The organism is Nitrosopumilus sp. Nsub (assembly GCF_001541925.1).
Lineage (GTDB): Archaea > Thermoproteota > Nitrososphaeria > Nitrososphaerales > Nitrosopumilaceae > Nitrosopumilus.
In genome coordinates, this window is record NZ_LQMW01000024.1 from 1 (window position 1) to 54,419 (window position 54,419).

Below are 54,419 nucleotides of genomic sequence, written 5' to 3' on the forward strand. Positions count from 1 at the left end.
ATTATAATGTTGAGAGGGCACAGCGCGGTATTGTGTATATTGATGAAGTTGATAAAATCAGCCGCAAGTCTGATAACCCGTCCATTACGCGTGATGTCTCCGGAGAAGGAGTGCAACAGGCATTGCTGAAAATTATGGAAGGTACCGTCGCTTCGGTGCCGCCTCAAGGCGGGCGGAAACATCCGCAACAGGAATTTTTACAGGTTGATACGACCAATATATTATTTGTCGTTGGTGGTGCTTTCACTGGCCTTGATAATGTAATAAGTCGGCGTGGTAAAAAATCATCCATTGGCTTTGGTGCCGATATTCGTGAAAAGGATAATCGTCGCTTGGGTGATATTTTAATGGATGTGGAGCCCGATGACCTTGTTAAGTTTGGCCTTATTCCTGAATTTGTCGGGCGATTACCGGTGATTGCCACTTTATGTGATCTTGATGAGTCGGCTTTGGTGACCATTCTTACGGAACCAAAAAATGCTTTGGTCAAGCAATATCAAGCCTTGTTTGCAATGGAAAGAGTACGCTTGAGTTTCACCGAAGATGCCTTGCATATGATTGCTAAAAAGGCCATTGCACGTAAAACCGGTGCGCGTGGATTACGTTCGATTATGGAAAATATATTGCTCGATACCATGTATGACTTGCCCAATTATGAACAGGTTGAGGAGGTGGTCATCAATAATGAAGTTGTCAACTGCCAGGCACAACCCCTATTGATTTATTCCGACCACCATCACGACAAAAACGCGGAAAAGGCCTCCTGAGCCGAGTTTCTGCATGCTTGGGCTTGAAAAATCAGGCCTGATATACCACATCAGGCTTACCCATTTATGGTTCAGGAAGATATATTATGACAAATACTCTGCTTTTACCTGTTTTACCTTTGCGTGATATTGTTGTATTTCCGCATATGGTTGTCCCGCTTTTTGTGGGCCGGGCGGCATCCATGAGTGCGCTTGAAGCGGCGATGGAGCAGGGCAAGCAGATTCTTTTAGTCACACAGAAAAACCCCGATTCTGAAACTCCGCGAACTGAAGAACTGTATACACATGGCTGTCAAGCTAACATATTGCAGCTTTTGAAACTGCCGGATGGGAATGTTCGAGTACTGGTAGAAGGGCAGCGGCGTGTTCAGTTAAGCAATGTTCGCATGGAGAGCGATTATCTGGTCGCTGAAAGTCATGTCCTGGTTGAGCAGGTTCTCGACAATGAAAAATTTAAGGCTTTACAGCAGACCGCTATAGAGCAGTTCAGCTTGTATGGTAAGCTGAGTGCCAAGATAACGGACGAAGTTGTGGCAACATCCCATAAGATGACAGATGGGCGTAAATTGGCTGATCTGATAGCAGTCCATCTGGATGTGGAGGTTTCTGAAAAACAGAAAATTTTAAGCTTGGCGGATCCTGTGGTACGATTGACACTTATCCTGGAATTCATGCAGGCACAGCTGGAACGAATGAAAATTGATAAGAAAATCCGTACCCGTGTCAAAAGTCAGATGGAAAAAACTCACCGGGAATATTATTTAAATGAACAGATAAAGGCTATCCAGACAGAGCTCGGACATGGTGAAGTTCCGGATGAGATGACGGAAATGGCTGAGCGTATCAAGGCTTGTAAATTTACACCGGAGGCGCGCCAGAAAGCAGAAACGGAATTGACCCGATTGCGAAAAATGAGCCCGATGGCCGCGGAAGCCGGGGTTGGGCGCAATTATTTGGACGTGTTGCTGGAAATAGGAGAGTGAAGGTTGCGTCTATACTCCGCCCGGCTATCGCCGTGGGCGGAGTGAGTAGAATTTAATGCGTTTACTGTGTCCATCTCCAGCTTTTGCAGATGATACAGTTTTTTTATCAAGTTGAAGTTGATGTATGTAACCTACTTTTCTTCCAGACATATTCATAAATGGAATTTTATGTTTTAAGTTACCAACATCAATCCGAACACCAAAAACTGCAGGATTGTTATTACGAAACACCATTCCTTTCATAAATGTAAATTTAGAAATTGGTGTCAGTTCAGCAAACATTGCATCCTCCTCATTTGCTGAATCTTCTTCTACCCAAGCATTGTAATTGTCGATAAGACTGTAAATTACTTTATCCTCAAATAATTTGATATGACTGATTTCAGATTCTTCTTGTGCATCAGGCAATACTTTGACATTAAATGCCAAAACAATTCCTAAATGTCTATCATTTTCTTTGATAGCTTTGGCTTCAATAATATCTCGTCTATTTACAGGTCCAATATCGGCTTTTGCAACAGGAACCTGAGAGCGTTTAAGCATTTCAACAATTGCTTCCAAAGAACCTATAGTATCACATTTCAAAATAACTCCATTAGTTTCAGTATCAATAAACATAGATTGCATCTCAGATTCTATGAGTTTAGTAAATTTTTCAATCTCTTCGTTATTTTGTGCGACATAAAGTGTACTACCAGGAAGGACACCTTCAAGTTCAGGTGACGCAATTTTCAAACCAGCTGCTGCATCAACTTGAGGAACTGGTTTGAATTTATCTCTAGGATCTCTCATCTCATCAAGAGGTTTTGGTAAAAGTAGTGCTTTAGGTTTGGTAACAATCACAGAATCACGTTTTGCCACAACAATACTATTTTCTTTTTTGATAGTTCCATCAATTAAAATAATATTTGCAGTTTGTCCTAATCCAACCTCATCTTTAACTTCCAGAACAATTCCACGTGGTTCTTTTTCTTCTTGGTCCAATCTTTTTTGTAAATATTGTTGAGTTAATCCAACTAAAACACTAAGTAATTCTGGAACTCCTACACCAGAACGTGCAGAAATTGGAACTATAGCAATTTCAGACTTGAAATCTTCAACGCGGTAAAACGCTTCTGACTTGTATCCTAAAATAGACAAGGTTCCAACTACATCATAAATTTTTTGATCTAAGTCAGTTTGAATCGATGCATCCTGTTCTTTAATTGCTTGTGAAATAAATTGAGTTTCAGATTTTCGCCAACCAGAAATTTGGTCACATTTGTTTAATGCAACTACAAATGGAACTTTTCTACTTTGTAAGATTTTTAGACTTTCATTTGTTTGTGGTTGAAATCCACGATTTACATCAACTACCAAAATTGCAATATCAGCAGCTGATCCTCCACGTGAACGTAGATTTGTAAAAACTTCGTGTCCAGGTGTATCAATTACCAATAATCCAGGAACTTTATTTTCAGATCGTTCTAATTTTTTGTATAAAGGTCCACATGTCTCTTTGATTGTTTCAGTTGGAAGAAAACTTGCACCAATATGTTGAGTAATTCCACCTGCTTCTCTTCCCTGTACACCAGTACCACGAATTCTATCTAATAGAGATGTTTTTCCAGAGTCTACGTGACCAAGAACTGCCACTATGGGCTGACGAATTTGCAAATCAGATCACTCAAATGCTACCCTCGATTCATGATCAAAACTTTCTTGGGAATCTGATGCATGAATAATATTTTCACTAAAACCTAAACCAAAATCACCTCTAATAGAACCAGGATCAGCTTCAAAAGATTTTGTTGCACCAATCATAATTCTAGTTGTAGCAATTGCATTATTTCCTTCAATTATTGCAGCAACAACAGGTCCAGATGTAATAAAAGATGTTAATTCACCAAAAAATGGTTTATCCTTGTGAACGCCATAGAAATTTTCTGCTTGTGCTTGAGTAAATGTAAACATCTTTAATTTTAAAAGTTTGAATCCTTTTCTTTCAAATCTAGACACTACTTCTCCAACTAAATTTCTAGCTACAGCATCAGGTTTTACAATGAATAATGATTGTTCAGTCAATTCTAATTCTTTCTAATTCCGCCTTTGACATGTTTTTTAGTCCATTTTAATTTTCTTGGATCACGTTTTAGAACTAATGCATTTTTTTTACATTTTGCTGAACAAAACCATAAAACAGTTCCATCATTTTTAGCAAACATTGTTCCAGAACCTTTTGCAACAGGCCTATCACAAAAACTGCATGGTTTAACTAAAAGACTCAATCATATCACCTATTTGATTTTCTTTGCTTCCCTTTCTGTTTCTCTTAGCATTAAAATTTCATTCATTCTAACAGAACCTTTTACATTTCTTGTAAGAATTCTTCCTTTATCTTTACCTGTAAGAACTTTAACTCTAACTTGAATAACTTCGCCGGCAATTCCAGTTCTACCAACAATTTGAATAATTTCAGATTCTACTACTTCTTCAGTTGCACTCATTGTTCAGATTTACCGCCTTTTAATTCAACAATTTTTGTTGTAACTTGGTCGACGATATGTTGTGCATCGCCAGCATCCAAAATTGCTGCAGCGGCTGAAGTAATATCAATACCTAATGATTTGCCTAATTCTTCTTTATTTGGAACGAAAGCATATGCTGCACCTTGTTCTTCACATAGAATTGGAAGATGTGCTACTACCTCTGGTGGTTCAACATCTTCAGCAATTACAATTAATTTACTAGTACCACGTTCAATAGCCTTTGTTGCTTCATTTGTTCCTTTTTTGACTTTACCGCTGGTTGATGCAACTCTAACGGCTTCCAAGATTGGACTTACCAATTCTTCTGGAGTTTCAAATTTAACGTAATAGGCTTTTCCCATAGTATTATCGAATCCTGTGTATGGTATTAAAAGTGTTATCTGGAAATGATTGACTTGACTTTTTCAAGAAATTTTGTCATTAAAACGTCTAAATTCTCCAAATCAGTAGATTCGGCATAAATTCTAATGATCGGTTCAGTTCCACTTGGCCTAATCATAACCCAATTTTTTGAGTCAAGAGTGATTTTAATTCCATCAGAAGTATCAGAGTTTGGAAATTCATCTTTTAACGAAGATATTATTTTATTTGCATTTTCTTCTGAACATTCAATTTTATCCTTGGTGGTAAAGGAAGGAGGCAATTGAGAAATTTCCTGAGACAATGAATTATCAGTAGTAGATAAAAAATCCAACATCAATCCCAAACTCATACAACCATCTCTGACTTGATTATGTTTTCCAAACATGAATCCACCATTTTCTTCAAATCCAATTAATGCATTTGTTGAAAGCATTTTTCTAGAAACCTCAACACTTCCTACTTTAGTACGTATGACTTTTGAATCATATTTTTCAGTCAACATTTCAGTGTTCGTACCAGAATTCAGACAAGTGACAACTAAAGAATTTGGATTTTTGTTTAGAATATGTTTAATGAGAATTAATGCAGATTTATCACCAGTCAAAACATTTCCAAGTTCATCACAAAAAATACTTCGATCACCATCACCATCAAAGGCAATTCCAAAATCAGCTTTATTGTCTAAAACTGTTTTTGAAAGAACAGAAAGGTTTTGTGGAGTAGGTTCTGAACCACGTCCTGGAAATTTACCATCTACTATTTCATTTACAAGAATTACTTCACAGTTTAATTTTTTACAAAAATCAGGTGCAGTAACAGCCTGTGCACCATTACCTAAATCTAAAACAACTTTGAAGGGTTTTGATTCTATAAGATTAGAATCAATATGTGTTATAATTCCATTAAGATATGTTTCAATTGTTTTAGTTTCTTCATCAGTAATTCCCCATTTTTCAGGTCTGGGTAACCAATTTTTTTTGGTATAGATATCTTCAATTAATAATTCATCTTCACGGGAAATTTCAACACCATCTTTTCCAGCAGGTTTAATCCCATTGTATTGAGGTGGATTATGTGAAGCTGTTATCATAATTCCACCAGAATAACCAAGAGATTTTACTGCATATTCAAGACAAGGTGTTGGGACAAGACCTGCCACATTACAATCAATTCCAATAGAATTAAGACTAGAAGAAATGATTTTACAAATTAATGGACTTGATTCTCGTCCATCATATCCAATCAAAATTGGTCCTTTCTCAAAATATGTTCCTATAGATAATGTCATTTCATGAATGAATTCTAAAGTGAAATCTTCATCAAAAACACCTCTAATTCCATTGGTTCCAAAAAATTTTGCCATGAATGTATTCAATAATAGATAAATTTGTGTTTAATGGCAAAGTCGTTGCGGGAGTCGCCCAGCCTGGTCAAAGGCGTAGGGCTTAGGACCCTATCTCTTAGGAGTTCGTGGGTTCAAATCCCACCTCCCGCACCATCTTAATTACTGTGAATGATTAATAATGAGAAAAACTTCACCATACAAAGTTATGAAAAAAACAGTAGTAGGAATTACAGTTGTAGGTAAGGACAGAGAAGGTATTGTAGCTGCATTTACTAATTTTGCATTTTCTAAAGGAGGAAATATTGAAAAAGTAAATCAAAATGTAATCAAAAATCTTTTTGGTATGTATCTAGAAGTTTCATTTTCAAAAAAATTAGATGTAAAAAAATTTGATATTGAAATTCAAAAATTAGCAAAAAAAGAAAAAATGGATGTAAATACACATCATGAAACAAATTCTGAGAAAAATATTGCAGTATTTGTTACTAAAGAACCACTTTGTCTTCAAACATTTATTGTAAATAGAAAATCATTGAAAGGAAAAATTTCAGTAATTATAGGTACAGAAAAATCATTAGAACCAATAGCAAAAAAAGCAAAAATTCCATTCATTACAATAGAAGAAAAAAATCAAATAAAAGCTGAAGAAAAAATTATCAATATTTGTAAGAAATATAATATTGATTTAATTTCTCTTGCAAGATATATGAGAATTCTCAGTCCAAATTTTGTATGGAGATATCCAAATAGAATTATTAACATTCACCCATCACTTTTACCTGCATTTCCAGGTGCATCAGCATATGCACAAGCTTATGAGAGAGGTACGAAGATAGTCGGCGTAACATCACACTACGTTACAGAAAATTTAGACCAAGGACCAATAATTTTTCAAGATTCTTTCAAAGTGGATCCAAATGACACATTAGAAAAAATTAAATCAAAAGGACAAAAACTTGAAGCAGATACATTGCTAAAGGCAACAAAAATGCATTTAGAAAATAAACTTGAAGTTCGTTGGAGAAAAGTTCACATTAAATCTAAGTGAATTAAATGACAAATCTTACATCTCAGTTTGATCCAATTTTAAGAAATTTAACTAAAAATAAGAAGAAAATTGCTGTTATTCCAATTGGTTCAATTGAACAACATGGTCCACACCTACCAATTTCAACAGATTCAGATATTGTATCAGAAGTAGCAAGAAAAATTACTGACAAAAATGGATATCTTCTTCTTCCAACAATTACTTATGGGGTTTCTTTTGAACATGCACCATTTTTTAATTTAAGTATTAGAGAATCAACATTACGAACAATACTCACAGATTTGTGTAAATCATTATCAGAGAATAATATCAAAACAATCTTCATAATTAATGGTCATCATGGAAATTTAAAATCAATCAAAAATTTTGATTTGAAAATTCAAAAAATGTTAAAAAATAAAGTCAGAGTATGCCCATTATCATATTGGCATTTTATGGAAAGAGACTTTGATCATGCTGGATTTGTAGAAACATCATTAATGTTAGCAATTTCAAAAAATGTTAAAATGAATTTGGCCAAAAAAGGATTAATCACAGATAAAATGACAAAACAAGAAATTGTAAAAATTAGCAAATTAGCTAATCAATCATTTCCAAAGGCTACTAAAAATGGAATTTGGGGAGATCCAAGAAAGGCTACTAAAAAAGATGGAATAAAAATTTTGAATGAAATTGTACAAAATTTATCTAAAAAGTGTCAAACTTACCTTACTGAAGATAGGTTATAGGTACATAATGATATTTTAATATAATCCCTCAATATTCAAGTCAATGAGTGATATAGATGTCCGTTGATATGGCAGTAAAAGTATTGGATGAGAGTATTAATCAAGTTGTATTAATAAAACTCAAAGGAAGTAAAACAATTAGAGGTAATCTTTTAGGTTTTGATCAACACATGAATCTGCTACTCGATTCTTCAGAAGAGATACCTACTGAAGGCGAGACAAAAAGCCTTGGTTCCATCGTAGTTAGAGGAGATAATGTTGTAATGATATCCCCTCCACCACCAAAAAATTAGGTGATTTGGAATGACAAAAGGTACTACTTCTATGGGAGGATTTACTAAAAAGAAGGTCCATATTAGATGTAGAAGATGTGGTAAAAATTCACTACACAAGCGTCATCACCAATGCGCAAGCTGTGGATTCCCAGAGGCTAAACGAAGAAAGTATTCCTGGATTAAATGGTATACATAGATGCAAGAGATTGCCTTAATTCTTAGTTCAATTGCAGGAGTTGCAACAGCAGCTGCTGTTAGAAAGATGCCAAGAGATAAAAATCAATTATTAAGTTTGGGTGCAAGTTCACATATCAAAAATCAAATTAATTCTTTAAAAATTGAGAAAGACATTCTAACAAAAACAATTTCAAGATTATATCAATCAGATGATGAATTTTCTAAAATTCAAAAGGATAAACTTCTTCTAAAGTATCAACATCAATTAGGAATAATTTTAGCTAAATTAGAAAAACTTGAACAAGCCAGTAAACATCCAGACTTAGGTCCAGTTGGAGATGGTTTGATAAGTTTGATGGATCAAAAATTATCCAAACTTGATGATAGATTATACGACTTGTCATCAAAAATGGCAAATTCAAAAATTCAATCACCGGAAGTAAAACAAGAAAAAGAGGAAATTAAAAAACATATTTCTAAATCAATTAAGGAATCATTTAATTTTGAAAAACCAAAGGAAACAAAAATAGATCCAATTGCAATACCACCATCAAAATCAAAACGTTCATTTGAATTAACAACATTAACAAATATTCCAAAAAGTGAACCAAAATTCCCACTATTTGAAAAGAAAGAAATTACAAAACCAATGCCAAAACCAAAGACAATTCAAACTGAATTAATTAAACCAAAAGAAGAAATTGTTAAAGAAATTGTTCAATCAAAACCCAAAATAGAAGACAAAGTAGAAATTGTTCAATCAATTACACCTAAACCAGAAATATTAATTGAAAATAAACCAGACTTAGATAAAGAAGTAGCAAAAATTACTGAGCATAAAGCACTTCCAGAACCAGAACAAAAACCAAAGACATCAACAATCGAGGATGATTTTGATGAAGATAGTGATGATTTAGATAAAATCAAGGGCGATATCATGAGAGTTTTATCAAAACTTGATCAAGCAGAGGTAGAATAATTGTCTTATGATGATGCCATGGAGGCATTATCAAATGATGCACTAAAATTAATTAAAAATAATCAAGTGATTGGATTGGGTAGTGGTAGGGCTGCAACTTCATTGGTAAAATCACTTGCAAAATTAATTAAATTAAAAAATTATAACATCAAAGGCATTCCAACATCATTACAAATTAAATTTGTTGCAGAAAAAGCTGGAATACAATTAATTGAATCTGATCAGGTAAATCACATAGATATTGTATTTGATGGAGCAGATCAAATTGATTCACAAAAATATGTAATCAAAGGTGGTGGCGGAGCATTACTTCGAGAAAATATTTTGTTTAGTCTTGCAAAAAAAGTCGTAGTGATGGCAGATAAAACAAAATTTGTTAAAGATTTTACAAGAACAGTACCAATAGAAATTCATCCATTAGCAAGAAACGGAGTCATAAATTATATAAAAAAATTAGGAGGAGAATCTAAAATTCGCTCTTTAGATAGAGGTTATCCATTTTTTACAGAAAATGGGAACATTATTTTAGATTCTGATTTTGGAACAATAAAAAATCCCAAAATATTAACACAAAAAATTAAACAAATTCCAGGAGTTTTAGAATCAGGTATCTTTCTTAGAAAGCCAGATATTATTTACAAGGCTAAAACAAAAGGTAAATTTGAAATTATTTAGTAATCACTGTTCTTGAAACATGTTTTCCATGACCAAGTTTTCCAATTATCTCAAAATCATCAGCAACTAATTCACCTCTAACTATTGTCTTTACAGGCCAACCTTTCAGATTTCGTCCCTCATATACAATATAATCAGAAAAGCTTCCAAATAATTCAGAAGTTACTTTTTTCTCTTTTTTCAAATCAATCATAGTTACATCAGCATCTGAATTCTTTTCAAGGGTTCCTTTTTGCGGATACATACCAAAAATTTGTGCTGCATTAAAACTAGTAAATTTAACAAATTGTTCAAGCGTAATTCTATTTTGATTTACTCCATCATTAAGCAATAATGGTAAAGAAGTTCCAATTCCAGGAAAACCAGCTAAAGCACCCCACACATCATCACCATCAAGTTTTAGTTTCAATTGATTTGCAACATGATCTGTTCCTATTGTATCAATTTGATTATTTGATAATGCAGTCCAAACAGATTTTTTATCATTTTCAGTTCGTATTGGAGGCATCACTTTTGCAAGATATCCATTTTGTTTTTCATATGATAAAGTAAGATAGTGTGGACAAGTTTCTACAAAAATTTTTGTTCCGAGTTTTTTTTCTTCTTGAATTTGTAATAGTGCTTGTTCAGAACCAATATGAACAAAATAAATCACACAATCATATTTTCTACCAAATTGACATACTGTTTTAATTGCTTTAGCTTCAAATTCAGGTGAACGACTAGATGACCATGCAGATAACCCATCTTGGTTTTTTTCTTTTGCTTTTTTAATTCCACAACCACATGACTCATAATCTTCTGCATGAACAAGTACAGGACAACCAAGTTGTGCCGCATTTTTTACAATTTTTTCTACAAGTTCATCTGTAACATTTACTTTTGACGCAACAAGTTCAGAAGAATTAGGAGGCATATCCATGTATACATGTCCAACTTCGCCACCAAGATTCATGTAAATTTTAAAAGATGTGATTCCTTTTTCAACACAAAAATTCATTTCGTCAATTTGTTGTTGTGTAAAAATTGAAGCATGTATAGCATAATCAACATAATGATGTTTAGATGCTGATGTTAATTGAGATTGTAACGAATTTGTGAAAGGGTTTTCTAATCGAAGCATACGCATCATAGTTGTAATACCACCAATTGCTGCAGCATGAGACTCAGTTTTTGCAGCTTCATTAATTGGTGAATAGACACCATAATGAACATGAGTATCAATTCCACCAGGAATTGAAATTAATCCATTACCATTAATTTTATGATTACATGTTGGAAGATCATTTGTAAGTCCTACAATTTTTCCATCATCAATTATAATATTTTTGTCAATCATTCCAGTAGGAAGAATTACGTGTGAATCAACTATTACAGTATCATATGTCATCAAAAAAATTTACATCATATTCTCTATTATACATTAAGGAATACGCTTAAGTTAATAAAACAAAATGAAAAGTCATGGACGATTCAGAAATTGTAAAACGTGATCATCAGAGAAATAAATCTGAAATTGTAAAATTAGTCAAAGAGATGTTTAATCAGGGAAAGTGGGGAGATGAAGAATATAAAGAAAAACTCCAAGAGTTGGTTACAAAAGATGAAGAATTAGTCAAGAATGTTATTAAAAAAATCAAATTAGAAAAAGGAATAAAGTGATATTAAGAATGATTAAAAGCCCAAATTAGCCAAAAATAGTTGAGGGCCGATAGTTTAGAGGCATAATGCTTCGTTCGCAACGAAGATGACGAGGGTTCGATTCCCTCTCGGTCCATTTTACCAGAAACTATTATACATAAATAAAAAATACCATCATCATGGAAGTTTTTGACGGCAAAAAGGCAGCACAAGATTATATGTCAAAACACACATTAGCATTTTCTACTCCAGAACTAACTCTAATGAGATTTGCATTTTGGATGGGAGATTCAGTACCAGATCCTAAGAATGAAGGGAAAGGAATTCCAAGAATGATGACATACTTAACTGAACAAGATTTTGAACCAGTTTTAATTGATGATGAAACATATGTTCCAACAGGTGCAGTAAAAAGTTCAGCAAGTGTAGGAAATGCATACAACGAAGTAAAAACAGATGGAAAATTCTGTTCTGAATGTGGTACTAGTTTATCAATGACCGCAAAGTTTTGTCCAGAATGCGGTACAACACAAGAATAAAAAAATTATATTTTTAATTTTATACTTTAGATCCACACTTTGTGCAGAATTTTGAATTTGATCTCAATTCAGCACCACAAGAAGCACATCCATTTCCAGATTGTGGTGGTGGTGCAGTTTGCCTTGGCATCAAAGCTGGATCAGGAGATGGTAAAGTTCCAACATCTCCAAATGCTTCTTGTGCAGAAACAATTCCAGGTGGACCTCCACCTACAGGATTTTGCGTAGTTCCAGATCTTGGTGGTTGACCCATTCCCCCTGCCATCATTCCAGGTTGTCCCATTCCCGGCATTAATCCAGGAGACGGAGTATTCCCAGAACTAGAACCTTGAGATTTTCTTAATTCAAAAATTACTTTGATAGCTAAAAATTCTAATGCTGAATATGCAACTGTATAATCACCTAATTTTTGAAAGAATTCTTTGTCACTGATTTGACCTTTTTTGTACATATTGTTAGTATCTAAAAATGATTCATAGTATCCTTGAGATTCATCAAACAAACTCTGTAGTTTATCAAAAAGCATTCCAAGTGTATCTACTTCACCAAAAGACATAATCTGAATCAAATATTGGAATATTAATTACTTTAGGAAGAAAAAACAAGAAAAACGTTTTTGGTATTTTATGCTAATGCTCTGTCAATCATACTTTGGTATGATTCTTTAGAAGCAGCACCAACTTGTTGACTAACTATTTCACCTTTGTTAAGGAGGATCAAAGTCGGAATACTAAACACATTGTATTTAGAAGCTAATTCATTAGCCTCGTCAACATTAACCTTGACAAATTTTACTTTGCCATCATAGTCGTTTGCAAGTTCTTCAACTACTGGGCCTACCATTCTACATGGACCACACCATTCTGCCCAAAAGTCTACAAATACAGGAATGTCAGAATTAATGACATCTACTTCCCAAGACTTTGCATCTGAAATTTGAGTAATTCCCATTATAATTGGGATTTAATCATCACACCTAAAAACGTTCACCAAATTTCAATATGTTATTTTTTGAATTTAGATCAAATTTCATATATACTTAAATGACGTTTTGATAAATCTGAATTATGAGTTCAGAACTTAGATTAAAAAAATTAAGAGGTTCTGGAGGCTATGTTATGGCCACAGTTACAGATGAACAACAAATGAAAGGGAATTTAGGAGGTCCAGACTTATTTTTAGCACCAATTGGCAGATTAGATGCAGATAAAATTACTAAACATTTTTGCAATACATGTGAAAAAGAATTTGAAGGTCCACCAAAAATAGAGTTTGAAAATCCAAATGAAGAAGTAGCAGAAAATTTAGTTTTAGCTGAAAGAGGTCAGTATATTTGTAATTCATGTAATGCATCTATTGCAGAATATAGAGAATTCAAAAAACCAAATGAAGAAGTAGAAGTAGGAAGTGCAAAACCATTAGATTCAAACGCTACAACACCTGCAGTAGAAGCTACAACACCTGCAGTAGAAGCTACAACACCTGCAGTAGAAGCTACAACACCTGCAGTAGAAGCTACAACACCTGCAGTAGAAGCTACAACACCAAGTTCTTCCACATCTGTTAGTTCAATAGAAGGAAGAGCAGTAATAGATGAAAATGCAAATAAAATTGGTACTGCAAAACAAGTTGGTATTGATGGCAATACACAATCAATGGTTTTGGTAATAATCAAAATTGATGGAACTGAAGGCAGTATTCCTTGGACAAGTATTAAAAAAGTTGGGGAAGTCGTTTTACTAGGAAAACCTGAAGAAACTGCTGCATCTCAGCCAGGAAAATGTTCTGAATGTGGATTTGTAAATAAAGATGGCTCAAGATTCTGTGAAGAATGTGGAAATAAAATCCAATAATTAACAAACTTAATGAAATATCAATAAGGAAATAATGTAATTGACTAAAAGATCTATCTCAAAAGGTGTTATCAAAGATATTGTAATCGTAGCAGTAGCAGTAGTAGTTATTTGGATTGGGTTAACAGCTGCATTTGGAACTCAAAATCCATTTTATGTTGTTGCAAGTGGAAGTATGATTCCAGCCTTAGAAGTTTATGACATCATAGTTATTCAAGGACATGAGCCATTTGAAGAAGTTCAAGTAGGAGACATAATTGTGTTTGATAGGCCTTCAGATCACAACAGGGTAATTGTTCATAGAGTTGAATCAATTCTTAGCGAAGATCCACTTACAGTCAGAACACAAGGTGATGCAAATCCATCATTCATCAGAGGTACAGATTATCCAATTACAGAAGAAGAATACATTGGTAAAGTAGCATACATCATTCCACAAGTAGGATACATTACACAAGTGTTGAAACCTCCAATGAATTATATCATTATTGCAATTGTCGTAGGGATTATGATCATTAAACAATTTACAGGTAAGAAAAAAGATGTGGAAGATATAGTAAGTAAAGAAACATTAGAAGAATTATCGGACATTGGTAAAATAGAAACAGATTCTGAATATTCAGCAGAAATAAACAAATCAGAAATTTCTGAAGAGAAAATTGAAGAATCTAAACAAGTTGAAGAGAAATCAGACGAAGATAAAGAAAATAAGCAATAAATTAATTTTCTAAATTAAAGTACAGAGTCTTTTGTTTTGAAAACACGTTTAAAGTAATCAGATGGTTCTGAAGGTTCTTCAATATCATTTGTGATACCAGCAAGGTTCTTTGCTAAATTTTTCTTGTATCCAACTTGCATTTGGCGTTGAATTTGGATTCTTTGAGCCTGTGGTGAACCGGCACCATGCATAGATTCTGTTAGATATCCAACTGCATTTCTACCAAGAGTCATATTTTCAATTAATCTTAAAATTCTCATTCTATTTTCTACATCTACACCTTTTCTTGCTGCAAGATATTTTTTTAACATTGGACCAGCTTCTGGATGTCTAAAATCTTGTTCAGATGGCAATGTTACCATTAATCCACCTGCAATATCTTGTGCAAGTCTACTAATTTCATAAGGGAATCTAGTTACATTGTGTTTACATACTTGTGCAAGCATATCGTCATTGAGAAATACACCAGATTTCATTTTTTGTCCTTGATATGAAGATGCAATGCCTGCAGCAAAAATGGTTTCATTAAGATGAGTCATCTCAATAATTTTATCTTTAATGTGAGAAACTTTTGGAACGCCATTATAGTCTGCAATTGTTGCAGCAGCACCAATTAGCACATCACCTAATCCAGTTTTACAAACATAACTACGTCTATGATAACAAGTAAAACGTTCAACTAACATAGATGCAAATTCAAATTCTCCATTCATGAAAACTTTTTCCCATGGAATAAACACCCTATCTAAAACTATCAAAGCTTCTTGTCCTCCAAATTTTGCGTTACCAGAATCAATGTCACCTTCTTCCATACTTCTAGTGTCACATGATTGTCTACCGTAAATGTAAGTAATTCCTTCTGCATCTGCCGGAACTGCACCTACAATTGCCCAATCTTTATCATTTTCAGTTAATCTAATTGTTGGCATCAAAATTATCCAATGAGAGTTAATACATCCTGTTTGATGTGCTTTAGCTCCTGAAACATAAACACCTTTTTCATCACTATCAACAATTCTAGTAAAAAGATCAGGATCCTCTTGTTCAGATGGCCCTTTACTTCTATCACCTTTAGGATCAGTCATTGCACCTCCAATAACGAGATTTCCTTTCTGAACCATTTTAATAAATTCTAAAAATCTTTTATGATAATCAGTTCCATGTTTTTCATCAATTTCAAATGTTGTGGAATGTAAAGAATTCATAGCATCCATTCCAACACATCGTTGGAAACAAGTACCAGTATTTTGACCTAATTTTCTTTGCATTTTATTTTGTAAAACTAAATCTTCTGCACTTTCTGCAATATGTAAAAATCGATTAACCTTCAATCCTGTTATTGATGAATCTGCTGAAGCAAGGGATTCTTCACGTATTGCAAGATCATAAGTTTCAGCTACTGCATTAATTGACGGTCTAATCACAGGATGATCTACAGGTTCTTTAACAAGTTCTCCAAAGAGGTAGACCTTTAGATTTCGATTTCTGAGACTTTCAATATAATCATCTCCAGATCTAATTACAGTAGACTCATTACTCATAATTCAATAAGGCTTAAGTTCTATAAATAGTCTAAATTCCAAAAAAGAGAATTTTATGAATAAAAATTAATTATAGGCCGATTCTAACGTCTAAAATTTTACAACCCTTTCCTTTTTCCATTACAAGTACAGGATTCATATCTAATTCTTTGATCTCTTTGAAATCAGTAACTAATTGTGAAAGTCGCTGAATACATTCAGATAATTTTGCAATATCAGAGGGTTTTTCGCCTCGAACTCCTTGAAGAAGTTTTTGAGTTTTAATTGAGGCAATCATATCATCAGATTCTTTGTCTGTGACAGGTGCAAGTTTGAATGTAACATCTTTTAGAACTTCAACGTAAATTCCACCCATTCCCAACATAATTACCGGTCCAAATCCAGGCTCTAATTTGGAGCCAATGATTAATTCCTTTCCTCCCTTAACCATTTCAACAATTAACACTCCCTTAATCTCAGCTTTTTTATCATAATTTTTAGCATTTTTAATAATTGTCTTAAAAGCAGCCTTTACCTCAGCATCATTAGTTAGATTAACTTTGACACCACCTGCATCAGATTTATGTATAATTTGAGGCGATGCAATTTTCATAACAACAGGATAGCCAATTTTCTTAGCAGTTTTTACTGCTTCAGATTCGTTTGTAGCAAGTGCACTAGCAGGAAGTGGTAAACCGTATGCTTTGAGAACTTCTTGTCCTTCTTCTTCTAAGAGGTTTGGTCTTTTTTCACTTTTTACTTTATCAAATATTTTTTGGGCTTTAGTTTTATTTACTTTGAATTTTGTAATTTTTCCTTGTGGAGATTTAACCCAATTTCTAAATCTAATCATTGCAGCAAGAGTTCGAATTGCACCTTCAGCATATGTATAATATGGAACATTTCCTTTTGCTAAAATTTCCCTATTAGTGATTCCTTCATCCAATCCCATTAAACTAGCAAGCATTGTTTTTTTATATTTTTTAGACATGTTAACAATTACCTCTGCTAATTTATCATAGTCTAAAGTTCCAGATGGAGTACACATTGAAATAACTGAACCAACTTTTGGATGAGCAAGTACTCTGTCTAAAACATTATTGAATCGATTAAAATCAGCATCACCTACAATGTCAACAGGATTTCTAGAGCTTCCCCAAGGCGGAATTACTTGATCAATTTTTTTTCTGACACTTGTAATATCAGCCATTTTGATATTCATTTTTGAACAAGCATCAGTTGAAATAATTGCAGGGCCACCTGCATTTGAAACAATTACTAGATCACCAGCTAATGGTAATGGTTGTTTAGAAAAGGCAGTTGCATAATCAAATAATTCTTCCATAGTATCAACTCTAATTGCACCTGATTGTTTTAGTAACGCATCATAAATTTCATCAGAACCCATTAATGCACCAGTATGGGACATTGCAGCCTTTGCACCTTCAGGACTACGCCCAGATTTGAGAACAAGAACTGGTTTTTTGAGTTTTTTAGTAATATTTTTACAAACTTTAAGAAATTCTTGTCCATCACCCATATCCTCAAGATACATTACAATAACTTCAGTTTGTTTGTGGTTAGCTAGAATTTTTAATACATCAACTTCACTCATTGCAGCTTTATTTCCAAGACTGACAACTGCTGAAAAACCAATTCCTTGAGCACTAGCATCTTCAACTAATGCAGCACATATTGCACCGCTTTGAGAAACAAGTGCAATTTTTCCAGATTTTGGTGTGATTTTAAGAAATGTAGAATTCATCATTGTTTTAGGATCGAGATTCATCACACCAAGACAGTTTGGTCCAATGATTTGGATTTTGTATTTTTTAGCTATATCTTTAATTTCTTGTTCACGTTTTGCACCCTCTTCATCTACTTCTTTGAAACCAGCTGTAATGATAATTACGCCTTTAATTTTTTTCTTACCACATTCTTCTAAAACAGGTGCAACTAGTGTGTTTTTAATTACAATAACTGCTAAATCAATTTGCTTTGGAACATCTAACACAGTTTTGTAAGCTTTTTTAGAAAATACTTTATCACGTGATGGACTAATCGGATAGACAATACCTTTGAAACCATTCATAATATTTGATGTAATGGTAGCACCTACACTACCAGCTTTATCTGATGCACCAATTACTGCAATTGATTTTGGAGATAAAAAGACAGATTCTGCCATGATAAAATGAATTTAAAATTTCTATAATAAAGTTATTCATAGAAATTTCTGATCTCTAATTCTAACTTCCTAACATCTTACCTGCAAGATTTTCTTTTCTAGGAATCCAAACTATAGATAAATGTGAGAATTTTCCAATAATTAGCCATGATTCACGAGCTAGATCACGAAGTTTTTCATTATTTATTGCAAATTCATGATTTAATTGATTTACAGTATTTTTAGAATCACTGAAAATAGTTATTTCATAATCAGTATCTACGAATTTCTTTAATGCAGAAATTATTGCCAAATATTCAGCTTGATTATTTGTAATTTCAGGTTTTTTTTCATAAAATGATTCTCCAGTTTCTTTTACAAAAAAACCAAATCCACCATTTGAACCACCAGATCCATCAACATAAACACTAATTTTCAATTTTTACTGACTATTATCAAAATAGAAAGTATAAAAAAGATAATCAAACAAAGTGAAATGAATAAAATGATGTTAAATTATGATCCACCACTATATAGACCACCATCAGAAGCTAGATCACTGATTTTTCAAGTTACGTTAGGTTGTTCATTTAATGAATGCTCATTTTGCGATATGTATAGATCAAAAGAATATTCTGAAAGATCATGGGATGATATTAAAGCTGAAATTGATATGATGGCAAAATATGTTCCAGATACAAGAAGAGTATTTCTTGCAGATGGGGATGCACTGAATCTTGATTCAGAATATATGATTAAAATTTTAAAATACATTAGAGAAAAATTTGCAAATATTGAAAGAATTTCATGTTATGCAATGCCAATGAATATTTTGAAAAAAACACCTGAAGAATTAAAGAAAATGAATGAAGCAGGACTGGACATGTTCTATTTAGGAATTGAAAGTGGTTCAGATATTGTTTTGAAAAAAGTAACTAAGGGTGCAGTTGCAAAAACAATCATCAAATCAGTTAACAAAGCAAAAGAGGCAGGCTACATAATGTCATGCATGGTAATTTTAGGATTAGGTGGAAAAAAATATTCAAAAGAACATATCAAAGGTACAGCTGAAGTAATTAGTGCCTGTTCACCAAATTATGTTGGTGCATTAACATTGTATTTAGAAAATGGAATCAAACAAGAATTTATCGATAAGTATGATGGAGAATTTGTTAGAATCAATGATGATGAGGGATTAGAAGAACTTTATGAATTAGTTAAGCAAATCAATACAAATGAAAAAATTGTATTTAGAGTAAATCATGGTTCAAATGCATATACTGTAAAAGGTACATTTCCACAAGATAAACAAGAAATGTTAGAAAAAGTTGAATGGATGAAAGAACATCCAGAAATTGTACGTCCTCAAGGAATCAGAGGATTTTAAATTATAAATTCTCAATAATAGATTTTAAATTTTCAGGAAGATCAGGTAATTCAGTATGACTTTCATTGTTTTGAAGAACTTCAGGACCGATTCGTCTAACTATTTGTGTTGCAATTAAAGTATCAATATTTCGTTGAATATCTTTTTCACTCATTACAGTTTTTAATTTTTCAAGAACAGTTTCCTCATGTTCATATTTTTTAATTCCATATTGAACCAAAATGGTTTTTTCATTAGAGGAAAATTCAGACATGAATATTATTAAAAAATAAAGGCTAAGAGTCTTTTGATATTAAAAAATGCTTAAAATATGATAGATTTTATTTTAAAAGTATGCAAACAAAATTCCAACTAATTTCTAATGTTTTGACAATAAGAAAATATGCCATGGTTGGAATAATTAGTGGAATTGGATTGGGAATAATTTATTATTTTTTGACTATGTCAATGTTACCGACTCACTTTGATGCAGCAGTAGAACTAGCACCACATTATCTTTTTACATCAATTGGTTTGACAGTAGTAATTTCATCCTTAGCAGGGATTAATTTTGCAATGATGGCATTTAAGATTAATCAAATGAAAAAAATAAATTCGGTAAAATCTAATTCAGTTAAAACAAATTCATCTGCACTTTTTGGAGGAGTCTTTGCTGCATTTACACCAGGATGTCCTGCATGTACTGCCCCATTAGCAGTAATTTTAGGAGCCGTTGGAGGATTGTCATTATTTCCAATGCAAGGGTTAGAATTGAAATTTATCTCAATAGGAGTATTGTTCTTTTCAATTTATTGGATTACTAGAGGATTACAAAGTAAAAGTTGTTGTAAAATTGGATAAGAAAATTATTTCTTTCTTTGAACTTGGAAGATTTTATATCCATATTTTTTATTGATTTCAGTTTCAGGTAATTGAGAAATATCATATACATCAAATTTCTTGAAAGCATGATACAAATTATTATCAACAATAAGACTATTCTCAGGGCAAAGTGAATTTATTTTAAAACATCTATTTACAGTTGGTCCAAAAATGTCACTAATTGTAGAAGTAGTACTTTGAGCTACTTTAACTGAGCCGTAACTGATACTAATTTTATAATTTAATGCAGGCATTCCTTCTTTTTCCAACTGTTTTGTTAAATCATCATGGGATTCAATCATATTCAAACAACATTCAATAATATTTTTTAGAATTTTACTATCATAAAGATCAATATTTGGAAATCTAAACATCAATGCATCACCAATATTTTTCACTACTTCACCATCATAACTTTTAACAATTTTAGCCATAAAATTTAGAAAGATTTCATATAATTTAGTAACATCATCATCTGATAAAATAGAAGAAATTTTTGTTGAATCTTTCATATCTATAACACAAACACAATCATTTTGAGTATGTTGAGAAAATTTTAGAAGAATATCTTCCTGTTGTTTGATAACTTCTTCTTTTTGTTTAATGGTAATTTCTGCTTCTTGTAATTTTTTTGCCATATTGTCAAAGGACTCAGAAAGATTGCCTATTTCATCACGAGATTTTATATTAGTTCTAACATCAAATTCACCACGAGAAATTTGATAAGTTGCTTCGCTAAGTTTTCTGAGTGGTTCAGAAAGACGTTTTGACAAAAAATATGTCAAGATACTTAATGAAATCATTAAAGAAATTCCAATTACGACGATATTTTCTTGTAGTTGAAATAATGAAATATTATCAAAATTAAGAAAAATTACAGTTGTAATAGATATTGAAATTAAAGTAGTCGATAAAACTAATACTAGTAATTTTTTTTGTAAACTAAAAAAAGTGAATGAAGACATTCTAATCAACCTAAGATGTTATTATTTATAGCATTACGTAATTCTCAGAGTTACTTGTGTAAAAATGGGCCCACGGTGATTTGAACACCGGATCTTCGCCGTGTAAGGGCGACGTCATAACCGAGCTAGACTATGAGCCCACTGAAACATTCCTCGTTGAAATCCATTTAAACTTTGAGACATGGTAAAATATAGAAATTTGGTAGAAAGTAATCAAGACTATGAATAATTGTGATTTTTTTTCCAGTCCAATTGGACTAGGTCATGTGACTAGAGATATTGCAATAGTCAATAATTTAGAAGATTTTTTAGTGAATTTCGTTACAGGTAGTGGAGCTGCTCAAATTTTAAAAAAATTAGATCATAATGTAGATAATGTCTATAATCCACCTTCTTTTTTTGTAGAAAATGGAGTGTTAAATAATCAAACAAAGTGGTTATGGAAATATTATCAATATTACAAAAATTGTAAAAACATATCAAATAAAATTATTGAAAAAAATAATTCAGAATTAGTAATTAGTGATGAAGATTTTGCATCATTGACTATTGCACAAGAATTGAAAATTCCAAATATTTTGATTACGGATGTATTAGAAACTAAATTTACAAAAGGAATAACATCATTTATTGAAAAAAAGATGAATAAATCAATGATGAAAATAATTAAAAATTGTGATATCGTTATAATTCCAGAAGACGGGGAGGATGTAGATAATATAAGAAGAATTGGGCCAATTGTTAGAAAAATAAATCATTCTAGAGAAGAATTAAGAAAGAAATTTTTATTTAATAAAAAAACAATTCTAATTTCAATTGGTGGCACAGATGCAGGATTGTTTTTAATCCATCAATCAATAAAATCAATGTTGAAATTAAATTTAGATGTTGAAATTATTCTAGTGACTGGTCCATCTATAACAAAAGAATTTGAAAATGTAAAAAATTTAGGATTTGTAGATAACTTACATGAATTAATTTATGCTGCAGATTTAGTAATTTCACTTGCAGGAAAATCAACAATTGATGAAGCAAAAGCGTATGGTACACCCGGTATATTTATCCCAATAAAAGGTCATTTTGAACAAGAGAATAATTCCAAAAATGAGGGATTTAGTTTTGATGACATAAACAGACTAGATAAATTAATTTTAGAAAAATTAGATGAAAAAAGAAATAAAATAAATACAAATGGTGCAGAATTAGCAGCTGAAATTATTAGAAAATTTACAAAATAGAATCAAATAGTTAATAGATGGCAATTTAGTTTTAAGACAATACCATGAATAATTTAATCATTGCAAAATTTGGAGGAAGTGCAATAGGTTCAGATGGAGAATCAATCCCACAAATTCTTGAAAGGATAAACAATTTAAAAAAAGATTCTAAATTAATTACTGTATTTTCAGCACCATTAACCACTCATAATGGAAAAAGACGTTCTCTTACAGATGTCATATTAGAACAAGGAAAAAATGCAGAAAATGGAATTAAACCATCATTAGACATTGTTAAAACATGTTATCAAAAAATTGTTCAATTAGTTAATGATGAAAATAAGGATAATTGTCAAAAAGATATCGACGTGCATTTAGAAAAATCACAAAAAGCTCTTGAAGATGCACTTGAAAATGGAGAATTTGTAGACGAAATAAGATCCAAAGCATTGGCATTTTCGGGAGAGATATTGATGTCTCATGTTATGAATCATATTCTACGAAGTAATGATATCAAAACTGATGCTGTAGAATTTGAGGATTGGCCAATTATTACAGATAACAACATAGAGTCAACAAATTTTTTGAAATTTGAATCAAATGAAAGAATAGGTAAAATTGAAGAATTAGTTAAAAATAACCAAGTAGTCACTATTGGTGGATTTATAGGAAAAACAGTAGATGGTGTAACAACTACCTATGAACGAGGGGGTTCAGATAGAACTGCAGCTGATTTAGGAATATTATTTCATAAAAAATATGAAACCAGTATAGATTTTGAAAAAGATAGTTCAGTAGTATCAGCTGATCCAAAAATTGTAAAAGAAGGATTAAGAGAAGTTATTCAATTATCTTACAATGAAGCAAGATTAGCTGGAATGTTTGGAATGAAGATTTTAGATCCAATTGCAATTAAAGAAATTGTAGAACATGGAGTAGACATGCCAATTAAAATTACCAATATTAAAAACCCTGAAAAAATTACCATAATTAAAAGACAATTAGATGAACAAAAAGGTCATCCAATTAAAATAGTTACAGGAAAAGAAAATTGTGCAATATTTAGAATAGAAACAAATTCTATACAAAAATTACTTACATCTTTAGAAAAAGACAAACGATATAGTGAATTTATTATTTTATCACCATTTACCAAAGATGGAGTAGAATTATCAAGAATATTATTTTTAGATGGAGATTATGTTAAAAGAAATGAGAAATATCTTTTAGGATTTGACTCACTTGCTACAATTACATACAATAGAGGAGTCATCACATTAATCGGAGATGAAATGTGGAGAGTTCAACAAGTTGCATCAAGAACTAGTGCAAAGATTGGTGAATCGGGATTAAATATTTTGAATATGGATGCACAAGAAGAAACATCAAGAATATTAATTGTTGTAGAAGATGCAGAAGAAAATATTCGAAAAGCAATCATAGCTGTACATGATGAAATATCAAAAATTAATTTTATTTAACTTAATGATGGCGTTACAGGTTTTCACCAGTAAACGCCATTAAGGGTTTGTTCTTGGACTCTTTATCTAGATTTAGTCCGGCGTTACCCACAACACGCTACTATAAGTAGAGCAAATTAGTATTTAATTCTAATCTATATAGATCAGAGTCGTTCTGCCACATACCAGCATGCAATACCAATTCCAATAATTGCATACCACTTGAAATTACTCTTATTTGTGAAAATATTTGGTGAGGCTAATTCCCCATCTGGATGATTTGCTAAACGAATTTTACGCATTTGAAATGCCTGACCAATCAAGCCTGCAGTAAGAAAAATTATTGCAATAAATCCTAAAGTCCACTCCATATCATCATACATAATTGATCAGATATGTATTTTCCATATTGAGAAATTTTCAAAAAATAACTCTTTAAATTACGAGGATTTTTTTCTCTTCCTATGATAGAAACTGGAAAAATATGGATGAATGGAAAATTAGTTCCTTTCAAAGATGCCAAAGTTCACGTATTAACACATGCATTACATTATTCAACATCAATTTTTGAGGGGATAAGATGTTATGACACCCCAAATGGTTCAGCAATTTTCAGATTACCAGAACATGTTGAAAGATTATTCAAATCTGCAAAATTATATTCAATGAAAATGCAATTTACTCAAAAAGAAATTTCAGAAGCAATTGTAAAAACGATTAAAGCCAGTGGATTAAAAGAAGCTTACATTCGACCATTAGCATATTATGGATATGGAACAATGGGATTAACTCCTACAACAAACAAAGTAGATATGTCAATTTCATGTTGGGAATGGAAAATGGGAGAATCAAAAGCTGGAAAATTTTCTGGAGCAAAATGTAAAGTTTCTAGTTGGGTAAAAATTGATTCAAGATCACAACCAATGCAAGCAAAAGCAGCATCAAATTATGCTAATGCTGCTTTAGCAAGAATGGAAGCATTAGATAACGGATATGATGAAGCAATTATGTTAAATTCGCAAGGAAAAGTTGCAGAAGGAAGTGCTGAGAATATTTTCATTATAAAAGATGACATCATACAAACACCACCATTATCAGCTGGTGGACTAGAAGGAATTACTAGAGATAGCATTATACAAATAATTGAAGAAAATGGCGGATTTGTAATTGAGCGAGATTTAGAAAGAGATGATCTATACAATGCAGATGAAATATTCATGACAGGAACTGCTGCAGAAGTAAAATCAGTTACACAAATCGATAAAGTCAAAATTGGAACAGGAAAGATGGGCAGTGTAACTAAAGCATTACAAAAATCATTTAGTGATGTAGTGATGGGTAAAGATGAAAGATTTTTGCCATGGTTAACCTTTATCTGATTTCAAATAACTTTTTTACCCAAAAAAAATATGAAAAATTATGGATTTATGTGCAACAGGTGACACTCCTGAAGTTTGTTGGTTCTGTAGAAAAGGACGTCACGAAGATTGTATGAAAAATATTCCAAAACAAGGAAAATCAGATGGGCCACACGATTGCACTTTTGATACACAATTAATTCCATGTAAATGCCAACATTAAGAAAGAGAAATAATAACAAATACAGCTTTAATTAAAAAATTTTATGAAATATAATGAAGAATTTTGGAATAAATATGCAGATGAAAACGAATCAAGATATAATAAAGAATTTTCAAAATACATCAGAGATTTAGCTAGTTCTTTACCAGGGGTACAAAGTATTTTGGAGATTGGTTGTGGAACAGGTATTGACTTGAGATTATTTTCAGAATCATTTCAGTTACACGGAATTGATCTAAATGACTATGCATTAGACATTGCAAAAAAACAATTACCAAATGTGAATTTTCAAAAAGGTGACATTACCAAATTACCATTTGAAGATTCTTCAATAGATTTTGTATTTACACATGGATTAATGAACTATCTTGATGATGACGTTTTAGAAAATGGAATTAAAGAGATGTTTAGAGTTTCAAAAAAATGGATTATGCATTGTGAGAAATATGAAAAAAATGAAAAAGAAATTGATGAGAATCACAAATTTCGCAACATGGGTGAAAAATGGGTAGATTATAAAATTAAATTTGTAAGTGACGTAGATTTACATGAAGATTACGGACAAGATCAAACTAGATTTACTTTATTAAAAAAAATTTAATCTTTATTCTTAATTTAAAAAATATAATTTAAAGCGGGTCTAGAGGGATTCGGACCCTCGACAACCGGATTAAGAGTCCGGTGCGCTACCTGGCTGCGCCATAAACCCACACTGAATAAAAATGCCTAGAGTTGTTATTAATCTTAAGATTTTAAAATAAATGAAAATTTAGTTTTGTGCTTTAGCTTCGATTTCACTGTACTTTTCTAAAATTGCTGTAAGTGCAGTTGAAACTGGAACATTATTCATCTTCTTCTTTTCTGCAAGAAGTTTTTGATATGCATCTAGTGTAATGTACACTGGAATTGAACCGTTTCCTTCTAGTAATCCTCTAACGTTGTAAAGTGCAGTCTCCATTCCTCTTTCAGCTGATTTTGCAAATTTTGCTTTATCCATAATTGCTCCTAATGGACCAAATGGCATTTCATACTCAACTGACATGGTTATTCTAGTAAGATTATCACCTAATGATTTGAACTCATTTGTGATTGCCCAATTTTTGAAAGGACCTTCAATTTGTTTTGCAACGATTTTTTCATTTCTGATAAATTCAGTTGTTTCACAATCCCACTCTAAACGTTTTCCGCTAAAGTCACCGATAATTCTAAAGGTTGTTCCAACACCCATTCCTTCTTTGATATCCATTGGGATGACTGTCATTCCAACAGAATCATTTTTGATTTGATCAGAAACATGTTCTGGTCTTGCGAAGTAAGTGAAGACACTGTCAACAGGTGTTTTAATATCGATTGATTTTCTTACGAGGGTCAACATTTTGATTTCTAGATAATAAGGATTTAAAGGTTGTGAAGATTTCCTCGAAGGAAATTGATTTACAATATATTCATCTCTCATTAAGTATATCGTATGATTAAGATGCGATCAACATTATTGATCTTCATTATAATTTTTTCAGCAACTTCAGCCATGAATTCTGCATATGCACATTCATTGTTTAATTCAGCAGAAGAATTCTATGGAGGATATAGAGTTCAAGTAGCCACAACGCCTGAATTTCCACAATTAAATGAACCATCTCAATTTTTGGTCAGAGTTACTGATGCAGACTTTGAAGAAGTTGATAATTTCACAATGGGGATCAGAGTGTTCTATAACGATCAACAAGTAAATGCAATTCCTCCAACATCCATACAAGATGGGCATTGGGATATAGACTATGTTTGGAAAAATCCTGGAAACCATATTGTCTATATTGATTTGTACGATATGGAGGGGACAAAAGGAACATTAACTTATTCATTTAATATGGGAACTCAAAGTCCATTTGGAGTAATTTTCATAGTTGCAATCACCGTAGGTGCATTAACTTTTGCAGTTGTAATGGGTTACATTTACTTGCCAAAATATTTTAAAAAATCTAAATCTTAGATTTCATTGGCATTTTTGCAATACGGAATGCAAATAATGTTGTTAACAGTACCATTGAAAACAAAAAGATTCCAATACCTAAATGAATTGAAACTAAAACCGCATGTAACTTTAAGTCAATAACTAAAGCACCCAAAGTAATTTGTGTAACAACTAATGCAGTTGCAAGTGAGCTAGTGACTTTAATTTTCAAATCAGCATTTTTGTTGATCAAACTTGCAACCATTGTAGAGATTACTAAGATACCAACACTTGCAGCAATTAATCTGTGAGTCCATTCAACAAAATATTCAGCTGATGGCATGAAACCGTTTGGACATTCAGGCCATTCAGGACAAGTTAATCCCAATCCAGCTGCAGAAATATATCCACCAATAAACATCAGTGAATACAATACTACTAAAGTTGATAATGCTAGATATTGAATTGCCAAAATTATTCTACAATAAATTCGCCGATCATTCCTTGTAATGCATGTCCAGGAACAGTACAAATGTAGTAGTAAGTTCCAGGTGCACCAGCAATAAAGGTCGTACTACCAGATTCACCAGGTTTTAATGGGTTTGTTGCTGCTGCAATTTCTGAATCAAAAACAACACTGTTAAAATCATCAGGGTTTGAGACTACACCAAATGCATGAAATGACATTCCAGCATTGAGTGAAGTGATTGTTACTTCATCACCAGAGCTTACAGTTATTGAAGGATTATTTCCTTCTTCTCCAGGTAATGCGTTAAATGCTAGAGTTCTAAAATCATCAGACTCTACAAAGTCAAGTGTAAAGTCATGAGATACACCAGTTGGGGCTGCTGCAACTGCTGGTCCACTTGAACCAGAAATAATAATTTCACCAACCATACCTTGATCTCTATGTCCTGGAACAGTACAAATGTAGTAGTAAGTTCCTTCCTCACCTGCAATGAATTCAGAAGTACCAGATTCACCAGGTTTTAATGGGTTTGTTGGTGCTGCAACTTCACTTCCAGGAATAATTCCTGCAAAGCCTTCAGTGTCTTTTGTTACACCAAATGAATGGAATGACATCCCATCATTTACAACATTAAAGATAACTTTGTCACCAACACTCATCTCAATTGTTGGATTGACTCCAGGTTCATCAATCATAGCATTAAACGTCAAAGATCTAAAGTCAGGTGATTCAAGAAATGAAAGATCTTGTGTAATTGTTATTCCAGTTGCTTCAGCAGGTGCTGAATGATCAACATCTCCTGCCATTACTGCAACGACATTAGGTGTTTCTGAAATCCAATAATCCCACATTCCAAAGAAAATTGCTCCACCTACAATACAAATTCCTAACATAATAGCTAGCATCTTTCCAACTCTAGACGAAGTTGTTCTGTAAAGTTCTGGGGAATATTCTTGGTTCATTTCATATATCTCCTAATGTGATGGGTTCTTTGCCTCAAATGGATAGTAGTATTTGCCTCCAAGACCAAATGGATCGTCTGTGTCTGCAATCTTTCCTTTTCCAGCGCTGTGAATCATGTTTGCTAAGAATATTGCCATACTAATACCAATAATCATAGCACCAATAGTGGTTATTTGATTCATTGCAATCCATTCTGGAATTGGCGGATAATCATAAATTCTTCTTGGCATTCCATACAATCCAAGTATGTGTTGTGTAAAGAATACTAGAACAGTTCCTATGAAAGACAAGGTAAAGTGAATTTTACCTAATGCCTCATTATACATTCTACCAGTTACATATGGGAACATGTAGTAAAGGAACCCAATTGAACCAAATGCAATTGTTCCCATTACAAATAGGTGGAAGTGTCCAACAACCCAATAGGTATCGTGTGTTGTAAAGTCTAATGGCATTGCACTGTTAACTACACCACCTGCACCCGCAGAGAAGAATAATGCAATTCCTCCAACAGACCACATCATTGGTGTTGAGAATTTAATTCTTGCATTCCACATTGTTGCAACAAAATTGAATACGTGCATTGCAGATGCGGGTACAGCAGCTAATGTACCGACCATAAAGACTGTTTTTTCAGTAAATGACATACCGGTTGCATACATGTGGTGTGCCCATGATGAGAAACCGACAATGGATAACAAAACAAATGCAAAGATTCCAGAATTATAACTGTAAATTGGTTTTCTAGAGAATCTAGGAATAATTTCATACATCATACCAATTGCTGGAATGACTAAAACATAGACTTCAGGATGGAATGTAAACCAAAACAAGTGTGCATATGAAATTGGATCACCACCCATTGCTGGATTGAAAAATCCACTTGCTCCAAGTCTATCAGTTAACAGCATTAACAATGCTGCAGCAAATGTCGGAATTGCTACAAGAATAATCAACGATGAGGATAAGAATGACCATGCCAATAATGGGACTTGTCCAATAGACATGTCAGGATGTTTACACTTCAAAATTGTAACTATAAAGTTAAGTGCACCCAAAACTGAAGAAACACCCAAAATCTTTAAGCCAAAAATCCACATGTCGGCGGCAGGACCCGGGGCACTAATTATAGAATAAGGAGGTGTTGCATACCATGTAAAATCTGCAAATCCTAACCAGATAAGAACACCTGCTGGAGGAATCATCCAAAATGCAATTGCATTAAGTTTTGGATAAGCCATATCCTTGTATCTAACCATAATTGGAACATAGTAGTTACCAACTGCAGATGCAAAAGGAATAATGAATAAGAAGATTAACGTTGTTCCGTGAACAGTAAAGATTCTGTTAAATGTCATTGCATCTGTTATAATTTGAGAACCTGGTAAGAATAGTTCAGCTCTAATTCCAAGTGCCAATGATCCACCTAAGAATAAGAATGTGAGTGAACTGATCAAATAAAGTAATCCAACATCAGTGTGATGTGTTGAAAACATAATTTGCCAAATTGGACGTGGTTTTTGTAATTCTAAAGTCATTAGTTAATCTCCTCGAAAATAATTTGGGATAAAAGCGTTGTTAAGATTGTCAATGTGATGGCTCCTCAACATATAGTGTTCCTCTCATGTTATAGTGGATTAATCCACAATATTCTCTACATTGAATATCATGTACACCAGGTGCATCTGGTGCAAACCATACAGTATTTACTCTACCAGGAATTGCATCCAATAAAACTACATAATCGTGAATATTAAAAGAATGATTAACATCTGTAGAAACTATTTCAAATTTGTAGGCTTTTCCCACTTCAACATGTAATTCGCCAATTTCTTTTGTTCCATCTTCATGTTCAAAAGTCCAGAACCACTGCTGCCCAGTTACAATAATTGTTTCAGCATCTTCAGGAATGTGTTCAACAAGTCTTTCAGCTTCCCATGCTTCGGCACCTACCCAAGCCATTAATGCAATAACTACTGCAACATAAATCCATTCAGGCCAGTTAGAGTGTCCACCCATTTCTACCAGTCAGTCCCCTCATAGCTAGTTGGTTTTGCTTTAGGATGAGATTCTCTGAATCTCCAAACTTGCCAAATAATTGTTCCAGAAACTACAGAACCAACAATAAATGCTACTGTCATCATCTTATAGAATAAGTTCCAAATTACAGCTCTACGATCAAGATATTCACCAGGTTCGTCACCTGCTGCAAATGCGAAATCTGCAGCTGGTAAAGCTACCAATATTGCCATTATCAAGAAGAATCCATAGATTGATTTCATTAGCGATTATTTGATTTCGGCTTCAATTTCTTTATAAGGGTTTTCAAGATTCGCATTTACCAATTCTGATCGAACCTTGTAGGATGCATTACGTTAACTCCAGTTAAAGAGAATTTGCGATCTTTTTCTCTAAATAGATTTAGAGAAGCATTTGCGATAATCAGTTCAAATAGGTTTGTAGGAGACAAATCAACTACAGTGGATAACATTGCTTTGATGGGATCCATATGAGTAACTAATACAATATTTTCATCAGAATGTTTTTCAATTATTTCATCAACAATTGATAAGACTCGTTTTTTCACATCAGTAAAAGTTTCTACTCCATTATGAGCAATTTCTAATTCATCATTATAGAATTTCATAAAGACATTACCATGACTTGAAAAAATTTCATCATATGGAACACCAGTAAATTTACCCATATCAAGTTCAATTAGTCGGTCATCAATTTCTACATCAATGGAATTATGTTTGCCAACAATTTCAGCAGTATGTTTTGCTCTTTGAATTGGACTTGAATAAATTGCAGAAATATTCATGTGTTTAAGTAATTCAGCAGTTTGTTGAGCTTGTGTAATACCCTTATCAGTTAAAGGAACTCCAGGAGTTCTACCAGACAATACTCTTTCAGTATTGTTTTTTGCCTGACCATGTCTAAGAAAAATTATTTGGCCCACTATGTTCAAAAGATCAAATAGAGATAATAATAACATTATCAGGTAATAAAATATGAAAGTTGGAATAATTGGAGGAACAGGTGGAATGGGTAAAGGTTTTGCCTTAAGATGGTCACAAAACTATGACGTTATTATTGGTTCAAGAGATGCAACAAGAGCATCTGAATCAGCAGCAGAGATTACAAATATTGCAAAAGAAGCATTTGGAGAAATTAAAGGAACGATTTCAGGAAACGATAATCTTTCTGTAGCAAAAAATAGTGATGTTTTAATTTTATCAATTCCTTATGAGAATATTGATTCAGTATGTTCTGGAATTTTATCTGAGATTAAAGATAGTTGTGTAGTAGTCTCACCAATTGTACCAATGACTAAAACAGATGTTGGTTTTGAATGTGTTTCAATTAAAGACAACAAACCATTTTCATACAAACTTATTTCAAATCACATGAAAGATAAATCAAAGCTAGTTTCAGCATTTCATGTAATTTCTGAGAAAAAATTGATTAATCCCACATTAGAATTAGATTACGATATCTTTGTTTGTGGTGATGATAAAGAATCAGTTCAAGTTGTCAATACCCTAATTGATGAAATTAAAGGATTGAGATCAATTTACTTAGGACCAATAGAATTATCATATCTTGCAGAAATGTCTACACCATTGTTACTTAATGCAATGATTAGAAATAAAATTAAAAATCCAGGCATCAAAATCATTTGAGTCTGCATTTCATTAATCATGAGTCACGAATATCATAGAAGAGGTAAAAATTGGTTTACTGCAATTGGTTTGATGTTTTGCGTTATGGCAACAATTGTTTTTATTCAACAATTGTTAATTTGGGGGCCAGAATTCGTAGGAGATTTTTTATTTAATCAAGAAGTCACAAATGAAAAAGTATCAATGGGAATGCTAGCATTTGGGATTTTTATGATAGCATTAGGATTTAGAAAACATGAACAAAAGGGATGAATTTCTAAAAAAACAAAAAATTTTACGATTATGTACTATAGACAAAAATAATTTTCCACACATTACACCTGTATGGTATAGATATAGTAGTGGAAAAATACACATTGGAACAAATACTAAAACTCAAAAAATTAAAAATATTCAAAAAAATAATCACGTATCATTTTGTGTAGATGTAGGAATTAGTGCTCCTAGCATTTATGGAGTAATGTCTAAAGGAATTGCCAGCATAATTGTAGAAATGCCAAAAACAAAAACTCTTGCAAAAAAAATTCTCTTAAAATATTTTAAAACATTGGAAAATAAATCAGCAAGACAATTACTTGATGATACAGATTGTGTTATAGAAATTGTTCCAGAAAAATTTTCAACATGGAATTATTGAGAGACAAATTCTTCAATTTTATTCATTGCAGAATCTAAAATTTCAAGACTTGGAAGATAAACTAGTCTAAAATGTCCAGTTCCATATTGTTCTCCAAAACCAGAACCATGAACAGTTAGAACACCTTTCGATTCCAATAATTTTGTAACAAATTCTTTATCGCTACCAAATCTATTATCCTCAATTTTTGGAAATGCATAAAATGCACCCTTTGGATTTGGGCAAGAAAGTCCAGGCATTTCATTGAGACGTTTAACAACTAAATCTCGATGTTTTTTCATTTCTGAAACAAAATCATTGATGTAATTTTGTGGTCCACGTAGAGACTCTAAAGCTGCATGTTGAACTGGAAGACTTGTTGCAATTCTCACTCGGGCTAATTTAGGAAGATGTTCACGTATTGCCTCAAGTTGAGGCGATTGATTAAATGCAATATAACCAATTCTCCAACCGGACATTAAATGAACTTTAGAAAAACCATTTAGAATTATAACAGGTGAATCACCAGCAACCTTTCCAATTCCTACAAATTTATCATCAAAAATTATTTGATCATAGATTTCATCACAAATTATGTAGAGATTATGTTCATTAGCAATATCAACTAATTCTTTGAGTGCATTTTCATTAAATACTACACCTGTCGGATTATTGGGACTGATTAAACAAATTGCAACAGTTTTCGATGTAATTTTAGATTTAATATCATCAATATCAGGAGTGGAGTTATTTAGATCCACAGAAAATTCTACAGGAATACCACCATGTAATCTAACATACGAAGCATATGGAGGATAATATGGTCCAGGTAAAAGCACTTCATCACCTTCTTCAACGATTGAAGAAATTACCATATCAAGTCCTTCAGAAACACCATTTGTAATTAGAACGTCATCAGCTGTAATAGAAAGTCCTTTCAGATTTTCTTTTTTTGCAATCTCTTCACGTAATTCTAAAAGACCTTCTGATGTAGAGTAATAATTTTCACCTTTATTGATAGAATTGATTAAAGCTTGTTTTACATTATCAGGAGGTTGAAATCCAAACTGTACAGGATCACCAATGTTTAGATAGTCAACAGTCATTCCAGATTGTTCAACTTTTCTTGCAGTTAGTACAATGTCTCTAATTGCATATTCAACACCCATGACTTTTTTTGAAACTTTCAATGTATCTAGACAGATATTTACACCCGTTAAAATCTTAATTGTTTGGACTCGTGGCTCAGCCTGGATAGAGCAAGCGGCTTCGAACCGCTAGGTCGAGGGTTCAAATCCCTTCGAGCCCTTTAGATTATTTTATTAACCAAATAATTTTCCAGAAAACTAAATGAAGATATCCGCATTCAAAATTGGATTTGTATTAGTAGTGATTGGAATGATTTGGGTTACAGTAATTTTCAATGAAACTGAAAAAAATCATGATTCAGCAATACTAAAAAAATATAGTTCGATGGAATCAAAATTAGAATTTACAGGAAAAGACATAGGATATTACAAAGTTTACATGCCTGAATTTACCAAAGAGAATGTATTTGTTCAAATTTTAGATAAAAATTTGAATGTAATACAAGAGCAAAAAGTCAATACAAAATTTTCAGTAGGTTATTTTGACTTTGATAAAGATGGATTTTATACAATGAAAGTATCAAATATTTCAGAAAATTCAATAATTTTACAAACAGAATTTGGAAATACTCATTCAGAAAAAATGGTTGCTCCTGGAATTATGATATTATTAGGTTCTCTGATAATTATGTTAAGTTCCTATTTAAAAATAAAAAATTACAATATAGAACATCCAGATGAAAATATTTCATAAATCTGAATACATTGAATAGTATGACCAAAAGTTAAGACAATATTAAAAATTAACCAAGTTGCAAAAAATAAAAATGCAATTATTGAGAAAGGTAAAAAGAATTTCAATTTTGTGTGTTCTCTATTTTTAATAATTAAAACTGCTCCAAATGATGCAAGAACTAAACCTAGCTCAAGAGGTTGATGAGACCACGAAATAAGTCCATCAATTCCAAAAAGATCATGAGATAATGAATCACCAAATCCAGAGATCATTTGGATTATAGAGCCTACAATAACAAATTTTATTCCAGTTTTCAGAGAACCATGAACTGATTTCCTTAAGAGTAACAAACAACCCATTGCTGCAGCAATAGTAGTCATAAACACACCAGAATAAACAACAATATGAGAAGGACTCCAAAAGAATTCAGGTTCTTTAAGAATGTGAGATATAGCATCCCAAAATCCAGCTGAAACTATTACAATAGGTCCAATAACTGCAAGGAGAGACACAAGAGAAACAAGAGTCGAGGATTTTAGAATGGAAGATTTTAGAATGAGTGATTTTGAAAACTTTTGAATTAATTTCATTTTATTTTTCTGATAAAAATAGACTATTTGAAATATTGGGATGATTATTTTTAATAGAATTACACATTATGCATAATTAAAAGAATTAACTATATTAGATGAGCAGCTCTGAATCAATCATGAGTCCAGGAATAGGATTAATGAAAAGAAGATTAGAAAAAGAAAAAGATGCCATAGCATTGGCAATTTCAGGAATTGCAAAACAATACGATAAAAAACCTGAAGATCTTAAAACATTAGAAACAAAATACCATAGTGATGCAGGAGATTGGTATGTAGCATTGGGATGGGATGATAAAAAAGCAATAGTAAAAATGGATTCAGTATTGGGAACCATAACTGAAATTAAAGAAATTTAATTAATTAAAAATAAGATTATAATTGGTTCATTATGGAGTACATCGATGGATATTACTATTGAGCCATGGAAAAAATTAATCATTCATGAAATTATCGAGTATCAATTTGATGATTGGGTTAAACAAATTGCATTTAGTACAAGATCATCAGGAGGAGGCATCCCCACAATGCAATGGACAAATGGAATTGTTTTTGCATCATCGAGCCTACCAACTACCAATGCAACTGTTGAAGAACAATTGAAAGGGATTTTACATTGGTCATCAGTATCATTTGCAATTAAAGAAAAATTTGAGAAGCAAATTGTGAAAGAAAATGCAACTATTAATCTAGTAGATGTTAGTGTAAATGAAATTTTTAATAAATTATCTATTGAATTAAAAGCACAATCAAAATATACAAATTCAAAATCTGGCAAAGATCAATGAATATTGAGGAAGAAATTAAAAAATGTGAAATTTTTTCAAAGCAAATTAAACAATATGATCCGGATCCATTTTATGTAAATTATTTTTTTATCAAATACCTTAATTCGATTGAAAATATAATAAATGGGATTTTTGAGGAAGCAAATTCAGATTTTGGGTTATTTGTTCTAGATAAAATCACTCAGAAAAAATTTAATGCTAAAGCAAAAATAAAACAAGATTTGGATGCATTAAAATTTTCTGAATGGTTTTCAAAAAAATATGAAGTAGAGCACAAAAATCCATATCCAAATTTTATGGATAAAATTCGTCAATTCAAAAATATGAATGAAAAATTACCAGAAATTAAGATAATGATTAGAGCTATTGAAAGATACAAAGATGATTTTTGTCAGGAAATTAAAGTAGATTTAAGAGATAAGAAAATTATTTCAAAAGAACAATTAGAAATTGAGATAAAAAGGCAATCTTCTGCATTTTTAGAAATAATTAATCAAAAAAGAAATAGTAAAGATGAACCAAAAATTACAAAAAAGAAAATCACATCTTCTGCATTTTTAGATTTAGAAAATGGACAAAATATCGAAATAATGTATTTATGTCAAATTTACACGCCTGTGATTAAACGATTACTTGATGAATCAAGAGAGACAATTAAAGAAATCAAAAATTCAACAATCTAAATAAAAATTATTTTTGTCGATTTTGTAATCGTCTTTCCATTCGGGATTTACCTTCATCAAACTTCATACGATCCTCATCTGTTTTTAGAGCTAAGGCTGGAACAGGCATAGGTTTTCCATTTTGACCTAGTGCAACAAATGTTACAAAAGCAGTTGCAGTAATAGTCCTAATCCCAGTTACAATATCTTCAGCTTCTGCTTTGACTTCAATTTCCATTGAAGAATTATGAATATAATTAATTCGGGCATTTAAGAAAAGTACATTTCCAACAAAAACAGGTTTCAAGAAATTCACACTGTCTAAAGACACAGTTACTGCATTAGATTGAGAATGGCGCTGTGCAACTATTCCTGCAACCATATCAATATTTTTTAAAATTTCACCACCAAACACATTTCCAGCTGGATTTGCATCAGATGGGAACATTCTAACTATAACTTCAGCATGAGATTCAGATGGAGTTTTTTCAGATTTAATAGAATTTTCAGAGGACATTTCTTATACAACCATATCTGTACATTCATCCAATTTAATTTGATCAGTCAATTAAAGATTATTTGAAATATTTTTTCAGGTTAATTTTATCAATTTTAGGTATTTTTGCCATCTCAAATCCTTCTGGACGTTTAGAAGTAGAACGTGTTGCATCAATACCCATTTTGGCAGTTTGTAATTTCTTTTGATCACTAGATGGGTCCAGACTAGAACCACGCACATTTTTAATAATTACTAAATCCTTATCAGCTTGGAATCTTGTTGCCATTGCATATTCAACAGATTCAGCATTGTTTGGATCAATATCCTCATCAACAACAGTTACTTGTTTTAATGAACGATGTGATTCGAATGTTTTTTTAATAATTTTTTTAGCGTCTGATTCGGTTTTCTTTTTAATTTGAACAACAGCATGTAACCAGTTTGAGCCACCATTTGTCATTGAGACTTGTTTTACTTGAGAAAAAGCCTTTTTCAATTCTCCATTTAGTTTAGATTCAATTGGCATTCCCATTAACAATCTATGTTCACCATAACCTGACAAAACATCATGGAAGATAGGATTATTTCTAAAAAACAAATTCTCGATTTCAAAAATTGGTTGTGATCTTTTATGATCATAAGTTTGAAGCATTTCAACCATCCATTCTGGATGCACTTTATCACGTAAAATTTTTCCCTCCATAACAATTTCCGAACCTGATGGCACATTTAGTCCAGAAAATGGAAGTTTTGTTAAGGTCAATTTTCCGCCCAAGAGAGAATTTGCAATATCAATTTCATCTTTTCCCCAATCAAATTGATAAGCACCGGCAATTGAGATTGCAGGATGAACACCAACAGTAATTGCTACTTTGAGATCTTCACCATGTTCTTTTGCATCAATAAAACAGCGATGTAAGTGACGACCTTCAACCATTCTAATTGAGAGATGAGTTTTATCAATGGGCATCATCCTATGAAAAGATGAATTTTGTTTTCCTGTTTCAGGATTTTTGGCATAAGCAACTGAAGAAGTAATAAAAGGTCCAGATTCTTTTTCAAAATGAGTAACAATTGGTAATAAATCGATATTTTTGGATTTATTTTCCATGAATTTTCCATTAGGCACGATTTTTGGGGCTTTTGAGTTTTTTATTGCTGAAATAACTTTTTGATGTATGTTATTTTCTGTGCCTTCAACTGCCAAAGCAAACCTATTTCGGGTTCCAACCAAGTTTGATACTAGTTTAAAATCACTTTCTTTGATATTTTCAAACAATACAGCATGTGATTGATCTACTTTTGCCGTAATACCAGCAATTTCATATTTTGTTGAAACTTTAGTTTTAATAGTTTTAAGCTCTTTAATTTTTTTAACTTTAGAAATATAATTTCTTAAATCACTCATTTTCAATCATTTCCATTATTTCAGACATTAAGGCTTTTGCGATTGGAGGTTCTAATTCATTTTTAACAAATGTTGACACTAGTGCAATTCCTTTCATTCTTGTACTAATACGTTCAGAAATTAATCTTAGAAATAAGGATTCATTTTTTGATGGAATAATTGTTGTTGTTGTGGGAGTAGGTCCAGTTGCCAAAGAAACAGTCATTGAACCAATCTTGTCATTATCTTCAGAAACAGATACAAAAAATCCATTTTCAAATTTTTGAATTCTTAAGGAAAAATTCCGATTTTCTAATTTAATAATTCTATTTAAAAATCCATTTGAAGAATTCAATAATTCCCAAATGAATCTTATGCTTTTATTGCTATTGATTCATTTTCTGGATTTTTTTTACAATTCTTCATATGTTTATCAATGAAGACATAAGATTTTCCACAAAATTCACATAATGTTTTTTCTTTACCTTTTGATGATTTTGCTTTTGTGGTTTTTGTTTTTCCTGCAGCTTCTGCAACTAATTCTTGTTCCATTGCAGCAATAGAATTGGTTTCAACTTCTTCTGCAGAATCAGCTTCAACTCTTGCACGAAGTTTTGCTTTGTATTTCAAATTACGTGGTTTTGTTCTTAGTCTATATCCACAGCAAGGACACCACAATCCTTCCCATTTAATGAAAATTTCACAAATCTGACATCGTCTCTGACCTGATGCATAACGTCCTGTTCCAACAGGTTTTTGAGCTTTGTATCTAATACAGATGCCTTTGCATGTCATTAGTATTTTGTATAGAAATTGTAACTATATAAGGATGGATCGCAATAAATTATAAAAAATAAAAAATTAAATTGAAATTTTTACAAGAATTTTCATAAAAAAAATATTTTTTTCAAGAAAACCAAATTAAATTAACAATAAATATGTAGGGATAATTTTCTACTGTTATTTTCTAAATTAATTACAAAAATTTAAAATTTTTACACATAAAAAAATTATTTAAAAAATTATGGAATCATACAAGTGTTTGTTGTATCACCAAAGACAGTTCCAGGCCCACATTTAGAATTAGTATCAACATCAGATTCTATTGTTTCATCAATTGCTTCAACAGATGGTTGTACAGAATTATCAATTGAAGCAACTATTTTATCAAATCCATTATTTATTACCACTGCACCACCAACAATAGCTAAAATTGCTAAACCCCCTACAACTATGAAAATATTTTTTCTATTTCCATTGTTAGATTTTATCTCAATAGTTTTGTCAGGTGCTTTGTCAGCATCATCATCTTTTACTTTGGGATTTTTAACATCACTACCACATTCAAGACAAAATTTAGAATTTACAGGAATGGATTTTCCACATTTCCAACAATAAAGATACTGCATCTCAATAATATCACCTTTCTTTTCATCATCGATGTTCTCTTCAGAAGGCATATTTTCAGAATCTTCTTCAAATGGATTTTCTCCACGTATTTTTACTAATTTTTTTTTTGAGTCTTAACTTGCTCAATATATTCATGTATTAATTTATCAAGATATGCTCTGTCAGAACCATATACAGTTCTTTTTTGTTTTAACATGAGTTTGATATGTTCTAATCTATATGGGTTCCCACGTTCATTTTGAGTAAAATATTTACTTGATCAAGTAGAGACTGTTAATTCATCAGTAAAATATCTTAAATTTAAAATTGATCAATATTTGGGATTGTGATAAGATTATGCTTTCAAAATTGTAGAAACGACATGTTTTACCATATCATCAAAATTGGCATTTACATTTGATTCTATTTCGGCTAATTTAGAATCGCCGTCTTGTGCAATTTTTGCAGATTCAGAATTTGCTTTTTCTTTTGCTGCATTGATCATTACTTCAGATTCTTTAGTAGCCATCTCACGAGTTTTTTCTAATAATGTATCAATTTCACTCAAAGTTTTAACATTTAGTTGTTTTTTCATATCTCCAACTTTGCCAGTTAAAGAATCTAAATCATCTTCTAATCCGTTCAAAGATTTGATAATTCCTGTAACTTTTGATTCTGCAACATCTGCCATGTTATTCAGATTTCATTAATTCCATTTATTAAATCATTCATTTTTAGGACGTATTTTAGGCACAAAAAGCGAAATTATCCAGATGTGAGAAGTAAAATTGCTCGGGCTAGATCGCCATTGGCTTCTTCTAAAGCACTTTTTGCCTTTTCTTCATCAACGCCTGCTTGTTGACTAACTAATTGAATATCATCATCAGAGAAAATTGGAACTTCTAATTCAGCTTCCTCATAGCTGTCTGCAGTTACAGTGAATATGGAACTATCTTTTGCTTTCATTTCAGTCACAGAAGGCTTTGAAATGATTATCTCTTTTTTGTCAGTTTTAATAATTACTTCTTGAACATTTTGTAATTCATTCATATCAAGACCCATTTTATCCATCATTCTTCGCATTTCGCGATTGCCTCCTCGCATCATACCACTATCTTCTCCTTACGACTTTTTAAACTATCTCTAACTTTTACGGCTACACCCATTTTCAAATCAGATATCATTTTTGCAGATAAAATTGCCTTTCCAACTGCAATTACTTGATTTTCAAATAATATTGGAGTATCAGATGAAACTTTCACATTTTTACCACACCATGTTACATGTTTACAAAAAACTGATCTTCCTTCCATGACAAAAGGAGCAGCGTCTTTGTTAACTTCAATACAATTTTCTTTGAATATTTTATTTTTCAATAATATTTGAGCAAACCCAATACTAATTGCTAAACTACCATTGATTCTCAATGTACAAAGTAATTTTCCTTTATGTGAAACTGTTCTAATTCTACCAGTTTTTCTTGACAATTCAATTTCTATATCTTTTGGTAAAAATTTTGAAGTTCCTTTTCCAAATAATGCATCTAATGATTGTTGGAGTTTCACAAAATTTTCCATAACTCATAATGAATTATTGGAAATATTAGTTGTTGTTAATCTATAGCAATAATAAATAACTATATAGATAGTTTAAAAATTAATAGATTATGGAAGAACAAGGTGAAACAAGGAAAATTCAGTTTACTGGTAAATCATCATACATAGTTTCACTTCCAAAACAGTGGATTAATGAATTAGGGCTCAAACAAGGGGATCAAATTCGAATGGTTAGAAAGGGAACATCTACTTTAGAACTATATCCACCAAAATTTGAATCTCGCATACAAAAAAAAGAAGACGCAACAATTGAAATTACTGAAGATGAAAAAGCAGATTCCATAGTAAGAAAATTAATTTCATTATACTTTTTAGGATTTAAAACCATTAATCTAAAATCAAAAAAAGGAAGATTAAATCCAATTCAAAGAAACACTGTAAAAGAAGCTGTAAAAAGAATGTTAATGGGTTCTGAAATAATTTCAGATTCTAGTAATGGAATAACGATTCAAGTTTTAGTTAATTTATTAGAATTATCGATTGATGGTGCTTTCAAACGGATGATACATTTGGCAAAATCAATGTCAAATGATGCAATACTAGCTGTGAAAGAAAATAATTTAGATTTAGCACAAGAAGTTATCAATACAGATGATGAAGTGGATAGATTCGGATTTTATATAATTCGTCAACTAAAGATTGCAATACAAAATGAACATGTTTTAAAAGAAATGGGATTTAGAAATGCTAGAGATTGTTTAGGATATAGATTAGTTGTAAAAAATATAGAAAGAACAGGAGATCATGCAGCATTTATCGCAAAAGATTTTCTAGAATTTAAAAAACCGATCAAAAAAGAAATTTTAGACAAACTAAAAGATATGAATGATTTTTCATTGACTGTATTAGATGAATCATGTTTGGCTCTATTCAAAGAGGATTATTATCAAGCTGAGAAGACAATCAAAAAAATAGAAGAAATTACCAAATATGAGAAGAAAATTAGAGATTCCTCAAAATCATTAAAAGATGATGAAGAGATTTACAGAGTTAGAAGATTAGTCGAGAATATAAGAAGAATTTCAGAATATGCAAGCGATATAGCTGAAATTGTGTTAAATATGAATATCGAAAAGACATTAAAAAAAACGGATTAAACTATCAAAATGGATAAGGCAATTCTGATAACATATGATAAAGAGGATGCAATTAATGAAGCAAAGGGACTTTGTGAAGCAGCAGGATATGAAGTAGTTCACATAATTAAAGAGAGTTATCTTCAAAAACCAAAATACGGTATTGGTGTAGGAACACTTGAAAAACTACAAGAAATTGCAGATAAAATAAGACCAGATGTGATTGTATTTGATGAAATTCTAAAACCTAGTCAAAATTACAATCTAGCAACAGAGTTACAAAGAGAAATTTTAGATAGAGAAGGATTAATTCTAGAAATTTTTGAAAGTAGGGCATCCAGTGCCGAATCAAAATTACAAGTAAAATTAGCTCAATTAAGATATGAAATGGTAAGAGCGAAAGAAAAAGTTCGCTTAGCCAATATGGGAGAACAACCAGGATTTATGGGAATTGGAAAATTCGAAGTTGATGTTTACTATAACGATATCAAACATAGAATGCACACAGTCAAAATGAAATTAGAAAAAGCTGGTAAACAAAGAGAACTTCACAGACAAGGTAGAAAAAGAATGGGATTCACAATAGTCTCATTAGCAGGATATACATCAGCTGGAAAAACAACATTATTTAACAAAAGCACGGGTGAAACAAGAATTCAAAGTAATGAATTATTTACAACGCTCTCAACAACAACTAGAAGAATTATAATTAATCAAGAACCAGTTTTAATGTCGGATACAGTGGGATTCATCAGTAAATTACCAGCATATATGATAGATGCATTCAAATCTACATTAGAGGAATTAACTTATTCAGATATTATTATTTTAGTAATCGATATTAGTGATTCACAATTAGAATTAAAGAAAAAGTTTGCTAGTTGTATGAGAACATTAGATGAATTAGGAGTTAAAGAAGAAAAAATAATTTTTGTGTTAAATAAATTAGATTTAATTAAAAAAGATCAAATAAATAATAAAATAGAATTTTTGAATTTAATGGAAAATGAAAAAGTAATTACCGTTTCATCAAAAAGTGGTGAAAATATAGACGAATTAAAAAAAATAATAGAAAATACAATAATGATACAAAATCCACATAAATATAAAAAAAATGAATCAAAGGGAGTTGAAAAATATTGAATATTGAAGTGGTTAGAATTGGTCAACGTGTAATTCGAGATGACAGAGTTACTACACATGTTGCATTAGTTTCAAGGTCATTTGGAGCAAAAAAAATTTTCATGACAGAAGTAAATTCAGAAATTAAAGACACAATTGAAAAAATAAACAACACATGGGGAGGAGATTTTGTTGTCGAGTTTGTAGATAATTGGAAATCAGTTATAAAAAATAAAAAAAATGAAGGTTACAAAATAGTCCATTTATCGATGTATGGGGAAAAAATTAATCAAATTCAAAATCAGTTACGTTTAGAAGATAAAATGCTAATTGTGGTAGGAGCCGAAAAAGTCCCTAGAGAAATTTATGAATTAGCAGATTACAATGTAGGTGTTGGAAGTCAACCTCATTCAGAAATTAGTGCTTTAGCGATATTACTAGATAGAATTCAAAAGGGGGAACAATTTGAGAAAGTGTTCTCAAATGCAAAAAGAAAGATTATACCCACAAAAAATGGCAAAAATGTCCAAGTAAATGAGACAAGGGATTAATACTAGAAACTAAGGATGAATTAAGTTGGTAGACAAATACGAAGATCCTTTTGTTAGAATTGCATCAATGATTGGGGGAGATGAATATCTCAAAGTTGCAAGATCTTTACTAAAAGCTGAAGATGCAACCGATGAAGAAATCGCCAGTTCTACAGGTCTTAGAATCAACATGGTAAGAAAAGTACTATACGATCTTTTTGGAAAATCTTTGATTACAGGTATTAGAGTAAAGGATGAAAGAAAAGGTTGGTTTGTTTATAGATGGAGAACAAGACGAGAAGAAGTAGAACATTTTATTGAAAATCAAAAAAAGAAAATCGAGGAGAGACTACAACAAAGATTTGATTATGAAAATGCATCAGACTTCTATCATTGCGGAAATGAGGATTGTCCAAGAGTAACATTTGAAGACGCATTAGAGGGGATGTTCAAATGTCCATCATGTCAAGATGTATTAAATATTAAAAAGAATGAAAAATCTCGAAAAGCATATTCAAAAAAGATAGATGAAATCAAAAAAGATATGCAACAAACATTTTGATTAATTAAAAAATATCAAGTTAATAGAATTAAAAAATTGTTTTATTCATCTTCATACTCTTCATCATCTTCACATTGTTCTAATTCCAAATAACTTGGAAATCCATCATCTTGGAAGAAAATCTCAATACAAATATTGGTATCTAAAGTTGAGGCTAATGTTTCAGCCAAGTCTTTAGGAAAATTACCTAATCTACCAGGATCATTAGAATATCGATATTGGGTGATTTGCTCATCATGATAAAAATCAATTTCAAGATCACCATTGTTGAATTTTTTGACTTTAATTACCTCGCCAAAAACTGAATTAGTCAAGATTAATTTCCACGGTTAGAAACATCACGAGTAAGATTTTCAGCCAATTCCTCATAATGTTGTCTTGATTTACCTAATTCATTTAATTGAGTTTCTTCAATGCCAGAAAGTTCATTATCAACTTTTTCAGAAACATATTGTAATCTTGCTTCAGCCATCATGAATAATTTGTTATTTTCTTTCCACAAATGTTCTGTAATATGATCAACGTAAAGTTGCATATCTGAAATTAGATTCTCAGAATTTCCTGATGAAAGATATTCTTTGGCAGAATTTTCCATTGAATTTCCAATTTCTCTAGAGCGTTCGTGATCAATTAACATCATGGCAATAGGACCCATTTTACTAGGTAATCCAGCTTTTTCTAATGCAGGGAATAACGATTTTTCTTCTTTTGTATGATGACAAACATCAGTAAAATTTTTTGAAAAATCAATTACAGGAAGTAAAATTGATTCTGGAATTTGTTTACCATTATTTAATAATTCAATTGTAGATTGCATAGCTTTGATTACTTTTTCAATTAATTCATGATCACGTCTAAGTGATGTAGTTGACATGTTTTAAAAACATAAAATCCAATATCTATATCTTTTTAATTTTAAATAATTAAAATATAGAATTAGTTAACGAGTATTCGCTAACTGGATTAACGGTTAGATAGGCTTTTGGATTTAACAAATGCCCAGATCTTTTTGGTCATCTCACTAGGAGCGATTGGTTTCTTACCAAATACTTGTTCTACAGTTTCTTGACGACCTGCAAAACTAATTGCGTATCCTCCAAATGCTGGTTTCTTTGTTTTTGATTTAGTAGCGGCCTTTCTTTTAGGTGCAACTTTCTTTTTTGTTGCAACTTTCTTTTTTGTTGCAACTTTCTTTTTTGTTGCAACTTTCTTTTTTGTTGTAGTTTTCTTTTTTATTGCCAATTTCTTGTAATTTCATTTGAGATAAACTATAAGAACTTACACTTTGATGTAATTGATTACAAGATGATTTTTAAGCCTCTTAACAGATTTTAATTTCAAATTAGGAGAATTAACTATTCTGGCAAATCCTATTCCTTCAACTAGAGAAGTAGCATTCTTTCCTCCAATAAGATAAGGGGACAAAGTAATAATTAATTCATCAAAAACATTATTTTTAATAAATTCCCAATTTACAGTTCCTCCACCTTCAACTAAGAGAGTTTCAATTTTTTTAGTAGAAAGTTTTTTCATTAATGATTTTAAATTAATAGAAGTTTCTCCAGAAATAATTATTTCTACAGGAAATTTTTTTAATTTCAATAAATTTGTTTTACTAATTTTTTTTGAAACAGCAATTATAGTTGGAATTTTATCACTTGTCTTAATTATTTTAGAATTTTTTGATATTGTGCCTTTAGAATCTAAAATTATCCTTGTAGGGTTTTTTCCTTTTATGTGACGTACTGTTAGTAATGGATCATCACGTAACAAAGTATTTTTTCCTATAAGAATTGCATCCACATTTGATCTTAATTTATGTAATCTAATACTATCTTTGGTTGATGAGAGTTTTGAATCATTTGAACGTGTAGAAATTTTTCCATCAATTGATATTGCGGCACTCAAAATTACATGCATGTTAGATTTTTCCATGTACAATATTTCCTCCGATCATAACTGCTTTGATTGTTGATTCAGATGCTCTATGTACAATTGATGCATAAGGATTATGCATAGGTTCTAAATCCAATGCGTGTTTATCAAGAAAAATACAATCTGCTATTTTTTTTGTTTGGATAATACCAATTTCTTTTTTTAGAATTTTTCCAGCGTTTACTGTTGCCATTTTAAGAATTTCTTTTGGATCTATTCTCTTTTTTTTAATTCCCATTGTTACTTTCCAAAGATAATCCATTTCACGAAACATATCTGGAGAATTAATCATCACATTATCTGTACCTAATCCCAATAGACATCCAGCATTTTGCATTTTTTCAATGTCAGGAATTCCTTCAGATAGTGAAGAATTCGCTCTGGGGCAAACAATTATGCCTCTAGTTTTCTTAGATGTAGCCTCCATATCACTCTTAGAAGCATGAGTCATGTGAATTAAAAAATCAGGTTTCAATGATAGTGCTCTAAAGGTTTCAGATTTTCCAGTTATTCGTTTTGATTTTTGTACACTTTCTATAGTCTCAGAAGAATGAATTGCTCGTAATTTTTTTGTTTTGGAATACGACTTTAATACAGATTTACTATGTTCATTTGCACCACTAATACCAATCCCATCACAGATTTTTACTAAAGAAGGAAGTTCAAGAAGTTTTTCCTTTGGTAAAGGAGTGTTTTTTTTTATTTCTGATGTATTTTGGTGAAAATCTAGTCTTCCAAGAAGAATTGCACGAATTGGTAGATCATCAACCACTTTTTTAAGTAAATTTGCACCATCTAATCCCCCTTCTCTAAAATCAACAAATGTAGTAATCCCTTTTTGAATCATAGAATGACAAGTATTTTTCATAAATGTTGAGAGATATTCATTAGAAGTATTTTTTAAAATTTTAGATTTAATTCCATACATAGGATGAATTTTTTGATTTACTGTAGTGTTTAATGAGATATCTTTACCAATTGAATCTGCAATATGTGTATGGGAGTTGATGAATCCTGGAATCAACAATAAGCCTTCACAATCAATTGTATCTTTTTTTGATTTTGATTGTATGTTAGAATTAATTTTTTGAAATTTATCATTTTTAATTAGAATATCAACATTTGAAACAAAATCTAAATTTTCACCAATTAAAGCACTGATATTTTTTAATAACATTATAATTCATAAACATCAGGTTTTTGTTTTCCTGAATCTCGAATTTCACGGATTGTATCAAGAGATTTTGTAGCTAATTTCACTGCATCTCTACTAGTTTTAGCATTTCCAATTCCACAATTCAAAGAAATTTGTTCATCATTTTTAATCATGTCAATAAAATTTTGAACTGAATTTTTTGCGTCATCACTTGCAATAACCATATAATTATCACCACCCAAAAAAAATGAAAGAGAATTTTTTTTGATAAAATATCTACCAATTTTAGAATATAATTCAAAAATTTTTAATGAAATTTCATATGGAGAATTATCTTCTCTTTTTGATTTTAGATCATCAACATCCAAATGCATTAATGAAACACTGTATTCTAAACTGTTATCAATGAATCCATAGATATTATTTTCTTCGTTTAATATTATATTATTTTGTTTACCATTGTATGCTTTTAGATTAGCATCAAATGGAGATTCCCCATATCCTATTGAAATAGTTAAACCAACTTCAAATAATTCTTTAAGTGATTTTTGAATTTCAATATGATCATCTAAAGTTAAACCATTTGATACAACAAAAAATTCATCAGATTTATTTAAAAATACCAAACAATTTTTTGCAGAAAACAATTCTTGTATTTTTTTATAAAGAGAAGATTGTAACATTTGTAATTCATGTTCTCTATCGCTACCTAATGTTAAAGTCCAAGGCCCATATTCAGTAATTTTTAAAATACTTAATTGGATCATTGTTAAATTTTTTCCAATTCTTTAGAAATTGTAACAAGTGCTTCAATTGCTCGTTCTGCAACAGGTCTAATTCTGGCATAAGCATGTCTTTCTTGCATTCCAGGTCCAGTTATTCCTAGAGAAACAGGTTTTTGATATTTTAGTGATAAATCAGTTAGAGATCTAGCTGTTGCATGAGATATTACTTCATCATGTTTAGTTTGACCTGTGATAATAGCACCCAAAGTAGCAACACCATCAACATTTTGATTTTGTAACAATTTATCTACAATTATAGGCATATCATAGGCTCCAGGAACCTTACAAACATAAGATATTGTTAATTTCATCGAATCTGCCTTTTCTTTTGCAACGTCTAACATGCGGGATGTTACCTCCTCATTAAATTCTGAAACTACAATGGCTATATTCAAAATTAATTCACCTTGGTGTATTCTAAAAGTTCTTTTCCATCAATTAATGGAATGCCATGTTGTTTTCCAAATTTTTCTGCTTTATCTACAGATAATGCAGAATAAGTTTCAGCATCCATCATTTCACAAATAGCTGTTACAGGAGTCAAACCAGCAATCTGAGTTAAGTACACAGACATTTCTGTGTGCCCTTGACGTGATGCCAATAATCCTTCTGACGCAATCAATAATGGAACATGTCCAGGGGTTTTAAATGAAGATGTGAATTTTTTCTGTTTGTTTTCAACTTTGTAAATATTTGCCATTTCCAAAATAGTTAATGCTCTATCTTTATCGGTGATTCCAGTATAAGTTTGATAATGATTTACTGATAATGAAAAGGTTGGATAATCGCCATATGGAGCTAAACCCATAATCATTTCTTTATTTGACATAGATGAACTTGCAAGTGTATCATGCATATATTGTAATTCAAGAGATTTTGCAAAATTATTTTCAAGAGCAATACAAAGTAAACCTCCAGCATTCTGTCTCATTCTTGCAATATGTTCGGGAGTGATAAATTCTGCTGCAACAACCATATCAATTTCATTTTCACGTCCTGCTGAATCAAATAATAATACAAATTCACCACGTTTAAGGGATTCAAGTCCAGTTTCAAGTGACATATACAAAAATTATTTCAATCTAAGTATATAGTTTACTAAAAAATGGGTAATTACCACTACAATAGTAGATAATTAGCCTTGCTTTAAAATATACTTTCCAAGAATGTCAGTTTCAATATTAACCTTATCTCCAACTTTCTTGGTATGAAAATTTGTAATCTCGATCGTGTGTGGGATTAAAGAGACAGATGCTAATGTCTTTTTAACATCAACAACAGTTAAACTAATTCCGTCAATTGCAATAGAACCTTTCTTAACAACATATTTTGCTAAACTTTTTGGAACTTCAAAGTAAACTTGAACTTCCTTAGATTTTTTGATAATTTTTTTAATTATTCCAACACCATCAACATGTCCTAAAACAAAATGTCCTTCTAATCTATCACCTGCCTTCAAACTTCTTTCAATGTTTACTACTCCACCAACTTTCAAATTTCCAAGATCAGTTTTTTTTGTTGTTTCTTCAATCATTTCAAAAATACATTTAGATTTTGATATCTTTGTTGCAGTAAGACATACACCGTTTAGTGCAACACTTTGTCCAATTTTTAATCCCTTGACTTGTTTGCCTAAATCAATAGTCATTTCAATTGCGCTACGATTTTTTGTGATTTTTGAAATTTTATTTACTGTTCCAACGCCTTCAACAATACCGGTAAACATAAAAAAATTACAATATCTATGTATAAAATGATTTAGTTAATTCTCAACAAAAATTATTTTGAATCAGAATTTTGAAATTCATCATTACAAAATTGATGAAAAACAGTACAGTTATTCTCTTTAGCATCTGACATGATTTTTGTCATATCTTTGTTGAGTACACCCTGAGCAGCTAAAAATGATTCATCAGGCATGTTTAGCTTTTTATATAATTTTGATTTTGCTGGAGGTATTTCCCTTAAGCTTGAATCAATTCGTTGAGCTAAATCATAATAATCAATTGCATCTTGAAAATTACCTAAATGACTTAATGAAATGGCTTTATTCATTAACGCTGTTACATCATTAGGATCAATAACAAGTGAAGTATCATAATATCTAATTGCATCTTTATGACGATCTAATTGATTTAATGAAATACCCATACTATTTAGTGCCCAAATATCTTTTGGGTCAATTGACAAAAGGATATCACATAATTTTAGAACTTCATCATATTTTTTCAAACTTTCTAATGCAAAAATTTTATTTTTTAATGCATATGTATCAGTATTTTTGATTTCAAGAACTTTATCACAATATGTAATGGCTTCTTCAAAATTTTTTAGATATATCAAAGATAATGAGATATTTTGTAAAGCAAGCATGTCATTAGGATCTTTCTTTAGTAAATCCTTGCAATAATCGTATAATTGATCATATCTTTCACTATTAAAAAATCGAGTAATTACATTGGTTGGATCAAGAAGGTCAATCATTCTCTTATTCTACAATTTCTAAAAGTGCTTTTGCTTGTTTGTGATGAACTTCATCTATCATTTTTCCATCAACTGTTGTTGCGCCTTTACCTTTTTTTGTAGATTCCAAATACACTTTACAGACTTTTTTTGCCCACGAAATTTCAGTTTTATTTGGGTAAAATGATTTATGTACTGTAGAGATTTGATCTGGATGAATTACACTTTTACCAGAATATCCTAAGCTTTTTCCAAAATTGCAATCTTTTTTTAATCCTTTCAAATCATTTAGATCCTGCCAAATACCATCAATGGCAGATATTCCTGCAGCTGCAGCATCAACAGGTATTTTGTATCTGGAATATTTACCACCTGGTGCATCTTTTGTGTATTCAACACCTAAATCATTTAGTAAATCAAAGATACCAAAAACAATTGCAGTTACGCGCTTTCCAAATGATGCAATTTGATATGAATTTACTACACCTTCTGCAGATTCAATGGATGGAATGATTTGAATGGGTTTTAGTTTTTTAGATTTTTCTAAACTAGAGAGAAGTTTTTGGATTTTTTTAAGTTCAGAAACATTATTCACTTTAGGAATTACAATCCCATCAATTCCTTTTTGAACAATTTCCTTTAGATCAGATGGAATTTTTCCAGATAACGGAGAATTAGTTCTAACAAAAATAGATGAAGAATATTCTGAACGAGATTTAAGTGCATTTTTAATTAATTTTCTAGCACTGGTTTTTTCATCATCCGGAACAGAATCCTCTAAATCAAAACAAACAATATCAGCCTGAAGCTTTTTTGCTTTTTCTAGAAATCTATGATTATTTCCGGGAACAAAAATGAGACTTCTGAAGAGCTGAGTCATTAAATGACTATGCGCCTTCAGGCTTCAATATGATTTTGCCGAAGAATTTACCAGTTAACATTTTTGTGTGAGCCTCTGCTGCTTGCTCAAATGTATAAACTGAGTCAATTGCAGCTTTAATCTTTCCTTGACCCATCCAGTATAGACCTTGATCTAATTCAGCTTTTGTTCCTTGTGTTGAACCTAAAACATTGATTCCTTTAAAGAAGATGTGTCTAAGATCAATTTGTGCGTCATAACCTGTTGTTGCACCACATGAAACAAGAGATGCACCATATTTGAGTAATTGGAGTTGCTTGTTAAAGTGAGTTTGACCAATATGATCAAATGCAAGATCAATTCCAGGTGCTTCACCTTTTGTTTTTGCAATTTCTTTACTGATTTTGAAGACTTGTTTACTCCAGTCATCTTGTCTATGATCAACTGCATAATCAGCACCTAATTCTTTACATTTGTCTAATTTGTCTGGACTTGCAGTGGCAATAACATCACAGTTGTATAATTTAGCAATTTGAATTGCAAAACTTCCAACACCAGAACCACCACCCATAACAAGTACGGTTTGACCTGGAGTAATGTTGGCTCTGCCAACTAACATGTGCCATGAAGTAAGAATTGTCATTGATGCAGCTGCTGCATCTTCATATGATACTCCTTCTGGAATATGTGAAACATTAACTTCTGGTAGATGAACTTCTTCACTATATGCACCCCATAATGGACCAGTTTGGAAACCCCAAACTTGTCTTCTTGTACAATCAAATTCTCTTCCGGAAGTACAAGCACTACAAACTCTACATGCTAAATTAGAATGAGAAACAACTCTGTCTCCAACTTTGAAACCTTTTACATCTTCACCTACGGCAATTACATCTCCAGCTACATCTGAACCTGAAACGTGTGGTAGAGGAATTGCAATTGGAACTCCTCTCATTCCCCAAATATCATTATAATTTAGGGCAGATGCTTTGTTGGTAAAAACTACCTCATCTGGTTTTGGCTTCGGGGAATCAATATCTTCAACCTTGAGAATTTTTGCATAATTATCATCTGGTGCATATTCACGGTATACGACTGCTTTCATGATTTCAATCTAATTTTCCCCTAATTATATTTTATTGGGGATTATACTCGATTTATTTTAAAATCACGTTTTGGTTGTTGTGTAGAAATAAGGATTTGTTTTAATTGATCGTCAGTTATTTGTCCAGGCATTTTGCCTTGTGTAGCCATTCCAATTAGATATTGCTCGACTAGATCGGATAACTCAGGTTTGACCATTTTGATATTATTTAATCTCATTCTGGCTTCAGGAGTTAAAATTTGTTTTAGGATTTGCTCTTTTTGTGCTACTTGTTCATTATTTGCGTGATCTTGTGGCAAATCATTTGGTTCAGGAAAACTCATTTTGATCTAACGATAAATTTTCAATTCAGGTTTTTCTAAAATTAATTCATTAAGGATTTCTGTAGCAAGTCTATCTAGTTTTTGCATTCCAGTTTTAGAAACAACTCTACCTTTCTTTTCAATTATTTCCAAATAGCCAAGTTTTTCTAATCCATGAATTGCATTACGAACAATTGCACCGCTTGCGTCTCTATGATGGGCAGCTCCATATCCATATGGTTTACCTCCGCCATAATCTTTCTTTAATTCATTAACTCCAATTGGACCATTAAAGTAAATTTTTCTC

General features: G+C 31.6%; 77 protein-coding genes and 5 tRNA genes (1 of these 82 running past the window's edge). 34 read left to right on the plus strand and 48 right to left on the minus strand.

Going from position 1 to position 54,419, the window contains the following annotated elements:
* Both clpX and AW732_RS07465 read left to right on the plus strand, forming a co-directional pair.
* Positions 1–767: ATP-dependent Clp protease ATP-binding subunit ClpX (gene clpX / locus AW732_RS07460; protein WP_067960797.1), on the plus strand; the 767-nt coding region annotated here is incomplete at its 5' end.
* 86 nt (positions 768–853) lie between these two features.
* Complete coding sequence (locus AW732_RS07465) at positions 854–1,750, plus strand: LON peptidase substrate-binding domain-containing protein (protein ID WP_067960800.1); 897 nt, start codon at positions 854–856, stop codon at positions 1,748–1,750.
* Positions 1,751–1,774: 24 nt separating this feature from the next.
* Here AW732_RS07465 and infB read toward each other — a convergent pair whose 3' ends face one another.
* The 6 genes from infB to glmM are packed head-to-tail and all read right to left on the minus strand — an operon-like array spanning position 1,775 to position 6,004.
* Complete coding sequence (infB, locus tag AW732_RS07470) at positions 1,775–3,406, minus strand: translation initiation factor IF-2 (RefSeq protein WP_253805601.1); 1,632 nt, start codon at positions 3,404–3,406, stop codon at positions 1,775–1,777.
* Positions 3,407–3,412: 6 nt separating this feature from the next.
* A complete protein-coding gene (gene ndk / locus AW732_RS07475) occupies positions 3,413–3,814 on the minus strand; it encodes a nucleoside-diphosphate kinase (protein WP_067960803.1) in 402 nt (133 codons plus the stop codon).
* A 2-nt stretch (positions 3,815–3,816) separates the two neighbouring features.
* The gene (locus AW732_RS07480) at positions 3,817–4,017 is read right to left on the minus strand and encodes a 50S ribosomal protein L24e (protein ID WP_067960816.1); all 201 of its coding nucleotides are present in this window, start codon (positions 4,015–4,017) and stop codon (positions 3,817–3,819) included.
* A gap of 9 nt (positions 4,018–4,026) precedes the next feature.
* On the minus strand, positions 4,027–4,236 hold the full coding sequence (locus tag AW732_RS07485; RefSeq protein ID WP_067960819.1) for a 30S ribosomal protein S28e: 210 nt from the start codon (positions 4,234–4,236) through the stop codon (positions 4,027–4,029).
* Positions 4,233–4,619 (minus strand): 50S ribosomal protein L7Ae, encoded by a 387-nt coding sequence (gene rpl7ae, locus AW732_RS07490; protein ID WP_067960821.1) that lies wholly within the window; start codon positions 4,617–4,619, stop codon positions 4,233–4,235. Before rpl7ae ends, AW732_RS07485 begins: the two co-directional genes overlap by 4 nt.
* A gap of 35 nt (positions 4,620–4,654) precedes the next feature.
* On the minus strand, positions 4,655–6,004 hold the full coding sequence (gene glmM, locus AW732_RS07495) for a phosphoglucosamine mutase (RefSeq protein WP_067960823.1): 1,350 nt from the start codon (positions 6,002–6,004) through the stop codon (positions 4,655–4,657).
* 47 nt (positions 6,005–6,051) lie between these two features.
* Here glmM and AW732_RS07500 point away from each other — a divergent pair.
* The 7 genes from AW732_RS07500 to rpiA all read left to right on the plus strand — a co-directional run bounded on the left by AW732_RS07500 (position 6,052) and on the right by rpiA (position 9,868).
* Positions 6,052–6,139, plus strand: a tRNA-Leu gene (locus tag AW732_RS07500).
* A gap of 52 nt (positions 6,140–6,191) precedes the next feature.
* On the plus strand, positions 6,192–7,034 hold the full coding sequence (locus AW732_RS07505) for a formyltetrahydrofolate deformylase (RefSeq protein WP_067961076.1): 843 nt from the start codon (positions 6,192–6,194) through the stop codon (positions 7,032–7,034).
* Between the two features lie 5 nt (positions 7,035–7,039).
* The gene (locus tag AW732_RS07510) at positions 7,040–7,762 is read left to right on the plus strand and encodes a creatininase family protein (protein WP_067960825.1); all 723 of its coding nucleotides are present in this window, start codon (positions 7,040–7,042) and stop codon (positions 7,760–7,762) included.
* A 56-nt stretch (positions 7,763–7,818) separates the two neighbouring features.
* On the plus strand, positions 7,819–8,055 hold the full coding sequence (locus AW732_RS07515) for an LSm family protein (protein ID WP_067960829.1): 237 nt from the start codon (positions 7,819–7,821) through the stop codon (positions 8,053–8,055).
* A gap of 10 nt (positions 8,056–8,065) precedes the next feature.
* A complete protein-coding gene (locus AW732_RS08465; protein WP_008297772.1) occupies positions 8,066–8,233 on the plus strand; it encodes a 50S ribosomal protein L37e in 168 nt (55 codons plus the stop codon).
* Positions 8,234–9,193, plus strand: coding sequence for a hypothetical protein (locus tag AW732_RS07520; protein WP_067960832.1), 960 nt, complete (start codon positions 8,234–8,236; stop codon positions 9,191–9,193).
* On the plus strand, positions 9,194–9,868 hold the full coding sequence (rpiA, locus tag AW732_RS07525; protein ID WP_067960836.1) for a ribose 5-phosphate isomerase A: 675 nt from the start codon (positions 9,194–9,196) through the stop codon (positions 9,866–9,868).
* Here rpiA and AW732_RS07530 read toward each other — a convergent pair.
* Positions 9,861–11,258 (minus strand): amidohydrolase family protein, encoded by a 1,398-nt coding sequence (locus tag AW732_RS07530; protein ID WP_067960838.1) that lies wholly within the window; start codon positions 11,256–11,258, stop codon positions 9,861–9,863. The two genes, rpiA and AW732_RS07530, sit on opposite strands and share 8 nt — an antisense overlap.
* Before the next feature lie 74 nt (positions 11,259–11,332).
* Here AW732_RS07530 and AW732_RS07535 point away from each other — a divergent pair, with 74 nt between their 5' ends.
* The 3 genes from AW732_RS07535 (at position 11,333) to AW732_RS07545 (ending at position 12,048) form a co-directional block, all read left to right on the plus strand.
* Positions 11,333–11,530 carry a hypothetical protein gene (locus tag AW732_RS07535; protein WP_067960841.1) on the plus strand — a complete coding sequence of 66 codons (198 nt, stop codon included), beginning with the start codon at positions 11,333–11,335 and terminating at the stop codon, positions 11,528–11,530.
* Positions 11,531–11,573: 43 nt separating this feature from the next.
* Positions 11,574–11,645: transfer RNA gene (locus AW732_RS07540), tRNA-Ala, on the plus strand.
* A gap of 43 nt (positions 11,646–11,688) precedes the next feature.
* Complete coding sequence (locus AW732_RS07545; protein ID WP_067960844.1) at positions 11,689–12,048, plus strand: zinc ribbon domain-containing protein; 360 nt, start codon at positions 11,689–11,691, stop codon at positions 12,046–12,048.
* Positions 12,049–12,067: 19 nt separating this feature from the next.
* Here AW732_RS07545 and AW732_RS07550 read toward each other — a convergent pair whose 3' ends face one another.
* Together AW732_RS07550 and trxA are read right to left on the minus strand one after the other, a co-directional pair.
* Positions 12,068–12,604 carry a zinc ribbon domain-containing protein gene (locus tag AW732_RS07550; protein ID WP_067960846.1) on the minus strand — a complete coding sequence of 179 codons (537 nt, stop codon included), beginning with the start codon at positions 12,602–12,604 and terminating at the stop codon, positions 12,068–12,070.
* A gap of 68 nt (positions 12,605–12,672) precedes the next feature.
* Complete coding sequence (gene trxA / locus AW732_RS07555; protein WP_067960849.1) at positions 12,673–12,999, minus strand: thioredoxin; 327 nt, start codon at positions 12,997–12,999, stop codon at positions 12,673–12,675.
* A 116-nt stretch (positions 13,000–13,115) separates the two neighbouring features.
* Between trxA and AW732_RS07560 the strand changes: the two genes are divergently transcribed.
* Both AW732_RS07560 and AW732_RS07565 read left to right on the plus strand, forming a co-directional pair.
* On the plus strand, positions 13,116–13,901 hold the full coding sequence (locus AW732_RS07560; RefSeq protein ID WP_067960852.1) for a PRC-barrel domain-containing protein: 786 nt from the start codon (positions 13,116–13,118) through the stop codon (positions 13,899–13,901).
* A 40-nt stretch (positions 13,902–13,941) separates the two neighbouring features.
* Positions 13,942–14,619 carry a signal peptidase I gene (locus AW732_RS07565; protein ID WP_067960855.1) on the plus strand — a complete coding sequence of 226 codons (678 nt, stop codon included), beginning with the start codon at positions 13,942–13,944 and terminating at the stop codon, positions 14,617–14,619.
* Positions 14,620–14,633: 14 nt separating this feature from the next.
* Here the strand turns inward: AW732_RS07565 and AW732_RS07570 are convergent, their stop codons facing one another.
* The 3 genes from AW732_RS07570 to AW732_RS07580 form a co-directional block, all read right to left on the minus strand.
* Positions 14,634–16,160, minus strand: a complete 1,527-nt coding sequence (locus AW732_RS07570; protein ID WP_067960858.1) for a 4-hydroxyphenylacetate 3-hydroxylase N-terminal domain-containing protein — start codon at positions 16,158–16,160, stop codon at positions 14,634–14,636.
* Between the two features lie 70 nt (positions 16,161–16,230).
* Complete coding sequence (locus AW732_RS07575) at positions 16,231–18,327, minus strand: 4-hydroxybutyrate--CoA ligase (RefSeq protein WP_067960861.1); 2,097 nt, start codon at positions 18,325–18,327, stop codon at positions 16,231–16,233.
* A gap of 61 nt (positions 18,328–18,388) precedes the next feature.
* Positions 18,389–18,745 carry a reverse transcriptase-like protein gene (locus AW732_RS07580; RefSeq protein ID WP_067960866.1) on the minus strand — a complete coding sequence of 119 codons (357 nt, stop codon included), beginning with the start codon at positions 18,743–18,745 and terminating at the stop codon, positions 18,389–18,391.
* Between the two features lie 66 nt (positions 18,746–18,811).
* Between AW732_RS07580 and AW732_RS07585 the strand changes: the two genes are divergently transcribed.
* The gene (locus AW732_RS07585; protein ID WP_067961079.1) at positions 18,812–19,693 is read left to right on the plus strand and encodes a radical SAM protein; all 882 of its coding nucleotides are present in this window, start codon (positions 18,812–18,814) and stop codon (positions 19,691–19,693) included.
* A 1-nt stretch (position 19,694) separates the two neighbouring features.
* Here AW732_RS07585 and AW732_RS07590 read toward each other — a convergent pair whose 3' ends face one another.
* Positions 19,695–19,946 carry a hypothetical protein gene (locus AW732_RS07590; protein WP_067960869.1) on the minus strand — a complete coding sequence of 84 codons (252 nt, stop codon included), beginning with the start codon at positions 19,944–19,946 and terminating at the stop codon, positions 19,695–19,697.
* A gap of 80 nt (positions 19,947–20,026) precedes the next feature.
* On the opposite strand from AW732_RS07590, the gene AW732_RS07595 reads away from it, so the two are divergent.
* Positions 20,027–20,533 carry a hypothetical protein gene (locus tag AW732_RS07595; RefSeq protein ID WP_067960872.1) on the plus strand — a complete coding sequence of 169 codons (507 nt, stop codon included), beginning with the start codon at positions 20,027–20,029 and terminating at the stop codon, positions 20,531–20,533.
* 5 nt (positions 20,534–20,538) lie between these two features.
* Here the strand turns inward: AW732_RS07595 and AW732_RS07600 are convergent, their stop codons facing one another.
* Together AW732_RS07600 and AW732_RS07605 are read right to left on the minus strand one after the other, a co-directional pair.
* Positions 20,539–21,519 (minus strand): adenylate/guanylate cyclase domain-containing protein, encoded by a 981-nt coding sequence (locus AW732_RS07600; RefSeq protein WP_082697443.1) that lies wholly within the window; start codon positions 21,517–21,519, stop codon positions 20,539–20,541.
* Positions 21,520–21,584: 65 nt separating this feature from the next.
* Positions 21,585–21,659, minus strand: a tRNA-Val gene (locus AW732_RS07605).
* Positions 21,660–21,740: 81 nt separating this feature from the next.
* On the opposite strand from AW732_RS07605, the gene AW732_RS07610 reads away from it, so the two are divergent.
* Together AW732_RS07610 and AW732_RS07615 are read left to right on the plus strand one after the other, a co-directional pair.
* Entirely contained in the window at positions 21,741–22,757 is a 1,017-nt protein-coding gene (locus tag AW732_RS07610; protein WP_067960882.1) for a glycosyltransferase, read from the plus strand.
* A gap of 44 nt (positions 22,758–22,801) precedes the next feature.
* Entirely contained in the window at positions 22,802–24,217 is a 1,416-nt protein-coding gene (locus tag AW732_RS07615; protein ID WP_067960884.1) for an aspartate kinase, read from the plus strand.
* A gap of 143 nt (positions 24,218–24,360) precedes the next feature.
* On the opposite strand, the gene AW732_RS07620 is transcribed toward AW732_RS07615, so the two are convergent.
* Complete coding sequence (locus AW732_RS07620; RefSeq protein WP_067961082.1) at positions 24,361–24,567, minus strand: hypothetical protein; 207 nt, start codon at positions 24,565–24,567, stop codon at positions 24,361–24,363.
* A gap of 93 nt (positions 24,568–24,660) precedes the next feature.
* On the opposite strand from AW732_RS07620, the gene AW732_RS07625 reads away from it, so the two are divergent.
* The 3 genes from AW732_RS07625 to AW732_RS07630 are packed head-to-tail and all read left to right on the plus strand — an operon-like array spanning position 24,661 to position 26,378.
* Entirely contained in the window at positions 24,661–25,575 is a 915-nt protein-coding gene (locus tag AW732_RS07625) for a branched-chain amino acid transaminase (RefSeq protein WP_067960887.1), read from the plus strand.
* Positions 25,576–25,615: 40 nt separating this feature from the next.
* Positions 25,616–25,777: a hypothetical protein gene (locus tag AW732_RS08825; RefSeq protein ID WP_172790428.1), complete on the plus strand. Its 162-nt coding sequence runs from the start codon at positions 25,616–25,618 to the stop codon at positions 25,775–25,777.
* Between the two features lie 43 nt (positions 25,778–25,820).
* The gene (locus AW732_RS07630; RefSeq protein WP_067960890.1) at positions 25,821–26,378 is read left to right on the plus strand and encodes a class I SAM-dependent methyltransferase; all 558 of its coding nucleotides are present in this window, start codon (positions 25,821–25,823) and stop codon (positions 26,376–26,378) included.
* A gap of 34 nt (positions 26,379–26,412) precedes the next feature.
* Here AW732_RS07630 and AW732_RS07635 read toward each other — a convergent pair.
* A tRNA-Lys gene (locus tag AW732_RS07635) sits at positions 26,413–26,486 on the minus strand.
* A 60-nt stretch (positions 26,487–26,546) separates the two neighbouring features.
* Positions 26,547–27,149: an SRPBCC family protein gene (locus tag AW732_RS07640; protein WP_067961085.1), complete on the minus strand. Its 603-nt coding sequence runs from the start codon at positions 27,147–27,149 to the stop codon at positions 26,547–26,549.
* Between the two features lie 96 nt (positions 27,150–27,245).
* Here AW732_RS07640 and AW732_RS07645 point away from each other — a divergent pair, with 96 nt between their 5' ends.
* Positions 27,246–27,767 (plus strand): hypothetical protein, encoded by a 522-nt coding sequence (locus AW732_RS07645; RefSeq protein WP_067960892.1) that lies wholly within the window; start codon positions 27,246–27,248, stop codon positions 27,765–27,767.
* On the opposite strand, the gene AW732_RS07650 is transcribed toward AW732_RS07645, so the two are convergent.
* The 6 genes from AW732_RS07650 to AW732_RS07675 are packed head-to-tail and all read right to left on the minus strand — an operon-like array spanning position 27,757 to position 32,122.
* On the minus strand, positions 27,757–28,200 hold the full coding sequence (locus AW732_RS07650) for a COX15/CtaA family protein (RefSeq protein ID WP_067960893.1): 444 nt from the start codon (positions 28,198–28,200) through the stop codon (positions 27,757–27,759). The genes AW732_RS07645 and AW732_RS07650 overlap by 11 nt on opposite strands.
* A 2-nt stretch (positions 28,201–28,202) precedes the next feature.
* On the minus strand, positions 28,203–29,159 hold the full coding sequence (locus tag AW732_RS07655) for a plastocyanin/azurin family copper-binding protein (protein ID WP_067960896.1): 957 nt from the start codon (positions 29,157–29,159) through the stop codon (positions 28,203–28,205).
* Positions 29,160–29,171: 12 nt separating this feature from the next.
* Positions 29,172–30,698, minus strand: a complete 1,527-nt coding sequence (locus AW732_RS07660; protein WP_067960899.1) for a cbb3-type cytochrome c oxidase subunit I — start codon at positions 30,696–30,698, stop codon at positions 29,172–29,174.
* A gap of 49 nt (positions 30,699–30,747) precedes the next feature.
* Positions 30,748–31,179, minus strand: a complete 432-nt coding sequence (locus tag AW732_RS07665; protein ID WP_067960902.1) for a hypothetical protein — start codon at positions 31,177–31,179, stop codon at positions 30,748–30,750.
* 2 nt (positions 31,180–31,181) lie between these two features.
* Complete coding sequence (locus AW732_RS07670) at positions 31,182–31,442, minus strand: heme transporter CcmC (RefSeq protein ID WP_067960905.1); 261 nt, start codon at positions 31,440–31,442, stop codon at positions 31,182–31,184.
* Between the two features lie 56 nt (positions 31,443–31,498).
* Positions 31,499–32,122, minus strand: coding sequence for a histidine phosphatase family protein (locus AW732_RS07675; protein ID WP_067961087.1), 624 nt, complete (start codon positions 32,120–32,122; stop codon positions 31,499–31,501).
* Positions 32,123–32,174: 52 nt separating this feature from the next.
* Here AW732_RS07675 and npdG point away from each other — a divergent pair, with 52 nt between their 5' ends.
* From npdG to AW732_RS07690, 3 genes are read left to right on the plus strand one after another with little or no spacing between them, the layout of a single operon-like run.
* Positions 32,175–32,846 carry an NADPH-dependent F420 reductase gene (gene npdG, locus AW732_RS07680; protein ID WP_067960908.1) on the plus strand — a complete coding sequence of 224 codons (672 nt, stop codon included), beginning with the start codon at positions 32,175–32,177 and terminating at the stop codon, positions 32,844–32,846.
* 18 nt (positions 32,847–32,864) lie between these two features.
* Positions 32,865–33,098: a hypothetical protein gene (locus AW732_RS07685; RefSeq protein ID WP_067960910.1), complete on the plus strand. Its 234-nt coding sequence runs from the start codon at positions 32,865–32,867 to the stop codon at positions 33,096–33,098.
* The gene (locus AW732_RS07690; protein ID WP_067960914.1) at positions 33,082–33,483 is read left to right on the plus strand and encodes a pyridoxamine 5'-phosphate oxidase family protein; all 402 of its coding nucleotides are present in this window, start codon (positions 33,082–33,084) and stop codon (positions 33,481–33,483) included. The genes AW732_RS07685 and AW732_RS07690 overlap by 17 nt, the downstream gene beginning before the upstream one ends.
* Here AW732_RS07690 and AW732_RS07695 read toward each other — a convergent pair.
* Entirely contained in the window at positions 33,477–34,652 is a 1,176-nt protein-coding gene (locus AW732_RS07695; RefSeq protein WP_067960917.1) for an aminotransferase class I/II-fold pyridoxal phosphate-dependent enzyme, read from the minus strand. The two genes, AW732_RS07690 and AW732_RS07695, sit on opposite strands and share 7 nt — an antisense overlap.
* Before the next feature lie 44 nt (positions 34,653–34,696).
* On the opposite strand from AW732_RS07695, the gene AW732_RS07700 reads away from it, so the two are divergent.
* Both AW732_RS07700 and AW732_RS07705 read left to right on the plus strand, forming a co-directional pair.
* Positions 34,697–34,771, plus strand: a tRNA-Arg gene (locus AW732_RS07700).
* Between the two features lie 41 nt (positions 34,772–34,812).
* Positions 34,813–35,304: a hypothetical protein gene (locus AW732_RS07705; protein ID WP_067960920.1), complete on the plus strand. Its 492-nt coding sequence runs from the start codon at positions 34,813–34,815 to the stop codon at positions 35,302–35,304.
* Here the strand turns inward: AW732_RS07705 and AW732_RS07710 are convergent.
* Entirely contained in the window at positions 35,268–35,876 is a 609-nt protein-coding gene (locus AW732_RS07710; RefSeq protein ID WP_067960923.1) for a hypothetical protein, read from the minus strand. The genes AW732_RS07705 and AW732_RS07710 overlap by 37 nt on opposite strands.
* Positions 35,877–35,995: 119 nt before the next feature.
* On the opposite strand from AW732_RS07710, the gene AW732_RS07715 reads away from it, so the two are divergent.
* The 3 genes from AW732_RS07715 to AW732_RS07725 are packed head-to-tail and all read left to right on the plus strand — an operon-like array spanning position 35,996 to position 37,347.
* Positions 35,996–36,235 carry a hypothetical protein gene (locus AW732_RS07715; RefSeq protein WP_067960926.1) on the plus strand — a complete coding sequence of 80 codons (240 nt, stop codon included), beginning with the start codon at positions 35,996–35,998 and terminating at the stop codon, positions 36,233–36,235.
* A 45-nt stretch (positions 36,236–36,280) separates the two neighbouring features.
* Positions 36,281–36,664 (plus strand): hypothetical protein, encoded by a 384-nt coding sequence (locus AW732_RS07720; RefSeq protein WP_067960929.1) that lies wholly within the window; start codon positions 36,281–36,283, stop codon positions 36,662–36,664.
* On the plus strand, positions 36,661–37,347 hold the full coding sequence (locus AW732_RS07725) for a hypothetical protein (protein ID WP_067960932.1): 687 nt from the start codon (positions 36,661–36,663) through the stop codon (positions 37,345–37,347). The genes AW732_RS07720 and AW732_RS07725 overlap by 4 nt, the downstream gene beginning before the upstream one ends.
* 7 nt (positions 37,348–37,354) lie before the next feature.
* Here the strand turns inward: AW732_RS07725 and AW732_RS07730 are convergent, their stop codons facing one another.
* The 8 genes from AW732_RS07730 to AW732_RS07765 form a co-directional block, all read right to left on the minus strand.
* Positions 37,355–37,843 (minus strand): acyl-CoA thioesterase, encoded by a 489-nt coding sequence (locus AW732_RS07730; protein WP_067960935.1) that lies wholly within the window; start codon positions 37,841–37,843, stop codon positions 37,355–37,357.
* Between the two features lie 58 nt (positions 37,844–37,901).
* A complete protein-coding gene (locus tag AW732_RS07735; protein WP_067961089.1) occupies positions 37,902–39,233 on the minus strand; it encodes a UbiD family decarboxylase in 1,332 nt (443 codons plus the stop codon).
* Positions 39,226–39,567, minus strand: a complete 342-nt coding sequence (locus AW732_RS07740; protein WP_067960937.1) for a hypothetical protein — start codon at positions 39,565–39,567, stop codon at positions 39,226–39,228. The genes AW732_RS07735 and AW732_RS07740 overlap by 8 nt, the downstream gene beginning before the upstream one ends.
* 17 nt (positions 39,568–39,584) lie before the next feature.
* Positions 39,585–40,007 (minus strand): hypothetical protein, encoded by a 423-nt coding sequence (locus tag AW732_RS07745; protein WP_067960941.1) that lies wholly within the window; start codon positions 40,005–40,007, stop codon positions 39,585–39,587.
* 227 nt (positions 40,008–40,234) lie between these two features.
* On the minus strand, positions 40,235–40,672 hold the full coding sequence (locus AW732_RS07750) for a zinc ribbon domain-containing protein (RefSeq protein ID WP_067960945.1): 438 nt from the start codon (positions 40,670–40,672) through the stop codon (positions 40,235–40,237).
* 284 nt (positions 40,673–40,956) lie between these two features.
* Positions 40,957–41,292 carry a hypothetical protein gene (locus AW732_RS07755; protein WP_067960948.1) on the minus strand — a complete coding sequence of 112 codons (336 nt, stop codon included), beginning with the start codon at positions 41,290–41,292 and terminating at the stop codon, positions 40,957–40,959.
* Between the two features lie 74 nt (positions 41,293–41,366).
* Entirely contained in the window at positions 41,367–41,708 is a 342-nt protein-coding gene (locus AW732_RS07760; protein WP_067960951.1) for a nascent polypeptide-associated complex protein, read from the minus strand.
* The gene (locus tag AW732_RS07765; protein ID WP_067960953.1) at positions 41,705–42,178 is read right to left on the minus strand and encodes a PUA domain-containing protein; all 474 of its coding nucleotides are present in this window, start codon (positions 42,176–42,178) and stop codon (positions 41,705–41,707) included. Before AW732_RS07765 ends, AW732_RS07760 begins: the two co-directional genes overlap by 4 nt.
* Before the next feature lie 89 nt (positions 42,179–42,267).
* On the opposite strand from AW732_RS07765, the gene AW732_RS07770 reads away from it, so the two are divergent.
* From AW732_RS07770 to AW732_RS07785, 4 genes are read left to right on the plus strand one after another with little or no spacing between them, the layout of a single operon-like run.
* Entirely contained in the window at positions 42,268–43,314 is a 1,047-nt protein-coding gene (locus AW732_RS07770; RefSeq protein WP_067960955.1) for a phosphate uptake regulator PhoU, read from the plus strand.
* Between the two features lie 9 nt (positions 43,315–43,323).
* Complete coding sequence (gene hflX, locus AW732_RS07775) at positions 43,324–44,436, plus strand: GTPase HflX (RefSeq protein WP_067960958.1); 1,113 nt, start codon at positions 43,324–43,326, stop codon at positions 44,434–44,436.
* The gene (locus AW732_RS07780; protein WP_067960961.1) at positions 44,433–44,966 is read left to right on the plus strand and encodes a TrmH family RNA methyltransferase; all 534 of its coding nucleotides are present in this window, start codon (positions 44,433–44,435) and stop codon (positions 44,964–44,966) included. Before hflX ends, AW732_RS07780 begins: the two co-directional genes overlap by 4 nt.
* Before the next feature lie 25 nt (positions 44,967–44,991).
* Positions 44,992–45,507, plus strand: a complete 516-nt coding sequence (locus AW732_RS07785) for a transcription factor (protein WP_067960964.1) — start codon at positions 44,992–44,994, stop codon at positions 45,505–45,507.
* 41 nt (positions 45,508–45,548) lie between these two features.
* Here the strand turns inward: AW732_RS07785 and AW732_RS07790 are convergent, their stop codons facing one another.
* The 14 genes from AW732_RS07790 to AW732_RS07855 all read right to left on the minus strand — a co-directional run.
* The gene (locus tag AW732_RS07790) at positions 45,549–45,821 is read right to left on the minus strand and encodes a hypothetical protein (RefSeq protein ID WP_067960966.1); all 273 of its coding nucleotides are present in this window, start codon (positions 45,819–45,821) and stop codon (positions 45,549–45,551) included.
* Positions 45,822–45,823: 2 nt separating this feature from the next.
* Complete coding sequence (locus AW732_RS07795; protein ID WP_067960968.1) at positions 45,824–46,381, minus strand: hemerythrin domain-containing protein; 558 nt, start codon at positions 46,379–46,381, stop codon at positions 45,824–45,826.
* Positions 46,382–46,470: 89 nt separating this feature from the next.
* Complete coding sequence (locus AW732_RS07800) at positions 46,471–46,749, minus strand: DNA topoisomerase (protein WP_067960971.1); 279 nt, start codon at positions 46,747–46,749, stop codon at positions 46,471–46,473.
* Between the two features lie 36 nt (positions 46,750–46,785).
* Entirely contained in the window at positions 46,786–47,442 is a 657-nt protein-coding gene (locus tag AW732_RS07805; protein WP_067960972.1) for a 2,5-diamino-6-(ribosylamino)-4(3H)-pyrimidinone 5'-phosphate reductase, read from the minus strand.
* Positions 47,429–48,619 carry an amidohydrolase family protein gene (locus AW732_RS07810; RefSeq protein WP_067960976.1) on the minus strand — a complete coding sequence of 397 codons (1,191 nt, stop codon included), beginning with the start codon at positions 48,617–48,619 and terminating at the stop codon, positions 47,429–47,431. Before AW732_RS07810 ends, AW732_RS07805 begins: the two co-directional genes overlap by 14 nt.
* A complete protein-coding gene (locus AW732_RS07815; RefSeq protein ID WP_067960979.1) occupies positions 48,619–49,365 on the minus strand; it encodes a GTP cyclohydrolase IIa in 747 nt (248 codons plus the stop codon). Before AW732_RS07815 ends, AW732_RS07810 begins: the two co-directional genes overlap by 1 nt.
* Before the next feature lie 2 nt (positions 49,366–49,367).
* The gene (gene ribH / locus AW732_RS07820) at positions 49,368–49,778 is read right to left on the minus strand and encodes a 6,7-dimethyl-8-ribityllumazine synthase (RefSeq protein WP_067960982.1); all 411 of its coding nucleotides are present in this window, start codon (positions 49,776–49,778) and stop codon (positions 49,368–49,370) included.
* Positions 49,779–49,780: 2 nt separating this feature from the next.
* Positions 49,781–50,446 (minus strand): 3,4-dihydroxy-2-butanone-4-phosphate synthase, encoded by a 666-nt coding sequence (gene ribB, locus AW732_RS07825; protein ID WP_067960985.1) that lies wholly within the window; start codon positions 50,444–50,446, stop codon positions 49,781–49,783.
* Between the two features lie 72 nt (positions 50,447–50,518).
* The gene (locus AW732_RS07830) at positions 50,519–51,109 is read right to left on the minus strand and encodes a riboflavin synthase (protein WP_067960988.1); all 591 of its coding nucleotides are present in this window, start codon (positions 51,107–51,109) and stop codon (positions 50,519–50,521) included.
* A gap of 53 nt (positions 51,110–51,162) precedes the next feature.
* On the minus strand, positions 51,163–51,867 hold the full coding sequence (locus tag AW732_RS07835) for a tetratricopeptide repeat protein (protein ID WP_067960998.1): 705 nt from the start codon (positions 51,865–51,867) through the stop codon (positions 51,163–51,165).
* Between the two features lie 4 nt (positions 51,868–51,871).
* Entirely contained in the window at positions 51,872–52,726 is an 855-nt protein-coding gene (locus AW732_RS07840; RefSeq protein ID WP_067961001.1) for a CoA ester lyase, read from the minus strand.
* A 7-nt stretch (positions 52,727–52,733) separates the two neighbouring features.
* A complete protein-coding gene (locus AW732_RS07845) occupies positions 52,734–53,810 on the minus strand; it encodes a zinc-binding dehydrogenase (protein ID WP_067961005.1) in 1,077 nt (358 codons plus the stop codon).
* Positions 53,811–53,851: 41 nt separating this feature from the next.
* The gene (locus AW732_RS07850) at positions 53,852–54,133 is read right to left on the minus strand and encodes a DNA-binding protein (protein ID WP_067961016.1); all 282 of its coding nucleotides are present in this window, start codon (positions 54,131–54,133) and stop codon (positions 53,852–53,854) included.
* A 6-nt stretch (positions 54,134–54,139) separates the two neighbouring features.
* On the minus strand, positions 54,140–54,419 hold the 3' portion of the coding sequence (locus tag AW732_RS07855) for a 30S ribosomal protein S19e (protein WP_067961018.1). It continues 173 nt past the right edge of the window; only the last 280 of its 453 coding nucleotides appear in the window; its start codon lies beyond the right edge, outside the window; the stop codon is at positions 54,140–54,142.

What these genes read in the sequence shown, in the direction of transcription:
- AW732_RS07850 (WP_067961016.1), bottom strand. Translation starts at nt 54,133, where the DNA reads ATGAGTTTTCCTGAACCAAATGATTTGCCACAAGATCACGCAAATAAT.
- AW732_RS07840 (WP_067961001.1), bottom strand. Translation starts at nt 52,726, where the DNA reads ATGACTCAGCTCTTCAGAAGTCTCATTTTTGTTCCCGGAAATAATCAT.
- AW732_RS07520 (WP_067960832.1), top strand. Translation starts at nt 8,234, where the DNA reads ATGCAAGAGATTGCCTTAATTCTTAGTTCAATTGCAGGAGTTGCAACA.
- AW732_RS07835 (WP_067960998.1), bottom strand. Translation starts at nt 51,867, where the DNA reads ATGATTGACCTTCTTGATCCAACCAATGTAATTACTCGATTTTTTAAT.
- AW732_RS07665 (WP_067960902.1), bottom strand. Translation starts at nt 31,179, where the DNA reads ATGGGTGGACACTCTAACTGGCCTGAATGGATTTATGTTGCAGTAGTT.
- AW732_RS07750 (WP_067960945.1), bottom strand. Translation starts at nt 40,672, where the DNA reads ATGCCTTCTGAAGAGAACATCGATGATGAAAAGAAAGGTGATATTATT.
- AW732_RS08825 (WP_172790428.1), top strand. Translation starts at nt 25,616, where the DNA reads ATGGATTTATGTGCAACAGGTGACACTCCTGAAGTTTGTTGGTTCTGT.
- AW732_RS07805 (WP_067960972.1), bottom strand. Translation starts at nt 47,442, where the DNA reads ATGGAAAAATCTAACATGCATGTAATTTTGAGTGCCGCAATATCAATT.
- AW732_RS07720 (WP_067960929.1), top strand. Translation starts at nt 36,281, where the DNA reads ATGGATATTACTATTGAGCCATGGAAAAAATTAATCATTCATGAAATT.
- AW732_RS07485 (WP_067960819.1), bottom strand. Translation starts at nt 4,236, where the DNA reads ATGAGTGCAACTGAAGAAGTAGTAGAATCTGAAATTATTCAAATTGTT.
- AW732_RS07610 (WP_067960882.1), top strand. Translation starts at nt 21,741, where the DNA reads ATGAATAATTGTGATTTTTTTTCCAGTCCAATTGGACTAGGTCATGTG.
- AW732_RS07745 (WP_067960941.1), bottom strand. Translation starts at nt 40,007, where the DNA reads ATGACATGCAAAGGCATCTGTATTAGATACAAAGCTCAAAAACCTGTT.
- glmM (WP_067960823.1), bottom strand. Translation starts at nt 6,004, where the DNA reads ATGGCAAAATTTTTTGGAACCAATGGAATTAGAGGTGTTTTTGATGAA.
- AW732_RS07770 (WP_067960955.1), top strand. Translation starts at nt 42,268, where the DNA reads ATGGAAGAACAAGGTGAAACAAGGAAAATTCAGTTTACTGGTAAATCA.
- AW732_RS07620 (WP_067961082.1), bottom strand. Translation starts at nt 24,567, where the DNA reads ATGGAGTGGACTTTAGGATTTATTGCAATAATTTTTCTTACTGCAGGC.
- AW732_RS07730 (WP_067960935.1), bottom strand. Translation starts at nt 37,843, where the DNA reads ATGTCCTCTGAAAATTCTATTAAATCTGAAAAAACTCCATCTGAATCT.
- AW732_RS07510 (WP_067960825.1), top strand. Translation starts at nt 7,040, where the DNA reads ATGACAAATCTTACATCTCAGTTTGATCCAATTTTAAGAAATTTAACT.
- AW732_RS07755 (WP_067960948.1), bottom strand. Translation starts at nt 41,292, where the DNA reads ATGGCAGATGTTGCAGAATCAAAAGTTACAGGAATTATCAAATCTTTG.
- AW732_RS07505 (WP_067961076.1), top strand. Translation starts at nt 6,192, where the DNA reads ATGAAAAAAACAGTAGTAGGAATTACAGTTGTAGGTAAGGACAGAGAA.
- AW732_RS08465 (WP_008297772.1), top strand. Translation starts at nt 8,066, where the DNA reads ATGACAAAAGGTACTACTTCTATGGGAGGATTTACTAAAAAGAAGGTC.
- AW732_RS07625 (WP_067960887.1), top strand. Translation starts at nt 24,661, where the DNA reads ATGATAGAAACTGGAAAAATATGGATGAATGGAAAATTAGTTCCTTTC.
- AW732_RS07515 (WP_067960829.1), top strand. Translation starts at nt 7,819, where the DNA reads ATGTCCGTTGATATGGCAGTAAAAGTATTGGATGAGAGTATTAATCAA.
- AW732_RS07545 (WP_067960844.1), top strand. Translation starts at nt 11,689, where the DNA reads ATGGAAGTTTTTGACGGCAAAAAGGCAGCACAAGATTATATGTCAAAA.
- AW732_RS07760 (WP_067960951.1), bottom strand. Translation starts at nt 41,708, where the DNA reads ATGATGCGAGGAGGCAATCGCGAAATGCGAAGAATGATGGATAAAATG.
- trxA (WP_067960849.1), bottom strand. Translation starts at nt 12,999, where the DNA reads ATGGGAATTACTCAAATTTCAGATGCAAAGTCTTGGGAAGTAGATGTC.
- AW732_RS07630 (WP_067960890.1), top strand. Translation starts at nt 25,821, where the DNA reads ATGAAATATAATGAAGAATTTTGGAATAAATATGCAGATGAAAACGAA.
- AW732_RS07535 (WP_067960841.1), top strand. Translation starts at nt 11,333, where the DNA reads ATGGACGATTCAGAAATTGTAAAACGTGATCATCAGAGAAATAAATCT.
- AW732_RS07570 (WP_067960858.1), bottom strand. Translation starts at nt 16,160, where the DNA reads ATGAGTAATGAGTCTACTGTAATTAGATCTGGAGATGATTATATTGAA.
- AW732_RS07830 (WP_067960988.1), bottom strand. Translation starts at nt 51,109, where the DNA reads ATGTTTACCGGTATTGTTGAAGGCGTTGGAACAGTAAATAAAATTTCA.
- rpl7ae (WP_067960821.1), bottom strand. Translation starts at nt 4,619, where the DNA reads ATGGGAAAAGCCTATTACGTTAAATTTGAAACTCCAGAAGAATTGGTA.
- AW732_RS07600 (WP_082697443.1), bottom strand. Translation starts at nt 21,519, where the DNA reads ATGTCTTCATTCACTTTTTTTAGTTTACAAAAAAAATTACTAGTATTA.
- AW732_RS07575 (WP_067960861.1), bottom strand. Translation starts at nt 18,327, where the DNA reads ATGGCAGAATCTGTCTTTTTATCTCCAAAATCAATTGCAGTAATTGGT.
- AW732_RS07845 (WP_067961005.1), bottom strand. Translation starts at nt 53,810, where the DNA reads ATGAAAGCAGTCGTATACCGTGAATATGCACCAGATGATAATTATGCA.
- AW732_RS07560 (WP_067960852.1), top strand. Translation starts at nt 13,116, where the DNA reads ATGAGTTCAGAACTTAGATTAAAAAAATTAAGAGGTTCTGGAGGCTAT.
- AW732_RS07810 (WP_067960976.1), bottom strand. Translation starts at nt 48,619, where the DNA reads ATGTTATTAAAAAATATCAGTGCTTTAATTGGTGAAAATTTAGATTTT.
- AW732_RS07710 (WP_067960923.1), bottom strand. Translation starts at nt 35,876, where the DNA reads ATGAAATTAATTCAAAAGTTTTCAAAATCACTCATTCTAAAATCTTCC.
- AW732_RS07670 (WP_067960905.1), bottom strand. Translation starts at nt 31,442, where the DNA reads ATGAAATCAATCTATGGATTCTTCTTGATAATGGCAATATTGGTAGCT.
- AW732_RS07685 (WP_067960910.1), top strand. Translation starts at nt 32,865, where the DNA reads ATGAGTCACGAATATCATAGAAGAGGTAAAAATTGGTTTACTGCAATT.
- AW732_RS07715 (WP_067960926.1), top strand. Translation starts at nt 35,996, where the DNA reads ATGAGTCCAGGAATAGGATTAATGAAAAGAAGATTAGAAAAAGAAAAA.
- AW732_RS07690 (WP_067960914.1), top strand. Translation starts at nt 33,082, where the DNA reads ATGAACAAAAGGGATGAATTTCTAAAAAAACAAAAAATTTTACGATTA.
- AW732_RS07655 (WP_067960896.1), bottom strand. Translation starts at nt 29,159, where the DNA reads ATGAACCAAGAATATTCCCCAGAACTTTACAGAACAACTTCGTCTAGA.
- AW732_RS07795 (WP_067960968.1), bottom strand. Translation starts at nt 46,381, where the DNA reads ATGTCAACTACATCACTTAGACGTGATCATGAATTAATTGAAAAAGTA.
- AW732_RS07660 (WP_067960899.1), bottom strand. Translation starts at nt 30,698, where the DNA reads ATGACTTTAGAATTACAAAAACCACGTCCAATTTGGCAAATTATGTTT.
- AW732_RS07595 (WP_067960872.1), top strand. Translation starts at nt 20,027, where the DNA reads ATGCAAACAAAATTCCAACTAATTTCTAATGTTTTGACAATAAGAAAA.
- AW732_RS07530 (WP_067960838.1), bottom strand. Translation starts at nt 11,258, where the DNA reads ATGACATATGATACTGTAATAGTTGATTCACACGTAATTCTTCCTACT.
- AW732_RS07725 (WP_067960932.1), top strand. Translation starts at nt 36,661, where the DNA reads ATGAATATTGAGGAAGAAATTAAAAAATGTGAAATTTTTTCAAAGCAA.
- npdG (WP_067960908.1), top strand. Translation starts at nt 32,175, where the DNA reads ATGAAAGTTGGAATAATTGGAGGAACAGGTGGAATGGGTAAAGGTTTT.
- AW732_RS07615 (WP_067960884.1), top strand. Translation starts at nt 22,802, where the DNA reads ATGAATAATTTAATCATTGCAAAATTTGGAGGAAGTGCAATAGGTTCA.
- AW732_RS07815 (WP_067960979.1), bottom strand. Translation starts at nt 49,365, where the DNA reads ATGATCCAATTAAGTATTTTAAAAATTACTGAATATGGGCCTTGGACT.
- AW732_RS07645 (WP_067960892.1), top strand. Translation starts at nt 27,246, where the DNA reads ATGATTAAGATGCGATCAACATTATTGATCTTCATTATAATTTTTTCA.
- AW732_RS07585 (WP_067961079.1), top strand. Translation starts at nt 18,812, where the DNA reads ATGATGTTAAATTATGATCCACCACTATATAGACCACCATCAGAAGCT.
- hflX (WP_067960958.1), top strand. Translation starts at nt 43,324, where the DNA reads ATGGATAAGGCAATTCTGATAACATATGATAAAGAGGATGCAATTAAT.
- AW732_RS07550 (WP_067960846.1), bottom strand. Translation starts at nt 12,604, where the DNA reads ATGTCTTTTGGTGAAGTAGATACACTTGGAATGCTTTTTGATAAACTA.
- AW732_RS07765 (WP_067960953.1), bottom strand. Translation starts at nt 42,178, where the DNA reads ATGGAAAATTTTGTGAAACTCCAACAATCATTAGATGCATTATTTGGA.
- AW732_RS07705 (WP_067960920.1), top strand. Translation starts at nt 34,813, where the DNA reads ATGAAGATATCCGCATTCAAAATTGGATTTGTATTAGTAGTGATTGGA.
- ribB (WP_067960985.1), bottom strand. Translation starts at nt 50,446, where the DNA reads ATGTCACTTGAAACTGGACTTGAATCCCTTAAACGTGGTGAATTTGTA.
- AW732_RS07735 (WP_067961089.1), bottom strand. Translation starts at nt 39,233, where the DNA reads ATGAGTGATTTAAGAAATTATATTTCTAAAGTTAAAAAAATTAAAGAG.
- AW732_RS07465 (WP_067960800.1), top strand. Translation starts at nt 854, where the DNA reads ATGACAAATACTCTGCTTTTACCTGTTTTACCTTTGCGTGATATTGTT.
- AW732_RS07590 (WP_067960869.1), bottom strand. Translation starts at nt 19,946, where the DNA reads ATGTCTGAATTTTCCTCTAATGAAAAAACCATTTTGGTTCAATATGGA.